This is a genomic window from Microcoleus sp. PH2017_28_MFU_U_A (assembly GCF_020738035.1).
In the GTDB taxonomy this organism is placed as follows: Bacteria; Cyanobacteriota; Cyanobacteriia; order Cyanobacteriales; family Microcoleaceae; genus Microcoleus.
Genome location: NZ_JAEQCX010000085.1, coordinates 1 through 53254 on the forward strand (window position 1 = coordinate 1; position 53254 = coordinate 53254).

Below are 53254 nucleotides of genomic sequence, written 5' to 3' on the forward strand. Positions count from 1 at the left end.
TATATAAGCAAAGAGCGCTGAAGCGCAACTACGTACCTAATTTTTCGTTTTTTATATATATAAGCAAAGAGCGCTGAAGCGCAACTACGTACCTAATTTGTCTGACGACAATAAATTTACCCTGCCATACTAATAATGACTACTGACTAATTATAACTTGCCCTTTTCCATTGCCCACTGCATCAAACCGGGGAATAAGCGATAGGCTTCCGATGCCAAGAAAGCAGGGCCGACTGTGACTTCTGCACGCTGATTCTTCACAGCATCCCAGATAGCTTTAGCAATATCTTCCGGCTGATTTACCCAGTCAGATTTCAGCATTTCACTCATTTGTTGGCGGCGCAATTCGACTGCGGGCTCGTCTCGATCGCGAAATTGAGCTCTTTCCAAAAAATCGCTGTTGATCAAACCCGGATGTACGGCGCAAACGTGAATTCCTTGGGGCGCCAATTCCAATCGCAAAGTTTCTGTCAAACCCGTTACTGCATACTTACTGGCACAATATGCAGTCATTTGAGGTAAGGGCATTTTGCCACCAATGGAACCAACATTGACGATTGTACCGGTTTTGCGATCGAGAAAATGTGGCAAAAGTTCTTGAATTGTGTTAACGCAGCCCCAAAAATTGGTATTCATTAATTGCTGCCAATCTTCGGAGGTGGTTTGCTCGATCGCCCCTGCGAGACAAATTCCAGCATTATTCACCAAAACATCAATGTTTCCGCAGGTATCCAGGGCTTTTTGGACGATCGCCCGCACTTGTTGAATGTCACCAACATCCCCCGCAATCGCGACAGCCGAAGTGCCTTCACGCTGCACCTGAGCCGCTGCTGCTGCCAATCTTTCCGGCTCCCGAGCCACCATCACCACATCGTAACCCTGACGGGCAAATAACAGTGCCGTTGCCTTGCCACTTCCTTGAGAAGCGCCTGTAATCAAAACTGTAGGAGCCATAGATAGTTTTAAATTGGGAGTTTTCAGTGTTAACTGCGAGATTAATTGATTGTTACACATTTTTCTATTAAAAAGGTGGGGCCCGAGGATCTCGCCCCCAGCCCCTACCCTCGGCTGATTACCAGAAATAATTGGTTGAAAGCCTCTTCGTTTTAGGGAGAAATTAACAGAAGACGATTCATTACTCCAATCCTCTTCCTTCCAGGTAGAGGTTGCTGTGGGAGCATCTCAGTTTTTATAGTCCCCGCTCGCGTATTGTACAATATGCGAGCGGGGACGCTCGCACTCAATCAAAGAAAAAATGCTTTTTACAAAAATGAGATGCTTGCGGTTGTTGTTAACTATCAACTGTCAACTGTCAACTGTCAACTGTCAACACTCTTTTAAATCACCACAAAATCATTTGCTCGCAGCAGCCCGGTGACTCCACTGACATTTGCCAACACTGAGCCTGTCGCAGCAATTTTGATCGCATTTCCACTAGCAGTCTGGGTAATGTCTAACTGTCCGAAGCTCAAGCCATTGCCAAGGATAATCTTATCGCTATCAGTGTCAAAATTCGCGATCGTATCGATACCACTATCTAGATTTAACAAAAAGCGATCGCTACCTTCTCCGCCGATTAGAAAATCATTGCCCTTTTCACCACTCAGGAAATCATCTCCCAAACCACCAAGCAAAGTATCATCTCCCTTGCCACCATACAAGCTGTCATTGCCTGCACCGCCATCCAAACTGTCAGCACCACGGCCTCCAAATAGGATATCATCGCCACTGTTACCTGTCAGCGTATCGAGTCCCTTGCCACCGTAAATGCTGTCATCGCCGGCACCACCATCGAGGGAATCACTGCCTTTTCTGCCACTGATGAAATCGTTACCGCTAGCACCTAGTAAAGTATCGTTATCATCAGTACCTACCAGATTTTTGCCCTCAAAACCGAGAAGTGTAGTAGAAGTTGTGGAAGGGTTAACATCGCCTGTGAGAATCGCAACACCGACTGCTTCCAGTTTGATCGCACTTTCACCTAAAGCCACCTTTTGAACTTTGGCAATTTCCGAGGCAATAGACTCAGGTGAAGAGTTAGATTTCACCTGATCTATCTGCTGATTAGCCTCAACCATTACCTTCGCTGTTTGCGAGGAAATTTTGGAAAGTTTTTCAGCGTCGAGATTGCTATCAACTTGTTTGACGTTAGCAATAGATTGCTGGATAATGCCTTCTACCTGTGCTGCATCCGTCAAATCCAGGGAACCGCCGGATTTAATTTTACTGTTAATTGCTGCAACAACAGCTTTGGTAATTGCACCATTATCCGCCCCAGATGCACCGTCTATTAAGCTCGTGGTTTGGGTGACGACGTTTTGGACTTTTGTCATCGCGACTAGAGTTTCGACACCACCAGGCTCATTTTTGGCCGTAGATGCGATCGGATCTAAGTCCAGTAAATCAACTCCCGCAGGAATAGACAGAGTAGATTTAACCTTTGACTCAGCTTCAGTCTGCGACATTCCCCCAGCCGTCAAATCAGTAACTAAAGTAGTTAATAGCGTGACAACAGTGGAATCTATCGGTGCTGAAACAGGAGTTGTCAGTGGCAAGCCCGTCGAAACATCCGTCCCCCCAAAAGCAACTAAATTGCCTTCTTCTGGGTCAAAGTTCCCATTTTTGTTCGTATCAAAACTGTCCGGGATATCGAGTTCGTATTCGCCATTAGCATCAGTCGTAGAAAATGGTTCGCTAGCATCTTTGACTCCGTTTTTATTCGCATCAAAGAAGATAGTCGCACCCGCAATATAACCATCAACGACCACACCATTTTTAGTGACTACTAACTTGATAAAATCGCTCGCACTCGCACCGGAAGTGTCGGTTGCGGTCAACTTAATATCCAGAGAGTTCCCTTTAGTAATGTCGCCGCTGAAAGTACGGGTAGTAGGATTAAAAGTAATCCAACTCGGTAAAGGTTGACCGTTTTCTAAAGTGGCTGAGTAAGTTAACTTGTCACCAGAATCTGGGTCTATAAATGCCTTTTCGGGAACCGTAAACTCAAATTTGGATGATTTTTTAACTATCGGGCTGTCGTAGTACCAGGGAGTAGTTTCCTTGCTTTTGTTTAACACGGGTGGGCGGTTAGTTTCGGCGTTGGTGACGCTGACATCCTCTGCATTGAGGTTGTTGTATTTTGGATCGGTGCTGACAGCAGGGGCGGTGACAATTGTGTATTTTTTATCGTCATCTACTATCTTGTCATCAACACCTTTTACTATGACTTTTTGGGCTTGATTCCAATCGGTAGGAGTGAAGGTGAGAGAGGCTGGGGAAATAGTTCCTTCTACTGTATTGGAACTACTTAAGCCGATGCTGACATTAGCGGTGGGTTGGCTATTGAGTTTGACCGTAAATGAGTCACTGTCGCCTGATTCTGTGGTTTTTAATCCGGTTGTTGGGCTGACGGTGATTCCACCAGGTGTTGGAGTAGTAATTGGAATTGGAATTGGTTTTGGTGGAGTTGGAGTTGGAGGAATTGTAGTTGGAGTTGGAGGAATTGTAGTTGGAGTTGGAGGAATTGTAGTTGGAGTTGGAGTAATGCTGGCGGTATTAGTGAGGGTGATATCAGACGGATTTAGTTTGTCGTATTTTTTGTCAGCACTAACAGCGGGTTGGGTAATGATTGTGTAAATTTTATCGCCGTCATTTACCTTGTCGTCAACTCCTGTTACCGTTACAGTTTGCGGAGTCTCCCAATTGGTAGGATTGAAATTCAGAGAAGCTGGAGAGACTGTTCCTTCTGTTTTATCGGAACTACTTAAACCTAGGGCTACAGTAGCAGTTGGCTTGCTATTGAGTTTGACGGTAAATGTTGCCGTTCCCCCTGCTTCTGTAGTTTTTAATCCCGATATCGGAGTGATTGTAAAACCAGCAGATGTTCCAGGTGTTGGCGGTGGTGGCGGTGTTGGAGTCGGGGCGGGAGTGGGCGTAGGTGCTGGTTTTGATGTGTCGGTAAGGGGACTGGTATCGTTGATTAAAATTCTTACATTGCCAAGATAGTTGCCGGCAATGTCAGGTTTTTTATCTCCATTAAAGTCGGCATATACAGGATTAAATCCCGTCCAAGGAATGTCGGTATAAGTGTTGAATTTGCCAGTGTTGTCTCCCCACAAAATAAAGTTTGAGAGCAAATCTCCGACTACTAAATCATTTTTGCTATCAGCATTAAAGTCTAATACTTGAATTGACGAAGGGCCGATTCCTCCGAAAAAGCTGGTTGCTGTGCCAAAATTGCCTTTCCCGTCTCCAAACAGTATGGAAATGTCGTCGGAATAGTAGTTGGCTGATACGATGTCGGTTTTGCCGTCTCCGTTGATATCTCCCGCTGTAATGGCGGTGGGATATTTCCCTAGATTAAAGTTGGTAGCTTTGCCAAATTTTCCAGTACCATCTCCTAAATTCACGGAAATATTTGTTGAGTATTGGCTGGCTGTGGTTAGATCTATTTTGCCGTCTCCGTTTACGTCTGCCCAAGCGATGGAAGAGATGTCTGTTGTGATATCAATAGCCTGGGCTTTGCTAAACTTACCCGTACCGTCTCCCAAGAGGACGAAAATTTTGTTATTCGTATAGTCTACGGGGGCTAAATCGACTTTGCCGTCACCGTTGAAGTCGATCGGATAGATGACATTAAATGGTACTCCCACATCAAAGTTGGTGTAAGAAGTAAAGCTGCCTTTGCCGTCTCCCCACAAAATCGAATTTTTGTCAGTACCGTAGTGGCGAATAAATCTGTTTTGCCGTCACCATTGAAATCTGCGCTGCTAAAGTCGTAGGGGAATTCTCCCGTGGAGGAGTAGCTACCAATGCTGAATTTACCTGTACCGTCTCCTGGCAAAATGCCAATTTGAGTCGATAGCAAATCCATGGTTGCTAAATCTGTTGTTGAGTCGCCGTTAAATTTTCCTGCGGTGACATTTGTAATATATCTACCTGAATCGAATTCTGTTACTTTGAATGGGCTAGCCATAGTTGATTCTCCTGATTTATTTTTGGTTTGAGCTATGTTAAAAATGAATGAGAAGTTCTTACCAGTTTCATTTTTCGTACTTAAGATGCTAAAACAAGTATTTTTTTAAGTCAATTCATAAAAGTCATGACTTTGAGTTCATAAAAGTCATAAAAGTCATATTTGTAAAATTATGTTACAATTCCTGGACAATATGGATAATGTAAGGACTACAAGTTTTCCGATCTCAAATAGTTTGTGCGCTCTCTGATAAAAAATTTCAGATAAATTTTTACTAATTACTCGCGCTAATTCTGATTTATCTAGTTTGAAACTATCAAATATATATCTTGGAAAAGTTTTTATAATCAAATTTTGGAACGGGCAAGATGCCCATTCCACAAAAATATCTTTTACAAAAATATCTTTTACAAAAATATCTTTTTCTGTGGAACTGGCATCTTGCCAGTTTCTAGATATTTTTATAATATGTCTAATACTTTGCGGATAAAATGTTGTATTTAAGATGATAAAATCAGCTATAGCATTTATTGACAGCTTATATAACCGCTTAAACCAAGAGGGCTGAAGCCCAACAACGTACCTCACCTATCTGAGAAGGGCTATATTTTTAAAGTATATTTATAAATTTAATCAATCTAGTTGATTAAATTCATGATTTTGAGTTAATAAAGATTATTTTTGTCAAAATACGATCGCCCGCAACGACACCATAGACTGCTTGGGGCGCTCTCAAAATAAATAATCTCATGGAAATTTAAATGAATATTCCGCAAAAACCGTCGAATTGGTCGATCGCCCTTATCTTAACGATCGGCGTATTAGCAGTCTCAACCGCCTCAATCTTAATCCGGCTAGCCAACCTGAAAGCAGGCGCGGGCGGCCTCGGTTTCAGCCTCGTACTCGCCGCTTCTCGCTTGACTTTATCCGCCTTAATTCTGCTTCCAGCTTGGCCGAAAATTCAGTGGAAAACCCTACAACCCGGAGCTCGGCGCTATGCTGCGGCGGCTGGTTTGTGTCTCGCCCTGCACTTTGCTCTCTGGATTACCTCACTGTCTTATACTTCGATCGCAGCTTCCACAGCCCTCGTCACCACAAATCCCGTCTGGGTAGCGCTGTTATCCCGTTTCTGGTTTGGCGAAAAACTCAGCAAAATGTCGATCGCAGGCATTACTATAGCCCTTGCTGGCGGAATGGCGATCGCCCTCGGAAGCACAGGCGCAGCCAATACCGGCAACACTCAATTATTCGGCGATTTCCTTGCTCTGACAGGTTCCTGGGCTGTCAGTTTGTATCTGTTGCTAGGCCGGGAAGCTCAACGGCGGGGATTGGGAATTGGCGGTTATATCGCGATCGCCTATACTGTTGCTGCGATCGTCCTGCTACCTCTACCCCTCGCCTTCGGTACCAGTTATACCGGTTATCCAAACATCGTATATTTTTACATTTTATTAACCGCCGCCTTGCCTCAATTAGTAGGTCACACCATTTTAAACTGGGCTGTAGCGCAAATTTCCCCAACTCTGGTAACTCTTGCCATCTTGTTTGAACCCGTTGGGGCGAGTTGTTTGGGTTATTTGGTGTTCGGCGAAATGCCTGCGCCAGCCGTACTCGCAGGTGCTGCGGTACTCCTCTTCGGTGTAGCCGCCGCCACTTTCGGAACCCAAAAATCCTAGTGAATAAGTTAAAAGCAAAAAAGATAGCAAATATCTTCGCCGATCAACCGTCAACCGTCAACCGTCAACTGTCAACTGTCAACTGTCAACTGTCAACTGTCAACTATCAACTGTCAACTGCTATAAAAACCTACTTTCTGTCTGTAATTGTAAAAATTGCAATTAGACGTTGCACTTTTTGCATAAGTTTGTTACAAAATGTAACATTCGTGACAAACTGCTCAAAAAAGTCTTGATATGTTTCTTTTGGTAGATGACGCAGTAAAAAAACTGCTTGTCAAAAAAAACATATCGAGGAAAGAAAAAATGTCTAAATTAATTGTTGGTTTCACTGCTACTTTATTGGCATCTGGATTATTGGGAAGCTCTGGTCAATTAGTTCAACCACCTACTATTAACAATACAATTATTACCCAAGCCAACGAACAAACACTCATACAGCAAAATCGGGATTTGCTAGTGAAAAATGGTCAAACAGCTAAGAATATTGCTGCTAAAGTAGGCGCAGCAGCTAGCAAGGACGCAGCACCATCGGGTAGCAATCCTTTGCAAGTTAACCAACAGCTAATCTTGCAAAACAGAGCTATTTTTACCAGTATCGCTACCAAAGTAGGCGCAACTGTACCCAGCGTAGCAGGCCCAGGGAGCGGTGACTTAGCGACAGAAAACCACAAATTATTGTTGGGTAATAGACAAATTGTCCGCGCGATCGCTGAAAAATTAGGCGTTAAACTGCCCGCTCCCCCAGAACTGAGTGGCAGCATGGTGCAGAAAAATAACACGCTTCTACAAGGCAACGGCAAGGCTTTAGCTGCGATCGCAGCCAAAGTCGGTGCAACAGTCGCTAAATAGGAAAAAAGGTACCATTTTTATGGTTGTTGTGGGATGGGCCCAGAACCCATCCCACAAACTTGTGTAAATTATTTAATTATTTAATTCGCGATCCTAATGCGATCGGGACTTACGCAGTCAAACTATATATCTCGTGCCAAAAAGGGCGATCGCTTGTTCAAACTCGCAAGCGATTGTCATAGACTTCTCCAAAACAGAAACTCTCGGGCAGGCTCCATGCCTACCCTACAATAATCGTTATTGAAGATATCTATTAAATTAAAAGTTAAACTTCTCAAAAAATCACCGTTACACTGTTAAATGACATATTCCTAGAACTTACGCACCGAGAGTCAATCGATTTTAGATTTTAGATTTTAGATTTTAGATTTTAGATTTTAGATTTTAGATTTTAGATTTTAGATTTTAGATTTTAGATTTTAGATTAACCCCACGGATAAATTCGGGGGAATAGAGGATTTTAGATTTTCGATTTGGGATTGATTCCACGGATAAATCACGTGGCGGGTACCACATGCAGAAATTCTTGGTATTCGATCGTCAATTTGTTGTCATTAGTCAAGAGCTATTGATAATAACCAACCATCAACAACGATAGAATCGGAGTTGCGGAATTTGCTTGTTGAGAAAATTAGCACGTTAAAAAATGTGGGCAATCAGAAGCCTCTTTGGTTCGATATTTGCCACCGCCGTTATTGTGAGGCAGGATAGATATCAAGGACAAATAATCTGGTTTCCACTTGCATCGGCATCCTAACTTTCCGAGTCTAGCGCTTTTCGCTCGCACTGCGGTATTGTGTCCCGTGCAACGCCGGTTTTATATCACCTCTGGGTTAAATATTGACTCAAAAGTAAAAAATATCAGCATTTTTACTTTCTGCTTTCTGCTTTCTGCAATTAGGGTGCCTTTTGGAGAATAATATTATGCTACCAGAACAACTACAGCGCATCATCGGCTACTTTCTAGAAGAAGCCACAGAACACCTTCAAATCATGGAACAAGGCTTGCAGGGCCTGCAAAACACCGTGCAAACTCCCCAAAGGATACACCAGCTCATCCGAGCCTCGCACTCGATTAAAGGGGGAGCAGCTATGTTGGGATTTAGCAGCATTCAGCGCGTAGCCCATCGTTTGGAAGATTATTTAAAACTGCTCAGAGAATGTCCGATCGCCATTGATAGCAGGCTGCAATCGCTGTTAACCCAAGTTTTTGATATTTTAGCAGCCCTCGTCTCCAAGGTTTCTAAGGGTTTTGGGCTCAACCACGAAGACGCAAACCAGATGCTGTCCCTCGCCGAACCAGTTTTTGACGAACTCGACGCTTACCTGAGAGTGCTGATTCCTACTCGCCTGAGTGTGAGAGCAGTAACCGACGAACACATTCACCTTTTCTGCGGTTACTGCACCTTGGCTGGGGAATTTTCCTCCGCCATTACGTCGCGCGTCGGTTTGCTCGGAGGCAATATTACCCGCCAGGAGTACGAAGGCGATGGCATACGCCTTTATATTGACATTTACCTGCCACCTTACACCAGGATCGAAAACATCCGCCAAGCTGTGGAACTTTCAGGCGCTATTATCGGGACTGTTCAGACGCAGCGCGACTTCTCACTGCTGGCTATGGATTATCCGGTTTACCAAAGTGCGATCGAACCTCCGGCAATTTGCACGGGATGTCGCTACTATTATGGCAGAAGCGATGGCGGGCACCTCCTCAACTGCACGATCCATCCCCGCGGCCCGGAAGATGAAGACTGTCGCGATCGCGAACCGGAATAAGGGTTATAAAATCACGACTCAGAACTAATAGCTGGAACGAGGGAACAGATTAGTAAAAACTAATATTCTCCCAGACATCTTTCAGACGGCCAGATGCCAATTTCTTTCTGCTTCCTTATTTCCTAGATCGCTAAAATTTTATTCGTTACACCCGTTAGAAAATCCGTTACCGAACTTCCGACTTCACGCTTGACTTCTTCCTTCTTCCTGCTTCTAAAACTTCCCTAAAAGCTGATACCGCAACTCTAATTAATTGCATCATGCTCGCAGGATGTCCCACTGCCCAGATATTGATAGCCAGACAAGCGATCGCCATAGCTAACAAGATGTATGTCGGAGGCATTACTACTCCGATCGCGAACCAGGTAAAAACGTGAAAGATCATTGCTGTAGCCCAAAGGCTGGCCACAGCCACAGACGCCCAAACTTGCATTCGAGGTCGGTTTAGTCCTGTCAAAATCCCTGTCTGCAAAGTAGTCAGCAAGTTTGCCGGAACTAAAAAGGCACAGATAGCTATGCAGTGGGTATGAGAAAACTCAGTAACTGTATTGAAGTCGAGCATCAGTATAATTGTCGGGCCTGTTGGATATACTTCAAAAGCTTAACGCGACTTTACTTTCAAGTCTTGTCACCCTTACCTTAACTTAATCTTTTCGTCAGTCGGCCGGTCTGAAGACACATTTATCTCCCCTTTTTTATGATGGTAAAATATTACCACAAATATTAAAATTGTGGAAAAACATTAAAACGACTTGAAGAATGGGAACAATTGCTGCGATAATTAATATCGGGGATCGCTCGAATAGAATAGCTCAGTTCGTAAAAAAAACCAGAATGCTCGCGCCAGTCTAGCAGCAACACAACGGTAGGCTAATTTTCGACTCCATCATTTTCGATTCGCTGATTTTCGGATAATGCCTTGTTAGTGTCGGTCAAGGGATCAGGCCATTATGCGATCGAACAATATGAGATTATTGAAAAGCAAATTTGAGATCAAATCTAAAATCGATAGAACCCTCTCGAAATTTTACAGCGGAAAATAGAGACAATGGATCGACAAAGCACAATCCCAGCACTCACAGAAGTTGACTTGACAAACTGCGACACAGAACCCATTCACATATCGGGGCACATTCAGCCTCACGGGATTCTCGTGGTTGTACGAGAACCTCAACTAGAAATACTGCAAGTCAGTGAAAATACGCAAGATTTATTGGGAGTCGATGCCAAAAGTGCGATCGGTCAAGATTTGAGCTTATTCTTCGATAAAGTTCAGTTAGAAAAACTCAATACCTGTTTGCAGAACGAAAACTTAAAAACCGTCAATCCCATTAAACTCTCTGTCAACAAAGCAGACAAGTTTTTAGAATTTGACTGCATCCTCCACCGACAACAAGGAATTTTGATAATTGAGCTAGAATTAGCAACCACCACAGAAAATCTTTCCGTTTTTAGCTTTTATCATTCAGTCAGATCCACAGTCAGCCAAATTCAAAGCGCCAAAAATCTCAAAGAATTATGTCAGCAGACTGTGGGAGAAATCCGGAAGATTTCGGGATTTGATAGAGTTATGACCTATCAATTTGACGCAGAAGGTAACGGTGCTATAATGGCTGAAGACAAACTAGAAAACCTGAGTCCATTCCTGGGCTTAAACTACCCCAAATCAGATATTCCCAAACAAGCCAAAAAACTGTATTTGTTAAATTGGTTGAGGTTAATACCAGATATTAATTATCAACCAGTTCGCATCATTCCCGAAAAAAATCCTGTTACGAAGCAGTCCCTAGACCTCAGTCTCAGCGTGTTGAGAAGCGTGTCTCCCATTCACATAGAATACCTGCAAAATATGGGCGTTGCCGCTACTTTATCAATCTCTTTAATCAAAGATCAACAACTGTGGGGATTGATTGTTGGCCATAACTATACACCAAAATACCTCAACCATGAAGTGCGAGCCGCTTGCGAGTTTATCGGGCAAGTAATGTCCTTAGAATTGCAATCAAAAGAAGCCAACGAAGACTACGACTACAAACTACACTTAAAATCTATTCAAGCCCAGATTTTTGAAGACATATCTACCTCCGAAAACTTGTCAGAAGTGTTAGTTAAATGCCAGCATAATTTGCTGGAAGCAGTCAACGCCCAGGGAGCATCAATAGTATTTGGAGAAAATTGCTATCGAGTCGGGGAAACACCTCACGGAGAAGCGCTTAAATCCTTAACTCAGTGGGTGCAAAACAGCCTAAAAAAAGAAATTTTTTATACAGACTCGCTGACTAAATGCTATCCAGAAGCTGAGGAATTTAAAAACACGGCTAGCGGGTGTTTGGCAATAGCAATATCGCCGAGTCAGAAAATATACGTCTTGTGGTTTCGCCCGGAAGTAATTAAGACCGTAAATTGGGCCGGAAACCCCAACAAAGCAGTTCTAATAGATGAAGATGGCAGCCACAGACTGTCTCCTAGGAAATCCTTCGAGCTGTGGAAAGAAAATGTGAGGTGCAAATCTTTGCCGTGGAAGCAATGCGAAATAGACGCTGCATTGGAACTAAAAAAAGCAATAATCAATATAGTGCTGCGCCAAACCAAAAAACTCGAAAAATTAAATAGAGCACTAGAAGCCTCAATCGCCAGAGAACGCGAAAAAAGCGAGCATTTAAAAACAGCGATGTACGAGCTTCAGCGAACGCAAACTCAATTGGTGCAAAGCGAAAGAATGTCAAGTTTGGGACAGTTGGTGGCGGCGGTAGCCTATGAAGTGACTAACCCGATTAACTTCATATACGGAAATCTTAACTATGCCGACGAATACAGTCAAAAAATGATCGATTTATTGCAGCTTTACGAGCAGCACTATCCGTCGCCTTCGCCAGAAATTCAAGCAGAAATAGAAGGAGCAGAATTAGAGTTTATAGTTGAAGACTTGCCGAGGTTGCTGGGTTCAATGAAAGTAGGAGCTAACCGCATCCGCGAGATAGTTCAGTCGCTGCGAAATTTCTCTAGAATTGACGAAGCAGAGATTAAAGAAGTTGACATTCACGACGGATTGGACAGTGCTTTGCTGATTTTGAGCAACCGATTCAAACCGAAGCCCGTTAGCGTAGCAGGTACGCAGTACCATCGCCCTGCAATTCATCTCAACAAAGAATATGGCTCTCTACCGTTGGTTGAGTGTTACCCAGTTCAAATCAACCAAGTATTTATGAATGTGCTGACAAATGCACTTGATGCTTTAGAAGATGCCTTTGTCAACAAAAATTTATCGCCGCACTCTTGGCACGAAGCAGAGACAGCCAAGAGCGGACAAATTCGGATCGTGACTGAAGTTTGTCCGGGAGAAACAGCCGTAGCAGTTCGGATTAAGGACAATGCTTGGGGTATGGAAGAAACAGTTAGACAGAAAATATTTGAGCCGTTTTTTACCACAAAACCGGTAGGGAAAGGTGCGGGGATAGGTTTGGCGATTGGCAGCGAAATTGTGGTGGAACAACACGGCGGCAAATTGAGCTGTATTTCAGCCCCCGGAGAGGGAACCGAGTTGATTATTGAGATTCCCTTGAGCCAAACTCATCTCAAACCGATTTTAAACAGTTGACAGTTGACAGTTGACAGTTGACAGTTGACAGCGAAGCGATAAGAACGGAGATTTAAACTCCGTTCTTATAATAATCTGCCTTCATGCTGGGACTTCCAACCCCTGCTATTCGGTGAAGTGAAAAAAAGTGCGCTTATCGACAAAATGCACAAATCGAAAATTAGATTAAAATACAAAAGCAGCTATAGCAACCGCCACATTGGTTAGGACATTCAAGAACTCATCAATAGAGTCTAAAATCCTTGCTTTATAAACGGTTAGATTCGGATACCATAACTGTCAACTGTCAACTGTCAACTGCTATAAGTAGATTTGAGCCAACTCTGAGGAAGCGACTGTGACTGAAAAAAATACCGCCCAATGGGATGCCGGCAGATTTGTCAAAACCTTGGCTTATTTCGGCGTGATTCCCTTCATTGGCAGCATTAGCTGGCTGCAACAACTGTTCGGAAGCAGCAGCAACAATAAAAAAGATAAACCCAAACTCGTACTGGTAGCCGGTGCGACAGGTGGCGTCGGGAAGCGAGTTGTCAAGCGGCTGCAACAGCGGGGATATCAAGTCCGCTGTCTCGTCAGAGATACCAAAAGAGCAACCGAAATTCTTGGCAAAAATGTCGAATTAGTCGAGGGAGATATCACTATCGCTGAGACGCTAACACCGCGCGTCACTGAGGGCGTAGATGCAGTTATCTGCTGCACGGGTACCAAAGTTCAACCTGTAGAAGGAGACACGCCAACCAGGGAAAAATACTATCAAGGCATCAAGTTTTATATGCCGGAAGTTGTGGATGTTCCCGAAATTGTCGAATACAAAGGCCTGAATAATTTAGTGCAAGCTGTTCGCAGTCAGCTCATTAAATCAGGCGAAAAAGTCATTTTTGATTTCACAAAACCTACCCAAGATTTAAAGGAAACTTGGGGCGCTCTCGATGATGTTGTGATGGGCGGGACTAGCGAAAGTTCGATCGTACTTACAGACAGTACAGCTATATTCACGGGCAATGTTTCCACTGCCAACTCAGGTGGCTTTGCTTCTGTCCGCACCCGCAACTTCGATCCTCCGGTCAATCTCGCAGGATTCAGCGGTCTCCTGCTCCGGGTCAAAGGGGATGGTAAGCGCTACAAGTTGATCGTGCGTAGCGAGGCTAAATGGGATGGTATCGGCTATTGCTATTCGTTCGATACTGTGTACAATACCTGGATTACGATCGTAGTTCCCTTCGATAAGTTAATTCCAGTATTCCGCGCGAAGACTGTGAAAGATGGCGCGAAATTCGATCCCAGCAGCATTTATTCTTTTCAGTTAATGCTGAGCAAGTTTGAATATGACGGCGCGCTGAATCCGAAATTTACACCGGGTGTTTTTCAACTGGAATTAGAATCTATTAAAGCTGATGGCGGCCAGACTTTGCCGCGATTTGTGATGGTGAGTTCGGCGGGAGTTACTCGCCCGGGCCGCCCAGGACTTATCTTGGAAGATGAACCGCCGGCTGTCAGAATGAATGATATGTTGGGGGGAATTTTGACTTGGAAGTTGAAAGGGGAGGATTGCGTGCGATCGAGCGGCATACCTTATACTGTTGTCAGACCTTGTGCTTTGACTGAGGAACCGGGCGGCAAAGCTTTGATCTTCGAGCAAGGAGATAATATTCGGGGTAAAGTTAGTCGGGAAGATATTGCGGAATTGTGCGTGCAAGCTTTGGAACAACCGCAGGCTTGTAAGGTGACATTTGAGGTAAAAGAGGGGGAAAATCCTGGTTCTCCGAGAGATTGGGAGGGTTTGTTTTCTGGGCTTAAATAGGTATTGTTTGTAGGGTGCAATGCGAATCGAAGACGGCGAATCGAAGACGGCGAATCGAAGACGGCGAATCGAAGACGGCGAATCGAAGACGGCGAATCGAAGACGGCGAATCGAAGACGGCGAATCGAATTCGCGTCTACACAGACAAAACCCGCCTCCGCGGGTTGAAGAAAAAGATCGGACGGCGAATGGAATTATGTTGTTTTCTTCAGTCGGCGTCCGGCTGACATCGTTTGTATAGACGCGGTTTCAACCGCCGTCTTATTATTAACCAAGACTAATTACCAATTATTATGCCTTTGAATTTTTTCCGCCGCTATTCAACGCCTTATTTGTTTTTGTTTCCGGCTTTGTTTGTTTTGACTTTGACTGTTTTGTGGCCTGCTTTACAAGCTTTTTATTTGAGTTTTACGAGTTACGAATATGATTTAACTCAAATGCCGCAGTGGGTGGGTTTGAAGAATTTTGAGCGGTTGTGGCGCGATCGCACTTTTTGGCAAACTTTGACCAATACGCTGCTGTATCTCATCTGTGTTGTGCCTGTATTGGTTGTTATACCGTTGGGAATGGCAATTTTGTGCAATCAAAAGCTGCGGGGGATGAACTGGTTCCGCGCAGCATATTACACGCCGGCGGTGATTTCGATGGTTGTCGCGGGGATTGCTTGGAAGTGGCTGTTTGCTGAGACGGGATTGCTGAATCAGTTCGGAGAATTGTTGGGTTTACCTCCGGTTTCTTGGCTGGCCAATCCGAAGGTGGCAATTTTTAGCGTGATGGCAGTTACTGTCTGGAAAGGCTTAGGTTATTACATGGTGATTTATTTAGCTGGGCTGCAATCTATTCCGGCAGAACTTTATGAAGCCGCTGCGATTGATGGTTCGGAAGGTTTGCGGAAACACTGGGATATTACTGTGCCGCTGATGAAGCCTTATTTGGTTTTGGTGGCGGTGATTTCGGCGATTTCTGCTACTAAGGTTTTTGAAGAAGTTTATATTATGACTCAGGGCGGCCCTCGCAATAGTTCTAAGACTGTTGTTTATTATCTTTACGAACGGGCTTTTAAGGATTTGGAAATTGGTTATGCTTGTACGATCGCCCTAGTTTTGTTTTTGCTGATTTTGGGTTTGTCGGTTTTGCAAGTTAGCCTTCAGGGTTTGACTCGCAATGATTAGTTGACAGTTGACAGTTGACAGTTGACAGTTGACAGTTGACTTGACAGAGGAAAGAGAGAAGAAGATAAGAAGGCTGTTAAAACCCTTGGCGCGGCAAATGTTATATTAAACACAATTTAATCAGTAAGAATACGTATTAATCAGTAAGAATACGTAAGTGCGATCGACTTAAAGATTAAGCCAAATAGCCAATGCCAAAGCTGCGATCTTTGCACTAATGTTGATTATGCCTCGGAATCTGTTTCACCCAACCTGTGCCATCACCCCTCTAACACGGGCGATCGACTTCCGCCCACAGCACAACTCGGGTAAATTTGCAGTCAACCCTTTAAATTCAAATTGATTAAACTATGATTTTACTAACAGGCTATCAAATCACGGAACAAATTTATTCTGGTATCAATACTGCGATCTATCGGGGAATCTGGGAACAAGAAAACCTACCCGTCATAGTCAAAACCCTGAAAAGCGAGTATCCAACTCTCGAAGAGATTACTCGCTTGAGACACGAATATACAATCCGAAAAAATCTAAGAAATATAGAAACTATTGTTAATTCATACCGCCTAGAAACGTATCAAAATAGTGTAGCACTCACATTAGAAGACTTTGGTGGCTTGGCTTTGTCAAAACTTCTAACTACTCAAAAAATTAAATTAAAACATTTTCTCGAAATAGCCGTGCAGCTAGCTCAAAGTTTGGGTGAAATTCATAAAAACCAGATTATTCACAAAGATATTAAACCGCACAATATCATTATCCATCCCGAAACCTATCAGGTCAAAATTACTGACTTCAGCATCTCCTCGCGCTTGGTTAGAGAAAACGCAAGTCCCAGCTATCCCAATTTGCTCGAAGGTACGTTAGCTTATATTTCGCCGGAACAAACTGGTAGAATGAATCGGGCGATCGACTATCGCAGCGATTTTTACTCGTTAGGTGTCACTTTTTACGAGATGCTGACTGGTGAATTGCCGTTTAATGCGATCGACCCTTTAGAATTAGTTCACTGTCACATCGCTAAAATCGCACCCGCGCCCCACAGTTTGAAGCCGGAAATTCCCGAAGCAATCTCTGCCATCGTGATGAAGTTGTTGGAGAAGACGGCGGAAGATAGGTATCAAAGTGCCGACGGGCTGAGGTTTGATCTCGAAACTTGTCTCGCACAACTCCAAGCTGGCGGCAATATATCTGATTTTACTGCCGGAAATGCCGATCGGGCCGGTCAACTCCTCATCCCCCAAAAACTATACGGTAGAGAAGCCGAAGTCGCCGCTTTACTAGCCGCCTTTAACCGAGTTAGCGGTGTAGAACCCCCCCAACCCCCCCTTGCTAAGGGGGGGCTTTCGGAGCTTTCCCAAAGCACCGGAGAACCCCCCCAACCCCCCCTTGTTAAGGGAGGGCTTATTGAAAGTTCTTCATCCTCCTTAACAAGCAAAACAGGGGGAGTCGAATTAATCCTGGTTTCCGGTTACTCCGGCATCGGCAAATCCTGCTTAGTCAATGAAGTTCAAAAACCCATAGTTCGACAGCGCGGCTATTTTATTGGTGGCAAATTTGACCAATTCAAGCGCAACATTCCCTACGCTTCCGTGATTCAAGCATTCCAGTCATTAATTCGGCAGTTACTAACCGAAAGCGACGCATCTATTCAGACTTGGAAACAAAAACTGCTAGCCGCTTTGGGAACCAGCGGTAAAGTTGTCACAGACGTGATTCCCGAAGTCGAACTAATTATCGGCAAACAGCCGGAAGTTCCGCAATTAGGGCCGACAGAATCGCAAAACCGATTTAATCGGGTGTTTAAACAATTCATTAGCGTGTTTACTGCAAAAGAACACCCGCTAGTAGTTTTTCTCGACGATTTGCAGTGGGCAGATTCGGCATCTCTGAAATTAATTGAACTGCTGGTGACAGACTCAGATAGCAAATATTTGCTAATAATTGGAGCTTATCGAGACAACGAAGTCAGCGCCACTCATCCGCTGATTGCCACAATCGAAAATATTCAAAAGACTGCGGTAATAACTCCCGAAATAGTCAGCAATATTGTTCTCGCTCCCTTAGAATTTAGTCATGTAGAACAATTAATCTCAGAAACTTTAAAAAGCAATATATCCGAAAATATAAAACTTTTAGCAGAGCTACTTTTCAACAAAACCCAAGGCAATCCCTTCTTTCTAACTCAGTTACTCAGAACTCTTTATCAAGAAAATCTGTTAGTTTACGATTTTCCATCCAGTACGTGGCAGTGGGATCTCGGACACATCCAAGCTATTGGGATTACTGACTGCAATGTCGTAGAGTTAATCGATCGAAATATTCGGAAGTTGCCTGTCTCGGCGCAGTCAGCATTAAAATTAGCTGCCTGTATTGGCAACCAGTTTAAGTTAGAAGTTCTCTCAATTGTCAGCGAAAAATCTCAGAAAGAAACAGCATTAAACCTCTGGGATGCTCTTCAGGCTGGTCTAGTTTTGCCACTGAGCAACGATTACAAAATTCCGCTGGTTTTTGAAGGTTTAGAAACGGGGCTGGCTGGGCTGCAAGATGTGAAGGTTGACTACAAGTTTTTGCACGACAAAGTGCAGCAAGCAGCTTATTCTTTGATTCCCGATGGCGAAAAACAAGCAACGCACGTCAAAATCGGTCAACTGCTGCTCAACAATACTCCCCCCTCTGAGATTGAAGAAAATGTCTTTGATATTGTCAATCAATTGAATTTTGGTGTTGAATTTATTGCAGACAAAGCCGCAAAAAATGAACTGGCAAAACTGAATCTGATTGCCGGAAAAAAAGCTAAGGCATCCAATGCTTACGAAGCCACTATCAGATATTTGAATGTCGGTTTGGCGCTGATTAATTCCCCTCAGTCCCCCGTAAGTATAGGATCGAGTTGGCAGACTGATTATGATTTGACGCTGAATCTTCACGTTGAAGCAGCGGAGGCGGAATATCTGAATACTAACTTTGGGCGATCGCAAGAATTAGCAGACATCGTGTTACAACAAGCGACAAACCTGCTCGACAAAGTTAAGGTTTACGAACTGCAAATCCAGTCTTATTTGTCTCAAAACCAGATGGTTGAAGCCATCGATACTGGTTTAAAAGCTTTGGAAATCTTGGGATTTACCTTGTCGGAAATTCCCCCACAGGGTTTGACTGCAATTAAGTTACCTCAGCTTGATGAACTAGAAAATGTTCCGGTAATGACTGATAGCTATCAGTTGGCGGCAATGCGGATACTTTCGGCTGTTGTTTCTCCTGTTTTTGTGGCAAAACCAGAACTATTGCCGCAGGTTATCTTTACAATGGTCGATTTTTCGATTAAACGGGGTCATTCAGCACTTGGGGCGATCGCCTATATTTGGTATGGCTTGCTGCTGGCTGGTGCCTTAGGAGAGATCGACGCTGGATATCATTCTGGACAGCTAGCTTTGAAGCTGTTAGAGCAATTCAATGCTAAACAATTTAAATGCAAAGTTTACCACCTGTTTAACACTTTTGTGCGCCACTGGAAAGAACACGCTAAAGAGACGATTGCCCCCTTGATCGAGAGCGTTCAAAGCGGTCTGGAAACTGGAGACTTAGAATTTAGTAGTTATGCTGCTTTAAACAGTTGTTCTTGCCCTTTTTTGATTGGAGAACAACTAGAAAATGTCGAACACAAACAAGTGCAATACTTCACTTTAGTACAAAATCTCAAGCAAGAACTTTCGATGGAATTGCTGGGTATCTGGGGGCAAATCATTTTAAACTTGCGAGGAATATCCGCAAACAAATCTCAATTAATAGGTGAAAAGTTTAATGAAGCAGAAATTTTGCCTCGGCTGCAACAGGCTAACAATTATATGTCTCTTTTTAATGTTTATCTCGCTAAATTGCTGTTAAATTACTTATTTAAACAGCCCGACAAAGCAGTTGCTGACGCATCTTTGGCAGCCGAATATGCCTCAGCAGCAATTGGCTTCATGATGATCGGTACGCACAATTTTTATTATTCGTTAGCACTGCTTGCTGTGTATCCAACTGCAAACAGCGCAGAACAAGCAAAATACTTGATGCAGGTAGCAGCGAATCAAGAAAAAATGCAGAAATGGACACACCACGCACCAATGAATTACCAGCACAAATATGAGTTGGTTGAGGCTGAGAAAGCGCGGGTGTTGGGAGAAAAAGACCGGGCGATCGCATTTTACGATCGCGCAATCCAACATTCCCGCGAACAGGGATACATTCAGGAAGAGGCTTTGGCGAATGAATTAGCTGCTGAGTTTTACCTGTTTGCGGGGCGCCAGAAGGTGGCTAAGGTTTACATGACTGATGCTTACTACGGTTACATCCGTTGGGGTGCGAATGCTAAGGTTACTGATTTGGAGGAACGCTATCCGCAGTTGATTGTACGGATGCCGGAAAGTGATAGTCTCACAATTAGCGATCGCCCGACTGTGACTGTAACTTCTGCAACCGTTACCGGTACTCACAAAGCTTTGGATTTCGCTACCGTCATGAAAGCATCTCTGGCTATCTCCGGCGAAATTGTCCTCGATGCTTTGCTGGACAAATTGATGCGGATTTTGTTGGAAAATGCGGGGGCCCAAACTGGGTTTTTGATTGCACCCAAAAATGGTGAATTTGTCATTGAAGCTGCGGGAGAGGTTGGCGGCGATGTGCGGGTGCTCTCGGGCGCGGGCTTGGATTGTGCGTATCCGCGATCGCTAATCAATTTTGTCGATCGCACTCAGCAAGATGTCGTGTTGAATGACGCCAGCAGCGACGCTATTTTCCACAATGACCCCTACATCGTCGATCGCCAGCCAAAATCGGTGTTATGCGCGGCGATCGTCTATCAAGGCAAATTAACCGCGATCCTGTATTTGGAAAACAATTTGACAACCGGCGCTTTTACAGGCGATCGCTTGGAAGTATTGAAGCTGCTTTCGTCCCAAGCTGCGATCGCCCTCGAAAATGCCCGTCTTTACACAAACTTAGAAACTGCCAACAAACAACTCGCAGAATACAACTTTACCCTAGAAGCAAAAGTAAAAGAACGCACCCAAGAATTACACCAAAAAAACTCGCTACTTTCCCAAGAAATTAAAGAACGCCAAAAAGCCGAAGCCGCCGCCCGAGATGCCAGCCACGCCAAAAGCGAATTTTTAGCTAACATGAGCCACGAATTGCGAACACCCCTCAACGGCATTTTAGGTTACACCCAAATCTTTAAGCGCGACAAACATTTGACCTCGCAACAACAGAATGGAATTGGCGTTATTCACCGCTGTGGCGAACACTTGCTCGCTTTGATAGAGGATATTTTAGACCTTTCTAAAATCGAGGCAAGGAGAATGGAACTCGTGGCCACAGACTTTGATTTTCCCGATTTCATTCAAGGCATTAATGCTATTTGTAGCATTCGGGCAAGTCAAAAAAACATAGCTTTTAATTGCGAATATCTTTCGTATCTCCCCAGTGCAATCTCGGCAGATGAAAAGAAGTTGCGCCAAATATTGATTAATTTAATTGGTAATGCTGTTAAGTTTACTGAAAGGGGTGGGGTAACATTTAAGGTTTCAGTAGTGGATTGTGTAAGCGATGAAAATAGGACTGAAGTCCTCACTACGAAGGTGAGGATTCGGTTTCAGGTTGAAGATACAGGAATTGGGATCGCTGCTGATGAATTGCCAAAGATATTTACACCTTTTGAACAGGTGGGCAATACCCGCCGCCATACCGAAGGAACCGGATTGGGATTAGCAATCAGCCGGGAATTAGTCGAGATTATGGGCAGCGAATTACAAGTAGAAAGCACTTTAGGCAGAGGTAGCATTTTCTGGTTTGAGTTAGATTTGCTAGCAGTTGACAGCCCAGAAATAAATAAAAAGTATTCCCAAAAATTTATCAAAGGTTTCAATGGTACTAACAAAAAACTTCTGGTGGTTGACGATCAGTGGGAAAATCGCTCGGTTTTAATTCACCTGCTCGAACCGTTGGGTTTTGAAATAATTGAGGCTACAGACGGTCAAGATTGTTTGAATAAAGCCCTGGAATTTCAACCGGATTGTATCTTGATTGATTTGGTAATGCCGGTGATGGACGGATTTGAAGCGATGCGGCAAATTCGCAAGTTGCCGCTCTTTAAAAATGTGGTCACGATCGGCACTTCTGCTAGTATTATGGCAGTGGAAAAGCAGGGAAGTTTAGCAGCAGGATGCAATGCTTTTCTCCCCAAGCCGATCCGGGCTGAGGAACTTTTAAATTGCTTGCAAGTTCATTTAGAGTTAGAATGGATTTATGAGAATTTGGAAGACGAAAATTATGAATCTGAAGATTCCGACAACCAATCTAAAATTCCAGATGAAAAAATTATCCCTCCTCCGGCAGAGGAAATAGCTGTACTTTTTGAATTAGCAATGATGGGTGACTTAGGAGGAATTCAAAAACAAGCAGAAAAATTGGCCAAAATTAATGCAAAATATGTCTCTTTTGCCAGCCATATGAATCAATTAGCTAAAAATTTTGAAGAAGCAAAGATTTTAGAATTCGTAGAACAATATAGGAAGCATTGAAAACATGAGCATCTTACCTTTGGAAGAGAGCGTTATCTTGATCGTCGATGATAACCAAAATAATTTGGCAGTGCTGTTTGATTTTTTGACGGAATCGGGGTTTAAAGTGTTGGTGGCAAGGACGGGAGAGAGCGCTATCAAAAAAGCTGAATACTCGCTGCCAGATTTGATATTGCTGGACGTATTAATGCCGGGAATTGATGGGTTTGAAACTTGCCGGCTTTTGAAGGCTGGCGATTTGACAAAGGAGATTCCGGTGATTTTCATGACAGCGCTGGATGAGACGGAAGATAAGGTAAAAGGATTTAATTTGGGAGCTGTTGATTACGTTACTAAGCCGATTCAAAATCAAGAAGTCTTAGCTCGGGCTAAAGCGCATTTGAGCATCCGCAAGCTGACTCAAAAACTTCAGGAGCAAAATGCCCAGATGCAGCGTGAAATTGTCGATCGCAAACAAGCTCAAATTAACCTGGAACAACTGGCTGCCGAGTTGGAAAAACGGGTAGAGTCGCGCACTGTGGAACTTTGTCAAACCAACGAGCGGCTACAGGAAGAGGTGAACCAGAGACAGCAAACACAGGAGAATTTACAGCAGTCCCTGCACAAGCTCCAGCACGCCCAGTCGTTGTTAATTCAGAGCGAAAAAATGTCGGCTTTGGGGCAAATGGTGGCGGGAATTGCTCACGAAATTAACAATCCGGTAAATTTTATCTGCGGCAATCTCAATTACGTTCGCGATTATACTGAAGATTTGCTCAAGGTACTCAATCTTTACCAGCAGCACTATCCCGAACCCGCAGCGGAAATAACATCAACAGCAGAAGCGGTAGAGATTGAATTCATCAAGGATGATTTGCTGAAAATGCTAGACTCGATGCGGCTAGGTGGCGATCGCATTCGGGATATAATTCTGTCTCTACGGTATTTTTCGCGACAAGAAGGGCGAGAAATGGAGCTGATTGATATTCATCAAGGTATTGACAGCACGCTGATGATTTTGCAAAATCGGCTGAAATTTAAGGCGAACCGTCCCGCGATTCAGGTGATTAAGGAGTACGATACCGATTTGAAAAATGTAGAGTGCTGCGGCGGGGAGATCAATCAGGTATTTATGAATATTTTAGCTAATGCCATCGATGCGATAGAAGAATCATGCACTGAAAAAACTATGGAAGAAATTAAAATAAATCCCTACCAGATTCGGATTTGTACGAAAGTCCACAACCCGAACACGGCAATTATTAAAATTGCTGACAGCGGGCCGGGAATCAGTGAGGATTTGTGCGATCGTATTTTTGACCCATTTTTTACAACAAAGCCTGTGGGAAAAGGTACGGGAATCGGCCTGTCAATTAGCTGGCACATTGTCACAGAAAAGCACGGTGGCAGTTTGCGCTGTTGTTCGACACCAGGCCAAGGAACCGAATTTGCGATCGAGCTTCCAATTCGACAAAAAGTGCGAGAAATGGCGACCTCCGGTTCCAAAATAGTAGACCGCTAATCATTGCCCTTGGGGCGCCCCAGAAGCCATAAAAAAAGCAGGTTTGTGAGCGAAAAAATCCGTCTAAGACTGTAAAAAATCAACGTATAAATCCGGCATTTAATGAGATACTCCCAAAAACAAAAAGCATCGCCCATTTGAAAGGGCGATGCTGTTTCCCAAATGGGTAATTCTATTCAGGAAAATCAGGGATTACCCATTTGGGAGGTTCCGTCCGTTTCCTTCTCACCGCTTCCTCTGCCATTTCTAGCATTTTGTCGAGAGAAGTATTTTCAATAAAGCTTGAAGTTGCTTCTGCGTATTCCCGCTTCGGACACTTGTCGCCCAAAACGCAGCCGTTGACGCAAGCTACAGCACAATCGACAGTGTTCTCCACCATAACTTTTTTCCTTTCACGGTTCCAACAACTAGCAGGCAGATGCTCTGGGTGAATTTGTCAAGAGACTGCCCTCTATGTTCATTTTACTTTACAAACTGGCATCAAATGTCGATCGCCAGCGCAAAACTGTTATAAAATCAAAGCAACCTACCAAATTTGCCGATTATGAGCAATTTTCTGCGCCGCTTAAAACTTTTCCCCTGGCGAGAAATGCTGCAAATTGCCGCCCTCGTCAACTCCATCGTGATTGGACTGGAACTATTTTTAGCCTGGGGTTTCACGCAATCGCGGGTAATCCGCAACATTCTGACACTTCTCTACGGCTCCTCCCTCGGAATATTGATACCTTTTGTTACAGCCGTGGGAATGGGAGCTTTAGCAGTGTACTTTTTGGAGTATTGGCAGCAGCAATTTTTGCTCAACCGGACTAATTTGTGGGTTTTAGTTTTGTGCGTAATCTTGGGTTTGGTATTAAAGTCATTCCTGCCCATACCTGCTTTTTTAGCAAGTTTATCGGAAGCTGCACTAATAGGAATTACCGTGGGAGTTTTTTGGAAGGGTCGGCCTTATTGGTGATAGTCAGTTGACAGTTGACAGTTGACAGTTGACAGTTGACAGTGATTGTAGGGTGCTTCAGGGTTGAATGTCTTGAGTATAAATTAATATTTTTTGCCCTGACGCACCCTACGATTAGTTACTTTTTCACCCACATTGACAGTTTCAATCAACTATTTTGATGAAAAACCCGGTTTCTCGCCACCCGTGCATAAGTCCTACTTAGTTAAAGCAATACATTTCCTCTTCCCTCTTCCTTCTAACTATGGCAGCCAAAAATCGGGAATAACAGCTTTAGTCAAACTGCGAGCAAACTGATTAATCTGTCTGCCGATTTGAATGTGCGGTTCGTCAGCCTCCACCGGAATAATTGTCGCTTTGTTGCCGATTCCGAAACGCGAAACTACGAAATTTGCCGCCTCCAAACCAGTAACATAAGCCTTTTCCTGCGACCAAGAACCGTGACGGGTCACAACCCAATCGCCGCTCATAAATACATTATCATAACTTGTGACCGCAGGCAACAAATACTGATAACTTCCCGGTGCAAAATGCGTCACCGCCCGCGATAAACGAATCGCGCTGCTGTCGATTACTTTAGCCTCCCGAAAAGCCGGAATACAAGTCGCCAAATCCCGCTGAACAAGAGCAACTATTTCCTCATCTTTCAGGGGAATTAATTGATTGGCGTGATAAAAATCAGCTTCCACAACTGTTCCCGGTTCGGATCGGAACTCGTCGTGCAAAGCATTCAAATCAAAAAACGTCCATCCCGTAGTCGAACTAAATCCAAAACAGGCATTTGAAGGCAGCGGAATCTCAATTTTTCTGTCAAACCACAGGCGAACAGCTAACACGTCAACAGCGCCCAAGTTCATCACGTCCCGAAACTCTTGGCGGGTTTGCAAAGCGGGGCTGCTGCTGATAATTTTTTGCATTCCGGTAACGCCAACTGCAAAAATAACTGCATCTGCATCGAATGTTTCGTCGCCGCAGACAACTCCCTTGGCTTGATTGTTGCTGTCAACTATGACATCAGTAACTCGCCGTTTTGTCAATACTTGGGCGCCGATTTTTTCTAGGCGTTCTACCCACGGACGAAAGATTTTTTCTCCGACAGTGCCGCGACACCAAACTACATCAAAATCTGCTTGGTGTGCTAAAATGAAATAATAAAGCATTCCCAAAGCTGCGGCGGCCGAACACTGTTCTCCGGGTGCAAATAAACCTACTAATAACATCGGCTCAAAAGCATCCCGGTACAGCCTTGCAGATACGCCAAACTGTTTGAACAATTCGCGGGCTGTCACGCGATCGTACCGCTGCCAAGCTTCGTCGGAATTGTCGAAATCTAGTACGGCATAGAGTAAGGGTAAGGCTGAAAGGCGATCGACTAATGGCAGTCTTTTAAATCGCGTGTACAAGAATGTTCCTAACGGTGTGGGAAGTCTGGGTTCGTCCTGAAAAATGGGAGATTCAACTTCCAATCCGGCGGGGGAATACTGACAAGAACGAGTCCAAGGCGTGAAGGGATCGAGCCCTAATTCCTTGACTAATGAAAAGATATTTTTGTAAGGATACCAGAAGCCGTGAATGCCTGCTTCTACGGAACGCCCGCCGGCGGTTTTCCATCCCGCAACTAAGCCTCCCGACTGAGGCCCTGCTTCTAATAAAGTTACGTCATATCCTTGTTGGGCTAGGTGATAGGTGGCGCCTAAACCGGCCCATCCGGCGCCGACTACGACTATTTTTCGGGTTGGCGATTCTGCTGACATTGCGTACCTCTTGATTCTTTATTTATGATGACATAATTGATAAAATAAAGCGAGATATAACCTTTCTCAGAAAGATGAGGTACTCATGGGAATTGGCCAAACAGGGAATTGGCCAAACAGGGCATTGGCCAAACAGGGCATTGGGCATTGGGGATACCTCACTTTTTTGAGAACCGCTATATAGCTTCACTAATTTAGATGAGGTCTGTCTGGTAATCGGGAATTGGTCGCGCTTGACTAAGCTCATTTTATAAGCGCCATATGAACTCGATTATCAGAAGGTTAGACGAGGTTTTTTTACCAGAAAGAATTGGTTGAAAGGCTCTCGCCGATCGGGAGAAATTAAAATCAGACTATTGATTACTCCAATCCTCTTCCTTCTAAATAGAGGTCGCTCTCAAACTGTCAACTATCAACTGTCAACTGTCAACTGTTGAAGGCGATAGCTGTTATATTAAAACGTTAAGGTTGGTTTTTTCGGCGAATTAAGATTAGAGTAAAATACACAAACAGAACGGGTTGTCAATATGCAATTGATTAATTATTTGACTGCTGTTTTTGGGGTGATTTGGCAGAATAGCATTTTTCACTGGGCGGCGCTAATTTTGCTGTGCGCGGCTGTTTGGGGCGAGTACACTTCTGTGAAGCAGTACCAGCGTTATGTGGGCGCGAAAAGCCGATCGACTTTTGAGGCTGTCAACTATTTGAGCTCGAAGTTAGAAAAGGGTATGTCAGGGGCGATCGATCTACAGCAACCGGAAACAGCAACAGACTCTTGGAAACTTCTCCTCGACTGGTTTAGCGAGCACTTGGCGGGCGACACAATCGCAGACGGCGAGGCTTACAGGGCGCAGGTAAAATCCGGGCGGTTTCTCTTATTTCAGTATCCGGCCATTTTAGGGCGATCGGCACCTCGGAGTCAGTGGCGGTTTGTGCCCAGCGTCTTAGTAGCCCTCGGGGTTTTAGGTACATTTTACGGCATTCAAACCGGATTGCAGGATGTTAACTTGGGTTCGCTGGAAGATACCAAACAATTGCTACCCTCGATTAGCACGTTGCTGGAGGGGATGAAAACAGCGTTTTCCACTTCTCTAATGGGTTTGGGTTCTTCTAGCGTATTTACGATCGTGTTGGCTTGGGGCGATCGCGCGCGCGTTGCTAATCAATCCAATTTGCGCGCCAAATTAGATAAAATCGCGAAATTACAAACCCCCGAACAACTGTTTTCCCGCGCCAATTCCAGCGACGGCGATGCTGAAAGTGCGATCGAATTGGCGATCGAGACAATGAGAACCGGATTTGCTCAAATCGTCGAGGCGCAAAGCAATGTGAACTCCCAGGCGATCGGACAGCAAATCGGTTTAGCAATGACCCCAGTTTTCCACGACATTCGTCAAGAATTATCCGTACTCCAACAGATTAAATCAGACCAAGGGGAACAGATATTAAACAACCTACTTTCCGGCCTCCGCACCGAAGTAATTGAACCCGTAGTTGGGCGATTAGATCAAAGTGCTCAGTTAACTCAAGAAGCATCCGAAGCTGTCAGAGAACTGAAGAACGAATTAGGCGGAATCTCTTCTAGTTTAGCACAATCTATCCTAACAATTCAAACTTTCCAGCAAGATACATTAGTACAGTTGCAAGAATTTGCCAACAACTTGCAGCAAATTTTAGGACAGTTTCAAACCGACACCCACAGCGTTTTGCAAGAAATGGCCACCGAAATACGATCGGGAGTTGGAGAAAGCATTGAAGGGATGAAAGCGCAAAGAACAGCCTTTCAAGAAAGCGCCCAAGAAGCCGCCAACACCTTTAGAGGAATCCAAGATAACTTGCAAGAATCTCTCCACACTCAAGCCGAACAAGAAAGAGAAATGCTGCAAGGCGTAGAAACCCGGATGACAAATATTTTAAATGCCACCCACTCCGCTTTTCAAACTCAGTCTGACACTCTAAAAGTAGTAGGTGACGAAGCTTCTGGATTGATGGATAAAGCCCGAGAAAATCTGGTAGGTAGCTTGCAGAATGTTGACTCAATGCTGCAAAACACCCGCGTCACAGTCCAGGAAGAATTAGACAACTTCAGAGTAACGTATCAAGCCTCTCTCCAGCAATTTTTTACCCAACAAAACAATTTATTAGAAGGAACATTAGGCAAACAGCAAAAAGGTTTAGCACAGGTTGTACTCGGCTTGCAGAAAGTTTTTCAAGAAGAATCAGAAAAACGCAAATTGATGTCGCAGCAAGTTGACCAAAGTATGAGCCAAATTTTGACAACAGCCGCAGAAGTCAGTCAGTTTGCTAATTCTGTAGGCTTGAATTCCAGCCAGCGTTTGGCACAGTTGCAGGAATTAGCAAAGATAACCGGACAAGAAGTGCTGCGGGTAGAAAGCGTTTATGAAAAAATGGCAAATCAGTTCAATGTAGAAGGAGAAAGATTGCAAACTACCTATACAAATTTGGTGAATCAATTAAATGCAGCTTTGCAAGCAGAACAAGAACAAGTGCGGCGGGTAGAAAGTGCCTATCAAAACATGACAAATCAGTTCGATCGCGCGCTGGAGTTGGGCAACAATCAATTAGTTGGCTATTTGGAAAGAACTACTTCATCGCAGCACAAGTTTTTTGAAGAAGCAGATACTTCGATGGCGAAAGTGTGCAGTGGGTTGCAAGAAAGTTCCGACGGTTTGATGCAGGTTGCTCATTATTTGGTGGCTGCTGCTGATAATTTGGGAACAAAGAAACCCTAGGGTGGGTTTTACGATAACCGAGAAACACGCAGATATAAAGGTGTTCAAAAAGATAAGGTAAGTTGTTGGGCTTCAGCCCTCTTATCTAAAAGGTACGTTGTTGGGCTTCAGCCCTCTTATCTAAAAGGTACGTTGTTGGGCTTCAGCCCTCTTATCTAAATATACGCTTAAAGGTACGTTGTTGGGCTTCAGCCCTCTTAACTTAGTGGCTATATAAGCTGTCAGTCATACCTCACTTTTTTGATAACCCCTATAATAAACCCGACCTCCATAGTTGCAATCGCTTGATATTCTGCAATCAAGCATCTTTCACCATCCAAACTAACAAGCTGAGAATATGCTCGACAGGGGGCAGCGGATAGTCGGTTAGGTCGATCGTTATTATCTGTCCCTCCAGCTTCAAAAACCGCCATTGCGTGCCGCTGGTAACGCAACCGTAGACAGCCCCAAGCAGTTGCTCTTTTGCCCGATTAAATTGTTCTACAGCCAGCATTTCTGCAATGCACTGTCCCAGCCCAGATTTCAGGTCAGATTTTTTCGCCTCAACCACAACAATTGCTGGCGCTTCCACCGTCAGTTGTTCGGGAGAACGGCTAATTAGGAAATCACAAACTCCGTTAAGTCCAACACTCGGATCGACATTGAATTCTTCGCCAGAAAACACACTAATTTGACGGTTGAGAATTCGTCGCACTTCGAGCAATACAGGATTTATAATGACTTCAGAGCGAGCTTTTTCGGTGTCTACAGCGATCGCCCAAGGTACATCCTCTAAAATCGCCAATAACTTAGAACTAGGGGCGATCGGCTCAACAGAGTCCGGGAAAAATCTGCTTCCCTCAACAATCGTCAGGTGAAAATCTCGCTTCACCTTGTCAATACTAAACTGACTGTAGAGCATAATATTTTCTTGTTGTTTTATTCTAGAGTGTAATGTAAAATAGCAGAATATATCAAAAGTTCCACACCAATAATTATATGTCAAATATGACAGTAAAAAATCAAAATTAATACCTCACCAAAAAAATGAGAAATATATCAGATTTAGACAATGCACCAGAAATAGAAGAAGAGGAAGACTCCAGCGTACTGCTGTCGATCGGCGATTTAATGTCCGGCTTGCTGATGTTATTCGCCCTCCTGTTCATCACCGTGCAAATTCAACTTAGCGAAAAGGCGAAAATGCTCGATGAGAAAATCCTTCAGGTGGAAAAACTGCGGCAGGAATTGCAGCAATATCAAAAGGCTTTTGAAGGACTGCCGCAGATTATTGTCAATGCTTTAGAGGGAAAAGTTGGAGACAAAGATATTTTTACTGTTGACCCCGGAACCGGAGATGTCAGCATTCGCGATCGCATTTTGTTTGATAATAACAGTTCCGTCCTCAAACCCGAAGGTAAAAAGTTTTTGCAAGCCTTCATTCCCATCTATACCCAAGTGCTTTTTGCAAACAAACAGTTTGAAAAACAAATTTCTCGCGTTGTCATCGAAGGACATACCAGTTCCGCAGGTTCCGATTCCAAAAATCTGGAACTGAGTTTGCGTAGGGCTTTAGCTGTTTCTAATTATATGTTTTCCAATGAGGTTAATTTTCCTAAAAAAGCCGAATTGCAGCAAAAAGTATTAGTTTCTGGACGGGGAGAATTAGATGCGAATCCGACTCAAAATGCAGCGGGCGATCGCAAAGTCGTTTTCCGCTTCCAATTCCGCCGCGAAAACTTGAATGTTGACGTAAACCGCCAATTACCCTCGCCCGAAAGCAAAAGCCCGAATTCTACCCCTAGATAAATGCTGCGGCTTGACGAAGAATTTCACAGGTGGTACCCGCCACGTGATTTATCCGTGGAATCAATCCCAAATCGAAAATCGAAAATCCTCTCTTCCCCCGAATTTATCCGTGGGGGGAATTATTAGTCCTATACGCACGGGTAGCCAAACACCCTGATGAAATCGCTCTTTCCCAATCCAAAATCGAACAGCGAACATAGAAAACTGTATAACCTGTTGCTGCTATTATTTCCCGCCAGCGCATGGCTGAGCGTTTTCTTCGTTCTGCCGGTGCTAATTGTACTATTGTACAGTTTCTTAGAGCGCGGTACCTACGGCGGGATTACTTGGGTATTTACTCTCAGCAACTACCAGCGTTTGTTTAGCTGGGTTTTTTTAGGGGTAATTGGTCGATCGCTCTTTTTGGCTTTTTTGACAACCGCGGCTTGTTTGTTAGTCGGCTATCCCCTAGCATTTTTCATCGCCACCCGTCCTCCCCGCTGGCGAAATGCCTTGCTTTTGCTGATAATTATTCCATTTTGGACTAACTTTCTAGTGAGAACCTACGCCTGGATCATTCTGCTGCGGAGCGAAGGAGTAGTGAACATAGCCCTGCAAAACCTGCAAATAATTACCGAACCGTTAAACTTGCTGTTTACGCCTTTCGCTGTGGCGATCGGTCTGATTTACGGCTATTTACCTTTCATGGTTCTGCCTTTATATTCTAGCATAGAACGCTTCAATTTTTCATTAGTTGAAGCAGCTCAAGATTTAGGAGCAAATGATATTCGCACTTTTTGGCGCGTATTTTTACCGCTGACAACTCGCGGCATTGTTGCGGGTTCTATCCTCGTGTTTGTTCCCGCAGTCGGCGCTTTCATTACACCCGATATATTGGGCGGGTCGAAAACAATTATGGTGGGAAATTTGATTCAAAATCAGTTTATGAAATCCCGCGATTGGCCTTTTGGTTCGGCGCTTTCTATGCTGTTGACGGTAATAATATTAGTTCCTGTTTTAATTTACTTCCGCGTCTCCGACGAAACGGAATAAGTGGTGTGTACTGCGCGCCTTACATTTAGGTTAAGATGAGCTAATGACCAATGACTATTGACCAATGACTATTGACCAATGACTGCTGTTCGCGAGGACGCTCGCACTAATGACTATTGACTAATGACTAAAATAAAACTAGATTTATTTGTTCGGGCGATCGCCAAAAAGTGGCTTTGGGTACAAGCTGCACTAGCATTTGCCTTTCTCTACTTGCCAATTCTCATCTTAATTATTTACTCGTTTAACAGCTCCAAATTTAACGCAGTTTGGCGCGGTTTTACCCTCGATTGGTACGGCAGCTTGTTTAGCAATGCAGGCGCGACTCTTGCTACCAGCAGCAGTGCCGGAATTTTGCCAGCACTTAGCAATAGCTTGCTAATTGCAGCTATTTCGACAGCTTTAGCGACTATTTTCGGTACCATGCTCGCGCTAGCGCTTGAACGCTTTCATTTTCCGGGACGCAAAGCAGTAGAAGCTTTACTATTTTTGCCGATTATTATGCCCGAAATTACGATCGGCATTTCGCTGCTAGTTTTCTTTACCCTAGCATTTCGGATCGTAGAAAATCTCACCGGAATCCGCCTCAATCTCGGCTTACCCACAGTAATTATCGGTCACGTTGTCTTTAATATTTCATTCGTAACGATTACCGTCAGGGCGCGTTTGGCGGAACTCGATCCTCAATTAGAACAAGCAGCCTTTGACTTGGGTGCTAACGAATGGCGGACTTTTTGGCGGATTACTCTCCCTCTAATTTTGCCAGCTATTTTCAGCGCAGCACTGCTGGCTTTTACTTTGTCGCTGGACGATTTTGTCGTGACATTCTTTACCACCGGTGTCGGTTCGATGACGCTGCCGCTATTGGTTTACGGCATGATAAAATTTGCAGTGACGCCAGCAATTAATGCCATCTCAACTTTGATGTTGCTAGCTTCTTTATTGCTGGTTGTATCCTCGCTAAGAGTTAAAAAAAGTTGAAAAACTTGCTTTGTGTGTCATAATTAATTTTGCCTACAACTAACAAAACTCATGAAACGCCTGCTGACTTTCTTACTTTTGTTTGTGATGAGTGCAACGGTGGTTTTCGGATGCAGCCGCACAGGCAGCAACCAGCAAGTCCTCAGCATTTACAATTATGCAACTTATATCGCTCCCGAAGCGATCGCCCAATTCGAGAAAGAGAACAATGTAAAAATTCAATACGACACTTTCGAGAACAGCGACGCACTCTACGCCAAACTCAAACAGGGAAATCCCGGTTATGATGTCATATTTCCCGCCGATTACATGGTCAGAATCATGGCAGCCGAGAATATACTTGAACCGCTAGATCCTGCAAAAATTGTTAACAAAAATAATCTCGATTCAAAATGGCTAAACCAAACATTTGACCCTGGCAATAAATATTCATTGCCCTATCAGTGGGGAACAATGGGAATTGGCTACAACATCAAAGCAACCAAGGACGAGATTAACAGTTGGGGGGCGATGTTCGATCCTAAATATACGGGAAAAATAGCATGGCAAGATGATGCCCGATACACTTTTGCAGTGGTTTTAATGTATTTAGGATTTGACCCAAATACAACTAATCCCGAAGAAATTAACAAAGCCCGCGACTTGCTGATTAAAAATAAAAATATCATTGCTGCTTTTGTCCCCGACACGGGTCAAACTCTGCTCGATCAAGGAGAAGTCAACCTGACAATGGAATGGAGCGGCGATATTTTTCAGGTGATGAAAGAGAATCCAAATCTCCGCTACGCTATTCCCAAAGAAGGAACAATTGTCTTTTCTGACAACATGGCAATTCCCAAAGGTGCACCGCACAAAGAGTTAGCTGAGAAATTTATTAACTTTATTTTGCAGCCAGAAGTAGGTGCGACAATTTCTAATTTTACCCACTATGGCTCGCCGAATAAAGCAGCAATAGACAAAGGTTTAATTGACCCGAAAGATTTGAAAAATCCCCAAATTTATCCACCGGCTGAAATTTTTGGTAAGATGAAATTCTTGCAGGATGTCGGGAAAGCAACCGCATTGTACGATCGAGCTTCGACGGAAGTTAAAGCAGGAGCAGGAAAGTAAGCATTGGTGTCAACTTAAGGTCAAACTTAACTGGTTCCAAGGAAGAGCATGGTAACGAGTAGAAAGCGAGTAACTAACTAACTGTAGGGTGCGTCAGGGGGAAAATTATTGAGTATCTCGTCACAATATTCAGCCCTGACGCACCCTACAATAACTACTACGATAGATAAGAATGCACGCCGTCGAAATTTTAGACATTTCCAAAGTATTTAAAAGTGCCAGCAGTCAAGATTTCTTGGCTGTAGACAATATCAACCTGCAAATTAAAGATCGCGAATTCTTTTCTTTGCTCGGCCCTTCCGGCTGCGGCAAAACTACAACTTTGCGAATGATTGCGGGTTTTGAAATGCCCACAGCGGGCGAAATTTACATTCACGGCCAACCGATGCGGCATCGCCCGCCATTTCACCGCCCCGTGAATACGGTATTTCAAAATTATGCTTTATTTCCGCACATGACAGTAGCACAAAATGCTGCATTTGGCTTAGAAATGGAGAATTTGCCTCCCCAAACAATTCACGATCGCGTGGTGGCAGCTTTAGCATTAGTACAGTTAACCGATGTAGAAAAACGCTATCCCCGCCAACTCTCAGGAGGGCAGCAGCAGCGAGTAGCGTTGGCGAGGGCGTTGGTTAAAGAGCCTTCTGTTTTGCTGTTGGATGAACCCTTAGGGGCCCTGGATTTGAAGTTGCGTAAAGAGATGCAATTAGAATTAAAAAAAATGCAGCGACAATTGGGAATTACGTTTATTTATGTAACTCACGATCAGGAAGAAGCGCTCACCATGTCGGACAGAATTGCTGTGATGGAGGGAGGAAAACTGCAACAAGTCGGGACGCCTGTTGAGATTTATGAATATCCTAAAACGCGGTTTGTGGCTGATTTTATTGGGGACAGCAATTTTTTGACCGGGCGAGTAGTAGAAAAGCAACAGGGTAAAATAATCGTGTTGGTTGATCAGCAGTTGCCCGTGTTAGTTGCAACATCAGAAGATTTGCCCGCTGGGAAAGTTGTTACCCTGGTGTTGCGGCCGGAAAAAGCCACTATTTATCCGGCTAATTATGATGCTGAGCATAGCTGGCCGGGAGTAGTTGAAGAGGCGATTTATATTGGCACTGACACGCGCTATACGGTGCGCCTGACTGCTAAAAGCTCGATCGCCCTTCGCCGACAGAACTTGCACAGAGATGACTTGCAGCGGCACAAAATTGGCGACAGCGTTCGAGTCGCCGTGCCGCCGGAAAGTATCTGTATTTTATAGCGACAGGAAGAAGGAAGACACGACACAGATTTGCACACGAATGCACGTATATTCTCAGTAACAGTGCGGTGCTCTTATGGGCATAGGGCATAGGGCATAGGGCATAGGGCATAGGGCATTGGACTGGAACCCGTGTACTTCACCACTACAGGCAATAACATCTTCTACGCTGGCGATCGCAAATCCATCAAAACCTTACTAATTGGATTGCCATTCTATTTCAGAGGTGCGTTACTCGCAGGCTAAATGGAACTTCTCCCTATGGGGGAAGTTCCGATTAACAAGAGTCAAAAAATCATCCATCGAAGATGTCGATTTAGTGAATCGGAGTTGAAAGCCTCCGCGCTTTTAGCCCGAAGGTAAAAACAAGAGAAAAACTCTTGTAGTTATGCACAACAAATTCCCAAACTAGCCAACTTTTAAGGTGGGGGAATTTCCGGCGAGGGGGAAGGCACCGGAATTTCCGGAGGAGTTGTTGATTCTGGCGACGGCGCGGGAATCTCCGCAGGACTCGATTCTGGGGAGGGCGAGGGACTCTCGGCACCGGGCGAGGGACTCTCGGCACCGGGCGAGGGAATATCGGCACCGGGCGAGGGAATATCCGCAGGAGTTGGGGCGGTAGTTTCCGGCGGTGGCGGCAGTTGTTCGGGATCGGGGTTCTGGTTTTGGAGGCTCCGCACCCACAAACCTAAGCCCGCGAAGACTAGCATCAGCACCAACAGTCCCAGCAGCGGCCCCAAACGCTTCGGCTTCTGTTTTTCAACTGGTTCCGAGGCGGAGGCCGTTTCGGGGTACAGCAACTGTTTCGACGATTCAGAAAGTTGAGATTCTGGCATCCTCCCCGTTTTTTGGAGGGATACCGAGCCTGACACCGAGGGTGACATGGGTAGCGACACCGAGGGTGACATGGGTAGCGATATCGACGGCGACGCCGACGGTGCCGACGCCGTATCGAACAGTACGACTCTCTCCGGTGACATCCGACAGTAAGTCACCACTACAGAGGTGTTGTCGTAACCATTTTTCTCGTTGGCGAGGCGAACCCAAGACTGAGCAGCGGCTTCCAAGGACATTTTGCCCTCAAGTACCTCTGGGCCGTAATTCTGCCAAGATTGCTCTACCCAGTCGTTATCGCTCAAACCGTCGGAACACAGCAGCAGCAAGCCTTCCTCTTCGACAATAAATCGTTGAATCGTCGGGCGCAGAAAATCGCCGTCCCGCGTCCCCAAAGCTTGAGTGAGGGCTCCGGCATCCGATCGCAATTGAGTCTCCCAGTATAAACTGTGTCCTAGGTGCACTTCCCTAGACGCTACATCGTCGTCCACAGTTAGCCGCTGACAGTAATTGTTGCCAATCCAATAGGCGCGGCTGTCTCCAACATTGACCAAATAAAGTTCGTGACTGTTATTCGCGGGTACATCCTGAGAAACTTTCACTTTTTGAGGCAACTGGAGGGCCATCACCAAAGTGGTTCCCATGCGCTCCCGCAACTCTTTTCCTTGCTCGTTATTTTGAGCGGAAATCACATTATTCACAACTTTCACTATTTCTTCGAGTTGTTTGATGACCATTGCTGGCGCCATCAACTCTTCTTGTTCGGCGATTTCGGCGAGCAAATTTTGGATTAAAGCTTTCAGCGATTGCACGGCTAACTGACTGGCAACTTCTCCTCCTTCGTGGCCTCCAACCCCGTCGCAAACCATTGTCAAGTAAGGAATTAGTTTGTCATTTCCGGCACTTTTTATCGATTGAAAATCAGCAGCAGTCGGATAGCAACTATCTTCATTTTGGGAGCGCTGCGGCCCGGTATCGGTGATGCCGACTACTTCTAAATGCAGGGGCAATTTAGCAGCTTGTTCTAATAGTAAATCGTTAAGTTCCAGGGCGATCGCATCTAAGTTCATGCTGCTGCGGCGCATAAACAGACAAATCTCTCCGAGTTTCGACTGTACCTCAGGCTGCGCCGAGTCCACCAAACCAGACCACACATCTCCCAAATCCTTCAGCGTCGGTACAAAATTACCTCGATGCAGTTCCACCAGACGCACCCGCCAACCTTCCACGCGCAAATTTTCCGGTACCAGCAAACTCGCAGCGACTCCTTGTTCGGAAAGCGGCGCCCACAGTTGGAGCATTTGCCACAGCCAGTAAACTTGGCGCGTGGCACTTGTCTGAGCCCAAGCTTGTAGAATAGAAGGATACAGGCTACCGAAATTATTGACCGGCACATTTTCCAACAACAGCACCTCTGTGGCTTCTGCTGCTTCCCCGAGCGAACAAAAGCCGTATACTTCGGGCGTATGCAGCCGCTGGGGATACAAATGCAGGTAAGGCATAATTCTATCCGGCAGTTGTTCGGGGACGCTAGGAGGAATAGACGGACGGCTGTCGAGCCAGATTTGGGGTGCAATGACAAAATATCGATCGGCGATTATCTTACCCGCCGGCACTTCCTCGACTGTGGGGCCCACCGCCCACAAATAGCGATAAATTAAATCGGTTTCGCAAGCTGCACACTTCTGGCTGCCAAAGCTATTGCCGGGATCGGAACAGCTCAGATTCGGGCAATAAATCGGTTCGGAGAAACTACTGATCATATCGAAATAGTTTGTGTAAAAACATTCTGAAGATATATGATTGCCACGCTCAAATTCAGGAACTTGAGAATAAACTGATTTTAGCCCCTATCAATTTCTTAACTGCCTTTGGGGCACGAGAAATTGTAGTTGCTGCCGGTGGACACCGGCTAAAATTGTAATTTAAGTTACTAAAATCTGACTTTGAGTACAATGGAAGCCTCAACCTGGTACCGCGATGTGAACAATCGCGATCGGGCTAGCAAGTCATAAAGCCTTGCAGAGTCAGTCGTTGGCAATTCTTAAATCTCAAATTTCAAATCTAAGATATTTCATAGTATCACCAATTCTTTTTATGTTCTGGACTCCCACGCTCCTTTGGTTGCTAGTTGGGGCTTTGCTCTGTTTGGCAGAGCTATTTCTCCCCACTGCTTTTGTTGCTTTTATCCTGGGACTGAGTGCCTTCGCCGTCGCTGGATGCTCTCTAGTTTTACCTTACGTTAATTTACAAATATTCCTGTGGATGGTATTTTCGACAGTTTTTGTGCTGCTGTCCCGGCGATTGATACCAAAAGGCAAGGCATGGGCGATCGCAGATTCTGACGAAGCTAAAACTTTAACAGAAATTCTCCCAGGAGAATCGGGGCGAGTGATTTATGAGGGGAATTCTTGGCAAGCTCGCTGCGAAGACACTTCTACCGCTATCCCCCCCAACCAAAACGTGATAGTCGTCGGCAGGAAAGGCACTACTCTGATAGTTTTACCAGAACATTTGCTGCATTCTTAAAAAAGATGTGGAATTGGGAATTAGAAATTGGTAGTTGGGCATAGGGCATTGGGCATTGGGCATTGGGCATTGGGCATTGGGCATTGGGAATTGGGAATTGGGAATTGGGCATTGGGCATTGGGAATTGGCACTAACAAATAACCAATAACAAATAACCAATAACAAATAACCAACAGTCAATATTTAACAGTCAAGATTTATAGGAGGCGACCGTGGAACAATTGTTTTTACTCGTATTTTTAGCACTGGGCGGCTCAGCGATCGCAGGTTCCGTCAAGATTATCAATCAGGGAAATGAAGCGCTGGTGGAAACTTTAGGAAAATACAGCGGCAAGAAACTCGAACCTGGTTTGAATTTTGTCACACCGTTTCTCGATCGCGTCGTTTACGAACAAACAATTAGGGAAAAAGTCTTAGACATTCCCCCGCAAGCTTGTATCACGCGCGATAATGTTTCTTTCACCGTGGATGCTGTAGTTTACTGGCGGATTGTGGACTTGGAAAAAGCCTGTTACAAAGTCGAAAATCTTCAGTCAGCAATGGTGAATATGGTGCTGACTCAAATTCGCGCCGAAATGGGTCAACTCGACCTCGAACAAACGTTTACAGCCCGTTCTCAAATTAATGAAATCTTGCTCAGAGATTTAGATATTGTGACCGATCCTTGGGGAGTGAAAGTAACGCGGGTGGAATTGCGCGATATTATCCCTTCTAAAACTGTACAGGAATCGATGGAATTGCAGATGGCAGCCGATCGCCGAAAACGAGCGGCAATTCTGACATCCGAGGGCGAACGCGAGTCAGCAGTTAACAGCGCCAAAGGTAAAGCCGAAGCGCAGGTTTTGGATGCGGAAGCGCGGCAAAAAGCGACTATTTTGGAGGCGGAAGCTCAACAAAAGGCGATCGTGCTGAGAGCGCAAGCAGAACGCCAAAGTCAGGTTTTGAAAGCTCAAGCTACTTCTGAGGCTTTACAAATTATCGGTAAAACTCTACAAAATGACCCCAAGTCCCGCGAAGCTTTACAGTTTTTGTTAGCTCAAAACTATCTGGATATGGGATTAAAAATTGGCAGCAGCGATAGCAGCAAGGTGATGTTTATGGATCCGCGCAGTATCCCGGCTACGATGGAAGGATTGCGATCGATTGTTGGGGAAGGTAATAGTAATGAGGTGAAAAAATAGAAAAAAAGAGACGGCGATTGAAATCGCTTCTACACAAACGATGTCCGCCTCCGCGGACTAAGAATTAATTCAACCCGCGGAGGCGGGTTTCGTCTTTATAGCAGCGATTTCAATCGCCGAGTAAGTATCTTCTTCCTTCTTCCTTCTTCCTTCTTCCTTCTTCCTTCTTCCCTAAGATTCTTGAGCGAGAGTACATCGATCGCACAATCCAAAAAATTCCAAAGTATGATAATAAATTTTGAAAGAATGAGATTGTTGTAATTGGCTTTCTAGGTGGTGTACGGGGCATTCGTCGATCGTAATAGACGCACCGCATTCGAGACAAGTAAGGTGATGTTGGTCTTGGTGGGCGGCACCGTAGAGAGATTCGCCACTAGCAAGCGTTCTGACTTGCACGAAGCCCTCCCGCTTTAAACCGTCGAGGGAGCGGTAAACTGTTGCTAAGCCCATGCTGTGGTCGCTGTTACGCAGTTCTAGGTAGATATCTTGCGCTGAGAGCGATCGATTCAAGTGCTTGAGCAAGTGTAAAATACGCTCCTGACTGCGGGTGCGGTTGGTTCTCATAATTTTTTTGTCTAATCGGCTGGAATCAAATCTATCGCTGTTTCTAGGCTAGCTTAATTCGGGGCAGCAAAGGGCGATCGGCTTCCCGCCCGCGTTGTAGAATGAGGTGGCCGTAAATTTCGCATCACCTACACATTGCTGTGACTCAAAAATATTTTGCCCAAATCTATGTTACCCTCCGCCTTTCGGTTTTAGACCCGGCCGGTACTGCCGTACAGTCTGGTTTGCAACACATGGGATACGACAATGTTGAGCGCGTGCGGATCGGGAAGTACGTTGAATTGACGCTGACTGCTGCGGATGAGTCGGAGGCGCGCGAACAACTCGATCGCGTTTGCGACCAACTTTTGGCCAATCCAGTGATTGAAAACTATCGCGTTGAGTTGACTGAAATTCCTGTTGCTGTCGAGACAGCAGGGGTATAAAAATGAAATTTGGAGTTATTGTTTTTCCGGGTTCAAATTGCGATCGCGATGTGGTGTGGGTAACTCAAGGGTTGCTGCACCAACCGACGCGGATGATTTGGCACGAAGATACCGATATTTCGGATATTGACATCATTGTAGTTCCCGGTGGTTTCAGTTACGGAGATTATTTGCGGTGTGGTGCGATCGCCCGTTTTTCTCCAGCGATGCAAGCGACTGCCGAACACGCGAAACAAGGAAAGCTTGTACTCGGCATCTGCAATGGTTTTCAGGTGCTGACTGAAGCTGGTTTGCTCCCCGGTGCTCTGGTGCGGAATGCGGGATTGCATTTTATTTGCGATCGCGCTTCCTTGAAAGTCGAACGCGGTAATACGCCGTGGACTTCGGCTTATACTTCGGGTGAAATCATCGATTTGCCGATCGCCCACGGGGAGGGCAATTATTATGCTGATGCGGATACTTTGGCAGAGTTAGAAGAACACGATCAAGTGTTGTTTCGCTACTGTACAAGTACCGGAGAAATTAGCGCTGCTGGTAATCCGAATGGTTCGTTAAATAATATTGCGGGCATTTGTAATCGCCAGGGCAATGTGTTAGGAATGATGCCACATCCTGAGAGGGCATCCGATCCAATGTTGGGCGAAACTGATGGAGTAAAATTGTTTCAAGGGTTGCTGATGGCAACAGTTGCTGCTGTTTTATAGTTGATATTTGCAATATTCTTGTAGGGGCGGGTTCACCGATCGTAATCGCCCCAACTCGACTATCTCAAAAACCCGCCCCAACCCAACGAACAATCATCACCAACATTTAAAATTCAATGCAAATTTGAGGTTAATTTGGGTTATTGGTGGGGTGCGGGCGGGTTTATTTAGATTGTTTGTTGTCGTTAGATATTGTTGGCGAACCCGCACCTACAAGATTTTATGTTCTATAATAACAAATCAATGGGATTTGATATTCTTCATAAATATTTTTTATGTCCTTAGTTAATTTAGCCAACACCAAAGCTCGGCTACTCGGCTGTAGCGCCGTATACCTCGTCGGCCAGTCTCTCTCCACCGCCCTCAGCACCTCCGGCCCCGCAGCAACTATGGCAGCAGGTATACTCGGCGGCCCGACAGGAGTGTTGGCGGCTAGTGTTTTAGCAACTATTGTTACTGGTGTTGTCGGTAATATCACGGCGGGCGAATGCGGTAACAAGTTGGCGCAGCGAATCGGAAAAAATGCGGATATTCTTAAAAATGGCGATTTGACTGCGGCGGCTGGAGAAGCTATCAGCCGTCTGCTTCAAAAGAGTATTCCTGAATCTGAGGAATTTAAGGTGATTGCTGAACGAAATGGTCTGCGTCATGCTAAGGCTGATTTTCAACACTTAGCTAAGAAAACAGTCGCTTACTGGGAGACAATTGATGCCAAAACCGATGGTAATACAACTCCTTTGAATTTTTCTGATTCGCAACTTGCCAAGATTTTTTCACCGGTTCCGAATCAATTTGTGGAAGTTACCGGATTGTCGGTGCAAGATTGGCAAGATTTTTTGACGGTTTTTGCGGCGAAGGAAAACAAAACTTTGCATCCTGAATTGATTGGATATGCGGCGGCGCAACTGCACCAGTTTTTCCCGAAGGCGTTTTGCGAAGTGCTCAAACAAGATGCGGCAACTGGCGGCAGACAATTTGCGGGAATGCAGTTGATTTTGCATCGGGAAGCTGTGGCCCAATTGCAAAATTTGGGGCTGCAAAATGGCGAAATTTTGCAAAAATTGCAGGCTTTGGCGACGCGGGAGCAAATTTGCCAAGTGATGGCGAAATTGGAAGTTGTCGAAACTATCCGAGATGAGTTGGCAGAAGTTCGGGCATTGTTGCAAACTTATATCGATACTTCCGCGCCGAGTTTGCCGCTTTCTTTGCAGTGCGAAACGATTATTCAAGACAGAGTTAAAGATTTTATCGGGCGCTTATTTGTATTTGAAGCAATTAGCCGTTTCTTGCGAGAAAATCGGCAAGGCTATTTTGTTTTGGAAGCGGAACCTGGTGTCGGCAAAAGTTCGATTATGGCGAAGTTCGTGTTGACAATGGAACGCCATTGTGTTACTCATTTTAATTCGCGATCGGATGGGATTATTGATGCTAAAACTTTTCTGAAAAATGTCTGCACTCAGTTAATTCAAGGCTTTAAACTCAAGGATAAGTATCCGCAACTGCCGGATAATGCCACGGCAAATAACAATTTTTTAGTGCATCTGTTGAAGGAAGTTAGCGTTAAAGTGGCTCCCAAAAAGTTGATTTTTGTGGTGGATGCCCTGGATGAAGTGGATATGAGTTCCCAAACCAGAGATAGCAATGTTTTGTATTTGCCAGACGTTTTGCCAGCTAACGTTTATTTTATTGTTTCCAAACGGCCAGAAAACTTGCCAATGCCGGTGAATCATCTGGTTTTCGATTTGATGCAATATAATGCAGAAAGTTTGGCAGATGTCAAGGCTTATTTGGCAAAACGCACGGAGAAAAGTGCGTCTATTCAGAGTTGGATTAATCATCGGAATTTGAATCGGGAAGAATTTGTAACGGCGGTGGCTCAAAAAAGCGAAAAGAAATTTATCTATCTGCGCTATGTGCTGGATGAAATTGCAAGTGGCACTTACGGAGATGTTTCTTTGAACGATTTGCCAAGGGGTTTGCAGCAATATTATCAGAAACACTGGGGACAGATGATGGGCAGGGATGATGATCCGCTGTTGGAGATGAAGGTGAAGATTATTTATGTGCTCTCAAAAGCGCGGGAAGCTGTTTCCCGTGGGTGGATTGCGAAATCTGTGGGTGAGCGTGATTTTGAAGTACAGCGGGTACTCAGGAAATGGGATTCGTTTTTGCGACAGCAGCAAGTCGATGGCGAAATTCGCTACAGCATTTATCACAACAGTTTTCGCGAGTTTCTGGAAAAAGATGAAACTGTGCAATCTGCGGGGATTGATGTTGAAGAAGTTAAGCGTAAAGGTATTAATAACCGGATAGATGGAGCGCCACTATGAGTGATTTAAGTGTGTGGTTGGCGCAACAAAGTAAATCGGAACGAGAATATTTATTGAAGTATCAACCGAGGGATTTTGTTGAGGGGTTACGGGAGTTTGGTCGTTATTATGATTGGATGACGGATTTTGGTTTTATTAAGGCGAAGTTGGAATTGTCGGGGGTGAAGCTGCTGATTGAGGATTACGATTTGGCGAGAATTTCTGATGTGTTTTTGTCGGAGGGGAAAACTGAAACGCTGAAATTGATTCAAGGGGCGATTCGCAAGTCGGCGCACATTTTGGAAAGGGATAAAACGCAATTTGCTGGGCAATTGTTGGGGAGGTTGCTGGATTTTGAAGCGCCTGAGATTCAGGGGTTGCTGGAACAGGCTAAGCAGTCGAAAGATAGTCCTTGGCTGCGGCCTTTGAGGGGGAATTTAGAGCGGGCCAATGAAGGAGCACTGCGGACGCTTGTCGGTCATACTAGCGGGGTAAGAGGAGTGGCGATCGCACCAGACGGCAAAACCGCGATTTCCGCTTCAGACGATAACATGAAAATCTGGGACACAGAAAGCGGCACCCAACTGAGAACCCTGACCGGTCATAGTAGCTCGGTAAGTGCAGTGGCGATCGCACCAGACGGCCTCACTGCGATTTCCGCTTCAGGGGATAACACCCTGAAAATCTGGGACATCAAGACGGGTACTGCACTCAAAACCCTCACCGGTCATAGTAGCTCGGTAAGTGCAGTGGCGATCGCACCCGATGGCAAGACAGCGATTTCCGCTTCATATGATAGCACCCTGAAAATCTGGGACACAGAAAGCGCCACCGAACTTAGAACCCTCACGGGTCATACTGGTTGGGTAACAGCAGTGGCGATCGCACCAGACGGTAAAACCGCGATTTCCGCTTCAGATTCAGAGGATAGCACCCTGAAAATCTGGGACATAGAAAGCGGTACGGAACTTAGAAGCAGAACCGTCACTGGTCATGTTGACTTGGTAAGTGGAATGGAGATATCACCCAACGGCCAAACAGTTCACGTATCTAGACCCCCCACTAGGAATAACTGGGCAAAAGCAGTGGCGATCGCACCAGACAGCAAGACAGCGATTTCCGCTTCAGGGGATAAAACCGTGAAAATCTGGGACACAGAAAGCTGCACGGAACTGAGAACTCTAACCGGTCATACTAGCGAGGTAAATGCAGTGGCGATCGCACCAGACGGCAAGACAGCGATTTCCGCTTCAGGGGATAAAACCGTGAAAATCTGGGACACAGAAAGCTACACGGAACTGAGAACCCTCATCGGTCATACTAGCGAGGTAAATGCAGTGGCGATCGCACCGGACGGAAAAACCGCGATTTCCGCTTCATTGGATAACACCCTGAAAATCTGGGATTTGCTTAGCGGTAAAGAGCTCGCTAGTTTCAGCGGAGAGTATGGATTTAATTGCTGTGCAATTTTGCCTGATGGAGTGACAGTTGTAGCGGGCGATCGATCGGGGCGGGTGCATTTCCTGCGATTGGAGGGAGTTAGCGGCGGGCGATAATCCAAGAAACCGGGTTTTTGCCCGAATCTGTGGGTTGTAGCGAAGTATTTCGGAAAAAACCCGGTTTCTGGGGCCTCGCGATCGCATTTTTGGATTGATGGGCGATCGCATTTTTTGTGGATGGGCGATCGGGTTTTTGGTTTTTTTGTGGATGGGCGATCGCATTTGAGAGAAATGTGCGATCGGGTTTTTGGTTCATGTGCGATCGAACTTGTGGATGGGCGATCGCCTTTCACCATCAATTATTCAAACTAACTCCGACATTCTCAGCCGCCCTTCCATCGGTTCATACTCATCCTCCAAAAGCCAATACTGTGCCTCATCATAACTCTGACTAGAAAACACAACTTTATAAGCCTCAGCCGGATCGTAAATCCGACAATTTCCATCAGCATCACTGAGTAACAAAAGCAGATAAGGAGGTGAAAGATTTGGATCGATCCATACCTCTGTAAACTCCCAGTTATTCTTGACTAAATCGGCTTCGAGGGGTAACGTGGTATCGGTTTTCAGCATCAACTTTTATCTCCCCATAGTAAAGTAAAAGATGGCTACCATCCGGGTCAACTCTATAACCAATTGATTCAACAAAAAACATACCATAACGATCATAGCCGCGAATTTTACCTGTAAATTCTCCATCTTCTATTATAGCTTGAGCTACCTGATTCATAGTAGCCTCATTGTTAAAAACATGAGCAGCACGTCCTTTATTAAGCAATCTTCTCATTTGTGGCGTGTCTGGCAAATGTTTAGCAATGTGCTTGCTGTCAAGAGTGATTTGGCGATTAATTCCACTCATCAATTAATTACTAAGATTACAGGATATAAAGGATGAGTGCGATCGGCAAACCTGAGCAGAATATTCGTATCTACAAGGCATAACATTGCTATGGATGATCCTCATAGATACCAGCACGACTCACCGCAAAATCCGATACCATAGGGACATTTACTCCCGTATTTTTAATGGAATCATCAGCCAATTCATCTAAAAGTATTTCAAACTCGCGATCGCCGATTTCTGCATCAGCATCACTTACTGTTGACAACAGACCTGACGTTGACTTCCAAGTTAGAAAATCAACAAAATTAAGAACAACTTCTAGCTGCGGTTTAGCTAAATAACGCAGCTTATCTACAATGCTTTCAATTACAGCTTCCATACTTTTATAGTTGAGCTTTAATTGTGATATATCTCCCACAATCTTAGTATAAATATTACATTTTGTCAAATTCAACCAATTTTAGAAGCTCGGCGGTTGGAAACCGCGTCTACACAAACGATGTCCGCCGGACGCCGACGAAGAGGGTATTCGGAGCTCGAAAATTATCGGGTGAAATCTTCAACCCGCGCACCATCCGGGTTTTGTCTGTGTAGCAGCGGTTTCCAACCGCCGGGGTTTTTGGGATTTTCGCATTTTTGGATTGATGGGCGATCGCATTTGAGAGAAATGTGCGATCGAATTTGAAATCCTCGGCGGTTAGAATCCCGGCGGTTGGAAACCGCGTCTACACAAACGATGTCCGCCTCCGCGGACTAAGAAATAACGGAATCTTCAACCCGCGGAGGCGGGTTTTGTCTGTGTAGCCGCGGTTTCCAACCGCCGGGTTTCCAACCGCCGGGTTTCTGGGATTGCTTTGTTCTCGCAATCACAGATTAGAAACTAATCATCCTCATCCAATCCCAGCGGCACAAAATACTGACTGTAAACCACACTATCCGGTGCCCAAAGCGGCCGCCAATAAACACTTTGAATCACCGCCTTCTCCCCATCACCCTCAGCAGGCCACTCAAAACTGACGATCGCAATATTGCCATAACCCACAATCTCATCACCCTCTTGCAGCCATCGATTCCGCCACAACAGCGCTATCAAATTCCACAAACGACGCAACATTAATAACAGTTTATTTTTAGGCAATATACTTGACATATCACCGTCTTCATGCTGCAAAAACACCCGAGATTTTTGCCGCTTCATCCAGTCAACTCGATAGCCCCAATCAGGAAAAGATTGCCTATCCCTCACAGCAGCCACCACAGCCTTCTTTCTGCCACGCCTCGGAATCTTCACCAACTCCAGCGGCTCATTCCATCCCAAACGTTCGTGCGATCGCTCAGGAAACAACGACTTAATCTTAGTATGAATTACATGAGTTGTCCACTCCTCATTAATAAAAGCACTAGCCGTTAACTGCGCCAAAACAGACAATCTTTGACTCGCAATTTTCAACTCTCCATTCACCCCAGATACAGACGGTAAACGCTCAATCTCAGAGCGAGAATCGCCAAAATGACAATCCGACCAATAACTCAACCGCACAGCACCAGCATAGTGGATATCCCCCGTCAAAACAATCACCCGATCGCGCTGCTTAAAAAACTCCGACAACAGCTTCACAAAAGCCAACTCATGAAAATTCCAAGCATCCCCCGCATCGGTATTAAAAACCTTTCCCTGTTCCACATCCCGCCTTTGCACCGCATCAATAATCCATAAACCCACCAAATTAGTCGGCACCACAACCAGCGTCGCCTCGATCGCAAATTCCCCAGATTTATTCAGCAACTCAGTCTCCCGCAAAGGCTGCTGAATTTGCTCATCAAAACCTTTGTGAGTCAAAAGCATCGGCGGGGCGATCGCACTTTCGGGCGGATAGCCCCGCCAAGTCCGCGTATCCAGCACAATCACCTCATGCTTAAAACTTCTGATCGTAAAATGCCAATCCAACACATCCTCATCCCGATCCAAAATCAAAACATCATCATCTAACTTAAATTTCGGCAAACCAGTTTCCATATCAACCGCCGGAATCCCCAAATACCCAGCAGCCTCATCCCAAACACCAACATCAGTCCCCGCCGAATCCGACCACTTTTTAGCAGCTTTTAATAACTTATCTCCTACTCTTCCATACTCGAACTGTGCGGGCGTATTTCCCCAACTCTGAAACACAGTATAAGCCAGCAAAGCATTCTGCACCACCCGGCGGCCCAGCGGCTTCCCCAACACCCGGTAACACCACTCTCGATTCAAAAAGCAATCATCGCTAACATCATGGTCATCGCAAATCATATAAGTAGAAATATTAGCCAGCGCCCGCCTCACTCGCCACAAATTGCGACAAAAACCGTCAAGTTCTACAACTTCTCTATCCCAGACTTTTGCTTGCTTAGAATCTTGACAAATATCGTTACCCTTCGGAAAACTATCGCACCAAAGCACAGGAGACCAAACTAACAAATACATCGCGCAATATTCGCCCAAACCAAACAAGTGACTTTTAGCCTTATCCGGTTTATTCACCAACATCGCCGTAAAACCGCCAAAATCTCTAGCAATATCGCTGCGAGTCCCCGGCTGCAACTCAATTGGTTTTTTGTATTCAGACTCAGCATCAGACGCTTTCTGAATTGCCGATTCTCTAAAAATTTCCCTCTCTTGGCGAATTACATTTTTCTTTTCCGATTTCTTAGGTATACTGGTACACAAATTCTTTTTTATTTGGGCATCATTCATCAGGGGCAGATTCTCTTCCCAGCCCAACAGTGTATCGCCAGCATCAGTCAAGGCCCACAGCATCGCATCGGCAACGTCATCGCCGTAAATTTGGTCACCCGTTAAAAACAGTTGGTGGGGGCGGAAATTTGCCATACCTGCAAACTGTTCGATCGAATTATCCAAGATTGGCAGCGCATCTCTGCCGTCTCCGTGGGGCTTGCGACAAGAACCGTGCACTATACGCAAATAGTTTAAATCCCTCGGTGGCAGGGCAAAAGTCGGCAACCCGTGAGCGAAATAACCGATCGTCTGCGGCCCCAAAACTGACAAATCAGCAGCAGTCGGCCACAGACAAGAAAGGAGATTTTCCTGCTCATTTTCTGGGACTCCCACCGACGGCGACTCCTGACTCCCCGCAAACTCAATGTCATAAGCATAAATTTGCCCGTATGTCAAGATATCTCTGTCGATTGGTTTAGCAGTCACGGCCGCTACGTGCAGGTATTTGCCAAGCCGCACAGTAGAGCTAGCACCTTGCAGCAAGGGCGTACCGACAATTTCACCAGTGCCGCCCTCAGTCGCATAAACCTTGAGTTCGACTTGACGGGGTGCTTTCAAAGCCAGCCAAACTGTTACGCCCCCAGTTTCAATTCGGCGCAAAATCGGGCCTGCAAGAATCAGCGGCAAATGATGAATTCGATGATTTAATGGTGTCCACGACATAGGAATTAAACAAATAAAAATTAAATAACGGGTTTTTGGCAAAGTATCTGTCAGCCGATTTGAGATTTGAGATTTACTCCATATATCAATCTGGAAGCTTGAACTAGGATCTGAAATTTGGAGCTCACCACTATAGGACTACGTGGCACGGTATCCGTTTTTCGGTTCCTTCTTCCACTTAATTAATGCTAAGTCTGTCAACCCATGTCCGCCAAATTGTAACAATTCATTAAGGAAAATTAATAATCACCATGCTACAAGAACAAGATTTACAACATTTTTTAGATTCAGTCCCCCAGCTCGCAATTAAACCACCAGCATCCCCTGTAGAACCCAACAGCGCACCGATCGATCTATCACCTTTAGATCGATCGATCGATCGCCATCCCCTGACAGTGGCTCCAGAAACACCGATCGCCGAAGTATTGGCTCTCATGAACCCGATGCGCGTCTCCTGTCAGCTTTGTAGCGAAAAACAAAAGAGTCTTAAGAACACGGCCAAGCGCAGTTGTGTCATAGTCGTGGAGGACGATCGCCCGATCGGCATTTTTACAGAACGGGATATCGTTAAGTTAACTACTCTGGTAAATTGTGCGATCGGACTGACAATTGCTGAGGTAATGACTCACTCGCCCATTACCCTCAAACAATCCGAGTCTCAAGATATTTTCACCGCTATATTCACCTTGCGCCAGCACTCCATCCGGCACTTACCCGTAGTCGATGAGGACTCGCGACTTGTCGGAATCATCACCCGCGAAGCCATTCACGAAGCCCTACAACCAGTGAACTTGCTAGCAAATTTGCGCTGTGCGGGAGATGTCATGACAAAAGAAGTCATTTGTGCCCCAAAGACTGCCTCAGCCCTCGAATTAGCCCAGCTCATGGTCAAAAATCGATCCCATTGCGTCGTCATTGTCGAAGACCAAATTCAGCATCCACAGCGGATCGTACCAATAGAAAAGTATCAAATCCCGATCGGCATTGTCACCGAGCGCGACATCGTGCAATTTCACGCCCTCGAATTAAACCTCTCGGAAATCTCAGCGGCTGATGCCATGAGTGCGCCTTTATTTTCCATATCTGCCACCGATTCCCTCTTCCGCGCCCACCAGGAAATGCAGCGCCATTGCGTCTGCCGTTTGGTAGTAGTTGGCAGTCACGGAGAGCTTTTGGGTGTTGTTTCTCTGACAAGTTTGCCGCAAGTTTTTAACCAATCTGAGATGTACGGGACGATCGAGCTTTTGCAGCAAGCAGTAGACGATAGAGCCGCCCAATTGCAGAAAACCAACGAACTTTTACAGCAAGAAATTTTAGAGCGACAGCGCGCCCAAGAAGCCCTGCACCAAGCTCACGAAGACTTAAAAAAACAAGTTGAAGAGCGCACCGCCCAACTTTTAGAATCAAATAAATTATTAAGACGGGATATTATCAAGCGCCAGCGAGTAGAAGAAGTGCTGCGGAAAAAGCAAACCTGCTTGAAAAATCAAGCAGAGCAATTAGAGCAAACAGTGCGGAAATTGCAGCAAACTCAAACTCAATTAGTCCACACCGAAAAAATGTCTTCTTTGGGACAAATGATTGCCGGTATCGCCCACGAAATTAACAATCCGGTTAATTTCATCTACGGCAATCTTTCCCACACGAGTCATTACATCAAAGAATTAATTCAACTATTAGAACTTTACCAGCAGCACTATCCCGAACCAGTCTCGGAAATTAGGGAAGCAGCAGCAGATATGGAAATCGATTTTTTGGTGGAAGACTTATCTAAGATCGTGTCTTCGATGCAAGTTGGCACCGATCGCATCCGCCAAATAGTCCTGTCAATGCGAAATTTTTCGCGATCGGATCGAACTAGCGTCAAATTCGTTGACATTCACGAGGGACTCGACAGCACTTTGTTGATTTTGCAGCACAGGCTCAAAGCTCACGGCGGACATCCAGGTATTCAAATTATTAAGGAATACGGCAATTTGCCCAGCGTCGAGTGCTGTGGAGGTCAGATCAATCAAGTGTTTATGAATATTATCGGCAATGCTATTGATGCTTTGGATGAAGCAATCCAGAAGGGCCAATGGAGAAAGGGAAATGGGAAAAATCCACCGCCGTTAATTCCTAGTTCTCCATTGACTCTTCCCGCAATTACAATTCGCACTGAAGTTGTTGCTGGCGATGTTGTAGCGATCCGCATTTCCGACAACGGCGGGGGCATACCGGATGAGATTTGCAGGCAACTATTTGACCCGTTTTTTACTACCAAACCAGTAGGTAAGGGGACTGGGCTGGGGCTGTCTATTTCCTATCATTTAGTTGTGGAACAGCATGGGGGGCGGCTGGAGTGCGTTTCGGAAGTTGGACTGGGGACTGAGTTTGCGATCGAGATTCCGATCGTCAGAAGGCAGTTGACAGCGGACAGTTGACAGTTGACAGCGGACAGTTGACAGCGGACAGTTGACAGTTGGCAGTTGGCAGTTGGCAGTTGGCAGTTGGCAGTTGGCAGTTGGTAGGGGCGGTGTATCTCAGTTTTGCATTTGTAGTGCTGTCGGGAGCTCGCGTATTTTACAATACGCGAGCGGGGACGCTCGCACTGTAAAAAAAATGCTTTTTGCAAAAATGCTCCCGGTAGGGGCGGTGCCCCTGTGCCCGCCCTCAGTTGACAGTTGTCAGATTTTCGGAACTCCGACACTCTCCCCAAATCTCCCACTCGGAGACTCTCGCCCTCGCCCGTCGCCGCTCAATTACTAAAAATTCACAATTTTTTACACAACACTCAAAACCGCAGCAAAATCACTCTTTCCTAATCTAAAATCTCAAATCTCAAATCCAAAATCGTCTAATTTTGGCATCCCAGGCCCAATTAACCCAACTTACTTTCCGCTTTGCCTCATCCACTAGCGCCTTTGTTCCCCCTCCACTTACCCCACAAGCCATCAACTGCACCCATCCTAGCCCCAAACCCAAAGACCGAGATTATTTGAGAAGTTAATTTTTGTTTTGTTTTTGTACCTCTTTTTATTAAGAAAGTATTCTAAAACTTAAATAAAATCTAAAATATTTATAAAAATAGATTTGTAAATCAAAAAACCAGCTAAGATGCCCAAAGATGCAAAATAAATAGAATTACTAGCATTTTCATTTCGAGAGCCCCTTTCTTTTCCTCGTAAGTTAGCTAATAATGCTTTCAACGAGCTTTCCGCACAGCAACTCCAAACTAGACAAGAATGGGATTGCGGTAAGGGCATTGGAGGAAAGGTTATTGCATTGGGGCTATCCGCTAAACACTGGACAAAAGTGGACGAGATAGCCAGTCTAAGTCTTTAACTAGGCTACGTTAGTAAGGTCACGACACCTACGAGTGCTTTCCA

The 53254-nt window shown here is 45.1% G+C and carries 38 protein-coding genes; 24 read left to right on the top strand and 14 right to left on the bottom strand.

The features are described 5' to 3' along the window. Positions 1 to 150: 150 nt before the first annotated feature. From JGK14_RS21025 to JGK14_RS21035, 3 genes are all read right to left on the bottom strand, one after another. Positions 151 to 1014, bottom strand: a complete 864-nt coding sequence (locus JGK14_RS21025; RefSeq protein ID WP_325315440.1) for an SDR family NAD(P)-dependent oxidoreductase — start codon at positions 1012 to 1014, stop codon at positions 151 to 153. A gap of 323 nt (positions 1015 to 1337) precedes the next feature. Further along, positions 1338 to 4652, bottom strand: coding sequence for an FG-GAP-like repeat-containing protein (locus JGK14_RS21030; RefSeq protein ID WP_325315441.1), 3315 nt, complete (start codon positions 4650 to 4652; stop codon positions 1338 to 1340). Beyond that, positions 4589 to 4975 (bottom strand): FG-GAP repeat domain-containing protein, encoded by a 387-nt coding sequence (locus JGK14_RS21035; protein WP_293212310.1) that lies wholly within the window; start codon positions 4973 to 4975, stop codon positions 4589 to 4591. Before JGK14_RS21035 ends, JGK14_RS21030 begins: the two co-directional genes overlap by 64 nt. Before the next feature lie 761 nt (positions 4976 to 5736). Here JGK14_RS21035 and JGK14_RS21040 point away from each other — a divergent pair. From JGK14_RS21040 to JGK14_RS21050, 3 genes are all read left to right on the top strand, one after another. Beyond that, a complete protein-coding gene (locus tag JGK14_RS21040; RefSeq protein ID WP_325315442.1) occupies positions 5737 to 6651 on the top strand; it encodes a DMT family transporter in 915 nt (304 codons plus the stop codon). A gap of 306 nt (positions 6652 to 6957) precedes the next feature. Then, positions 6958 to 7503 (top strand): hypothetical protein, encoded by a 546-nt coding sequence (locus tag JGK14_RS21045; protein ID WP_293178333.1) that lies wholly within the window; start codon positions 6958 to 6960, stop codon positions 7501 to 7503. A 924-nt stretch (positions 7504 to 8427) separates the two neighbouring features. Then, on the top strand, positions 8428 to 9282 hold the full coding sequence (locus tag JGK14_RS21050; protein ID WP_325315443.1) for an Hpt domain-containing protein: 855 nt from the start codon (positions 8428 to 8430) through the stop codon (positions 9280 to 9282). 166 nt (positions 9283 to 9448) lie between these two features. Here the strand turns inward: JGK14_RS21050 and JGK14_RS21055 are convergent, their stop codons facing one another. Further along, a complete protein-coding gene (locus JGK14_RS21055; RefSeq protein WP_325315444.1) occupies positions 9449 to 9844 on the bottom strand; it encodes a hypothetical protein in 396 nt (131 codons plus the stop codon). 486 nt (positions 9845 to 10330) lie between these two features. On the opposite strand from JGK14_RS21055, the gene JGK14_RS21060 reads away from it, so the two are divergent. The 5 genes from JGK14_RS21060 (at position 10331) to JGK14_RS21080 (ending at position 23920) form a co-directional block, all read left to right on the top strand. Then, a complete protein-coding gene (locus tag JGK14_RS21060) occupies positions 10331 to 12880 on the top strand; it encodes an ATP-binding protein (protein ID WP_325315445.1) in 2550 nt (849 codons plus the stop codon). Positions 12881 to 13217: 337 nt separating this feature from the next. Next, entirely contained in the window at positions 13218 to 14681 is a 1464-nt protein-coding gene (locus tag JGK14_RS21065; RefSeq protein ID WP_293178321.1) for a CIA30 family protein, read from the top strand. A 293-nt stretch (positions 14682 to 14974) separates the two neighbouring features. Beyond that, the gene (locus JGK14_RS21070) at positions 14975 to 15853 is read left to right on the top strand and encodes a carbohydrate ABC transporter permease (protein ID WP_293178318.1); all 879 of its coding nucleotides are present in this window, start codon (positions 14975 to 14977) and stop codon (positions 15851 to 15853) included. Between the two features lie 350 nt (positions 15854 to 16203). Beyond that, a complete protein-coding gene (locus JGK14_RS21075; protein ID WP_325315446.1) occupies positions 16204 to 22419 on the top strand; it encodes a hybrid sensor histidine kinase/response regulator in 6216 nt (2071 codons plus the stop codon). 4 nt (positions 22420 to 22423) lie between these two features. Further along, positions 22424 to 23920 carry a hybrid sensor histidine kinase/response regulator gene (locus tag JGK14_RS21080; RefSeq protein WP_325315447.1) on the top strand — a complete coding sequence of 499 codons (1497 nt, stop codon included), beginning with the start codon at positions 22424 to 22426 and terminating at the stop codon, positions 23918 to 23920. Positions 23921 to 24092: 172 nt separating this feature from the next. Here JGK14_RS21080 and JGK14_RS21085 read toward each other — a convergent pair whose 3' ends face one another. Then, positions 24093 to 24299 (bottom strand): hypothetical protein, encoded by a 207-nt coding sequence (locus JGK14_RS21085; protein WP_293143836.1) that lies wholly within the window; start codon positions 24297 to 24299, stop codon positions 24093 to 24095. A 165-nt stretch (positions 24300 to 24464) separates the two neighbouring features. Here JGK14_RS21085 and JGK14_RS21090 point away from each other — a divergent pair, with 165 nt between their 5' ends. Further along, a complete protein-coding gene (locus tag JGK14_RS21090) occupies positions 24465 to 24875 on the top strand; it encodes a peptide chain release factor 1 (protein ID WP_293178309.1) in 411 nt (136 codons plus the stop codon). Positions 24876 to 25117: 242 nt separating this feature from the next. Here JGK14_RS21090 and JGK14_RS21095 read toward each other — a convergent pair whose 3' ends face one another. Then, positions 25118 to 26629: a hydroxysqualene dehydroxylase gene (locus JGK14_RS21095; protein WP_293225869.1), complete on the bottom strand. Its 1512-nt coding sequence runs from the start codon at positions 26627 to 26629 to the stop codon at positions 25118 to 25120. Between the two features lie 527 nt (positions 26630 to 27156). Here JGK14_RS21095 and JGK14_RS21100 point away from each other — a divergent pair. Next, positions 27157 to 29382 carry a hypothetical protein gene (locus JGK14_RS21100; RefSeq protein ID WP_325315448.1) on the top strand — a complete coding sequence of 742 codons (2226 nt, stop codon included), beginning with the start codon at positions 27157 to 27159 and terminating at the stop codon, positions 29380 to 29382. Between the two features lie 298 nt (positions 29383 to 29680). On the opposite strand, the gene JGK14_RS21105 is transcribed toward JGK14_RS21100, so the two are convergent. Beyond that, positions 29681 to 30283: a hypothetical protein gene (locus tag JGK14_RS21105; protein WP_293178300.1), complete on the bottom strand. Its 603-nt coding sequence runs from the start codon at positions 30281 to 30283 to the stop codon at positions 29681 to 29683. A 125-nt stretch (positions 30284 to 30408) separates the two neighbouring features. Here JGK14_RS21105 and JGK14_RS21110 point away from each other — a divergent pair, with 125 nt between their 5' ends. The 5 genes from JGK14_RS21110 to JGK14_RS21130 all read left to right on the top strand — a co-directional run bounded on the left by JGK14_RS21110 (position 30409) and on the right by JGK14_RS21130 (position 35554). Beyond that, positions 30409 to 31170, top strand: coding sequence for an OmpA family protein (locus JGK14_RS21110; protein WP_293178297.1), 762 nt, complete (start codon positions 30409 to 30411; stop codon positions 31168 to 31170). 156 nt (positions 31171 to 31326) lie between these two features. Beyond that, on the top strand, positions 31327 to 32202 hold the full coding sequence (locus tag JGK14_RS21115) for an ABC transporter permease (protein WP_293197885.1): 876 nt from the start codon (positions 31327 to 31329) through the stop codon (positions 32200 to 32202). 123 nt (positions 32203 to 32325) lie between these two features. After that, positions 32326 to 33183, top strand: a complete 858-nt coding sequence (locus JGK14_RS21120) for an ABC transporter permease (RefSeq protein ID WP_293197888.1) — start codon at positions 32326 to 32328, stop codon at positions 33181 to 33183. Positions 33184 to 33234: 51 nt separating this feature from the next. Continuing rightward, entirely contained in the window at positions 33235 to 34293 is a 1059-nt protein-coding gene (locus JGK14_RS21125; RefSeq protein WP_293178288.1) for an ABC transporter substrate-binding protein, read from the top strand. Positions 34294 to 34465: 172 nt separating this feature from the next. Further along, positions 34466 to 35554 (top strand): ABC transporter ATP-binding protein, encoded by a 1089-nt coding sequence (locus JGK14_RS21130; protein ID WP_293178285.1) that lies wholly within the window; start codon positions 34466 to 34468, stop codon positions 35552 to 35554. Between the two features lie 419 nt (positions 35555 to 35973). Here the strand turns inward: JGK14_RS21130 and JGK14_RS21135 are convergent, their stop codons facing one another. Further along, positions 35974 to 38151: a protein phosphatase 2C domain-containing protein gene (locus JGK14_RS21135; protein WP_293225873.1), complete on the bottom strand. Its 2178-nt coding sequence runs from the start codon at positions 38149 to 38151 to the stop codon at positions 35974 to 35976. Between the two features lie 334 nt (positions 38152 to 38485). Between JGK14_RS21135 and JGK14_RS21140 the strand changes: the two genes are divergently transcribed. Together JGK14_RS21140 and JGK14_RS21145 are read left to right on the top strand one after the other, a co-directional pair. Continuing rightward, the gene (locus JGK14_RS21140; RefSeq protein WP_293178279.1) at positions 38486 to 38917 is read left to right on the top strand and encodes an NfeD family protein; all 432 of its coding nucleotides are present in this window, start codon (positions 38486 to 38488) and stop codon (positions 38915 to 38917) included. Between the two features lie 213 nt (positions 38918 to 39130). Then, positions 39131 to 40099, top strand: coding sequence for an SPFH domain-containing protein (locus JGK14_RS21145; protein ID WP_293178273.1), 969 nt, complete (start codon positions 39131 to 39133; stop codon positions 40097 to 40099). Positions 40100 to 40270: 171 nt separating this feature from the next. Here the strand turns inward: JGK14_RS21145 and JGK14_RS21150 are convergent, their stop codons facing one another. Further along, the gene (locus JGK14_RS21150; RefSeq protein ID WP_293143880.1) at positions 40271 to 40663 is read right to left on the bottom strand and encodes a Fur family transcriptional regulator; all 393 of its coding nucleotides are present in this window, start codon (positions 40661 to 40663) and stop codon (positions 40271 to 40273) included. Between the two features lie 140 nt (positions 40664 to 40803). On the opposite strand from JGK14_RS21150, the gene purS reads away from it, so the two are divergent. The 4 genes from purS (at position 40804) to JGK14_RS21170 (ending at position 45657) form a co-directional block, all read left to right on the top strand. After that, positions 40804 to 41088: a phosphoribosylformylglycinamidine synthase subunit PurS gene (gene purS / locus JGK14_RS21155; protein WP_293326948.1), complete on the top strand. Its 285-nt coding sequence runs from the start codon at positions 40804 to 40806 to the stop codon at positions 41086 to 41088. Between the two features lie 2 nt (positions 41089 to 41090). Continuing rightward, positions 41091 to 41792, top strand: a complete 702-nt coding sequence (gene purQ, locus JGK14_RS21160; RefSeq protein ID WP_293178265.1) for a phosphoribosylformylglycinamidine synthase subunit PurQ — start codon at positions 41091 to 41093, stop codon at positions 41790 to 41792. A gap of 275 nt (positions 41793 to 42067) precedes the next feature. Continuing rightward, positions 42068 to 44122, top strand: a complete 2055-nt coding sequence (locus JGK14_RS21165) for an ATP-binding protein (protein WP_293178262.1) — start codon at positions 42068 to 42070, stop codon at positions 44120 to 44122. Beyond that, positions 44119 to 45657: a hypothetical protein gene (locus tag JGK14_RS21170; RefSeq protein WP_325315449.1), complete on the top strand. Its 1539-nt coding sequence runs from the start codon at positions 44119 to 44121 to the stop codon at positions 45655 to 45657. The genes JGK14_RS21165 and JGK14_RS21170 overlap by 4 nt, the downstream gene beginning before the upstream one ends. Here the strand turns inward: JGK14_RS21170 and JGK14_RS21175 are convergent. The 4 genes from JGK14_RS21175 to JGK14_RS21190 form a co-directional block, all read right to left on the bottom strand. Further along, entirely contained in the window at positions 45641 to 45856 is a 216-nt protein-coding gene (locus tag JGK14_RS21175) for a hypothetical protein (RefSeq protein ID WP_293207170.1), read from the bottom strand. The two genes, JGK14_RS21170 and JGK14_RS21175, sit on opposite strands and share 17 nt — an antisense overlap. 47 nt (positions 45857 to 45903) lie before the next feature. Beyond that, entirely contained in the window at positions 45904 to 46173 is a 270-nt protein-coding gene (locus JGK14_RS21180; RefSeq protein ID WP_293207168.1) for a hypothetical protein, read from the bottom strand. Further along, positions 46121 to 46459, bottom strand: a complete 339-nt coding sequence (locus JGK14_RS21185) for a DUF6972 family protein (RefSeq protein WP_293207166.1) — start codon at positions 46457 to 46459, stop codon at positions 46121 to 46123. Before JGK14_RS21185 ends, JGK14_RS21180 begins: the two co-directional genes overlap by 53 nt. Positions 46460 to 46547: 88 nt before the next feature. Then, the gene (locus JGK14_RS21190; RefSeq protein ID WP_293207163.1) at positions 46548 to 46823 is read right to left on the bottom strand and encodes a hypothetical protein; all 276 of its coding nucleotides are present in this window, start codon (positions 46821 to 46823) and stop codon (positions 46548 to 46550) included. Positions 46824 to 46994: 171 nt separating this feature from the next. On the opposite strand from JGK14_RS21190, the gene JGK14_RS21195 reads away from it, so the two are divergent. Further along, a complete protein-coding gene (locus JGK14_RS21195; RefSeq protein ID WP_293207160.1) occupies positions 46995 to 47129 on the top strand; it encodes a hypothetical protein in 135 nt (44 codons plus the stop codon). A gap of 195 nt (positions 47130 to 47324) precedes the next feature. Here the strand turns inward: JGK14_RS21195 and JGK14_RS21200 are convergent, their stop codons facing one another. Continuing rightward, entirely contained in the window at positions 47325 to 49886 is a 2562-nt protein-coding gene (locus JGK14_RS21200) for a PhoD-like phosphatase (protein ID WP_325315450.1), read from the bottom strand. A gap of 251 nt (positions 49887 to 50137) precedes the next feature. Between JGK14_RS21200 and JGK14_RS21205 the strand changes: the two genes are divergently transcribed. Then, complete coding sequence (locus tag JGK14_RS21205; protein ID WP_293178253.1) at positions 50138 to 52309, top strand: CBS domain-containing protein; 2172 nt, start codon at positions 50138 to 50140, stop codon at positions 52307 to 52309. 38 nt (positions 52310 to 52347) lie between these two features. Beyond that, positions 52348 to 52482: a hypothetical protein gene (locus tag JGK14_RS21210; protein ID WP_293178250.1), complete on the top strand. Its 135-nt coding sequence runs from the start codon at positions 52348 to 52350 to the stop codon at positions 52480 to 52482. Positions 52483 to 53254: the final 772 nt, after the last annotated feature.

Coding starts and splice junctions, on each gene's coding strand:
- JGK14_RS21130 (WP_293178285.1), top strand. CDS start 34,466: ATGCACGCCGTCGAAATTTTAGACATTTCCAAAGTATTTAAAAGTGCC.
- JGK14_RS21085 (WP_293143836.1), bottom strand. CDS start 24,299: ATGGTGGAGAACACTGTCGATTGTGCTGTAGCTTGCGTCAACGGCTGC.
- JGK14_RS21120 (WP_293197888.1), top strand. CDS start 32,326: ATGACTAAAATAAAACTAGATTTATTTGTTCGGGCGATCGCCAAAAAG.
- JGK14_RS21050 (WP_325315443.1), top strand. CDS start 8,428: ATGCTACCAGAACAACTACAGCGCATCATCGGCTACTTTCTAGAAGAA.
- JGK14_RS21060 (WP_325315445.1), top strand. CDS start 10,331: ATGGATCGACAAAGCACAATCCCAGCACTCACAGAAGTTGACTTGACA.
- JGK14_RS21125 (WP_293178288.1), top strand. CDS start 33,235: ATGAAACGCCTGCTGACTTTCTTACTTTTGTTTGTGATGAGTGCAACG.
- JGK14_RS21080 (WP_325315447.1), top strand. CDS start 22,424: ATGAGCATCTTACCTTTGGAAGAGAGCGTTATCTTGATCGTCGATGAT.
- JGK14_RS21165 (WP_293178262.1), top strand. CDS start 42,068: ATGTCCTTAGTTAATTTAGCCAACACCAAAGCTCGGCTACTCGGCTGT.
- JGK14_RS21170 (WP_325315449.1), top strand. CDS start 44,119: ATGAGTGATTTAAGTGTGTGGTTGGCGCAACAAAGTAAATCGGAACGA.
- JGK14_RS21025 (WP_325315440.1), bottom strand. CDS start 1,014: ATGTGTAACAATCAATTAATCTCGCAGTTAACACTGAAAACTCCCAAT.
- JGK14_RS21075 (WP_325315446.1), top strand. CDS start 16,204: ATGATTTTACTAACAGGCTATCAAATCACGGAACAAATTTATTCTGGT.
- JGK14_RS21200 (WP_325315450.1), bottom strand. CDS start 49,886: ATGTCGTGGACACCATTAAATCATCGAATTCATCATTTGCCGCTGATT.
- JGK14_RS21090 (WP_293178309.1), top strand. CDS start 24,465: ATGAGCAATTTTCTGCGCCGCTTAAAACTTTTCCCCTGGCGAGAAATG.
- JGK14_RS21100 (WP_325315448.1), top strand. CDS start 27,157: ATGCAATTGATTAATTATTTGACTGCTGTTTTTGGGGTGATTTGGCAG.
- JGK14_RS21115 (WP_293197885.1), top strand. CDS start 31,327: ATGAAATCGCTCTTTCCCAATCCAAAATCGAACAGCGAACATAGAAAA.
- JGK14_RS21105 (WP_293178300.1), bottom strand. CDS start 30,283: ATGCTCTACAGTCAGTTTAGTATTGACAAGGTGAAGCGAGATTTTCAC.
- JGK14_RS21205 (WP_293178253.1), top strand. CDS start 50,138: ATGCTACAAGAACAAGATTTACAACATTTTTTAGATTCAGTCCCCCAG.
- JGK14_RS21040 (WP_325315442.1), top strand. CDS start 5,737: ATGAATATTCCGCAAAAACCGTCGAATTGGTCGATCGCCCTTATCTTA.
- JGK14_RS21180 (WP_293207168.1), bottom strand. CDS start 46,173: ATGCTGAAAACCGATACCACGTTACCCCTCGAAGCCGATTTAGTCAAG.
- JGK14_RS21110 (WP_293178297.1), top strand. CDS start 30,409: ATGAGAAATATATCAGATTTAGACAATGCACCAGAAATAGAAGAAGAG.
- JGK14_RS21175 (WP_293207170.1), bottom strand. CDS start 45,856: ATGAACCAAAAACCCGATCGCACATTTCTCTCAAATGCGATCGCCCAT.
- JGK14_RS21070 (WP_293178318.1), top strand. CDS start 14,975: ATGCCTTTGAATTTTTTCCGCCGCTATTCAACGCCTTATTTGTTTTTG.
- JGK14_RS21055 (WP_325315444.1), bottom strand. CDS start 9,844: ATGCTCGACTTCAATACAGTTACTGAGTTTTCTCATACCCACTGCATA.
- JGK14_RS21095 (WP_293225869.1), bottom strand. CDS start 26,629: ATGTCAGCAGAATCGCCAACCCGAAAAATAGTCGTAGTCGGCGCCGGA.
- JGK14_RS21135 (WP_293225873.1), bottom strand. CDS start 38,151: ATGATCAGTAGTTTCTCCGAACCGATTTATTGCCCGAATCTGAGCTGT.
- JGK14_RS21035 (WP_293212310.1), bottom strand. CDS start 4,975: ATGGCTAGCCCATTCAAAGTAACAGAATTCGATTCAGGTAGATATATT.
- JGK14_RS21045 (WP_293178333.1), top strand. CDS start 6,958: ATGTCTAAATTAATTGTTGGTTTCACTGCTACTTTATTGGCATCTGGA.
- JGK14_RS21190 (WP_293207163.1), bottom strand. CDS start 46,823: ATGGAAGCTGTAATTGAAAGCATTGTAGATAAGCTGCGTTATTTAGCT.
- JGK14_RS21140 (WP_293178279.1), top strand. CDS start 38,486: ATGTTCTGGACTCCCACGCTCCTTTGGTTGCTAGTTGGGGCTTTGCTC.
- JGK14_RS21185 (WP_293207166.1), bottom strand. CDS start 46,459: ATGAGTGGAATTAATCGCCAAATCACTCTTGACAGCAAGCACATTGCT.
- JGK14_RS21150 (WP_293143880.1), bottom strand. CDS start 40,663: ATGAGAACCAACCGCACCCGCAGTCAGGAGCGTATTTTACACTTGCTC.
- purQ (WP_293178265.1), top strand. CDS start 41,091: ATGAAATTTGGAGTTATTGTTTTTCCGGGTTCAAATTGCGATCGCGAT.